Origin of the sequence: Kitasatospora sp. NPDC048365, assembly GCF_043200835.1 — a bacterium.
In the GTDB taxonomy this organism is placed as follows: domain Bacteria; phylum Actinomycetota; class Actinomycetes; order Streptomycetales; family Streptomycetaceae; genus Kitasatospora; species Kitasatospora terrestris.
In genome coordinates this window covers 224885-279990 of record NZ_JBICYJ010000006.1, presented here as the reverse complement: position 1 = coordinate 279990, position 55106 = coordinate 224885, and the positions used below count along the sequence as shown (strand labels likewise).

General features: G+C 73.2%; 52 protein-coding genes and 1 riboswitch (2 of these 53 running past the window's edge). Of the genes, 26 read left to right on the top strand and 26 right to left on the bottom strand.

Translation table 11 applies throughout. From position 1 onward, the window contains the following. The 5 genes from ACGFX4_RS09015 to ACGFX4_RS08995 all read right to left on the bottom strand — a co-directional run. Positions 1 to 438 carry the 5' portion of a peptidoglycan-binding protein gene (locus ACGFX4_RS09015; RefSeq protein WP_393071316.1) on the bottom strand. Its footprint begins 855 nt before the window's first position, so only the first 438 of its 1293 coding nucleotides appear in the window; it begins with the start codon at positions 436 to 438; its stop codon lies beyond the left edge, outside the window. Between the two features lie 81 nt (positions 439 to 519). Next, positions 520 to 1431, bottom strand: a complete 912-nt coding sequence (locus tag ACGFX4_RS09010) for a pyridoxamine 5'-phosphate oxidase family protein (protein WP_393071315.1) — start codon at positions 1429 to 1431, stop codon at positions 520 to 522. Between the two features lie 28 nt (positions 1432 to 1459). Beyond that, positions 1460 to 1909: a VOC family protein gene (locus ACGFX4_RS09005; protein WP_393071314.1), complete on the bottom strand. Its 450-nt coding sequence runs from the start codon at positions 1907 to 1909 to the stop codon at positions 1460 to 1462. A 98-nt stretch (positions 1910 to 2007) separates the two neighbouring features. Beyond that, a complete protein-coding gene (locus tag ACGFX4_RS09000) occupies positions 2008 to 3045 on the bottom strand; it encodes a hypothetical protein (protein WP_393071313.1) in 1038 nt (345 codons plus the stop codon). A 240-nt stretch (positions 3046 to 3285) separates the two neighbouring features. Next, complete coding sequence (locus ACGFX4_RS08995) at positions 3286 to 5448, bottom strand: protease pro-enzyme activation domain-containing protein (protein ID WP_393071312.1); 2163 nt, start codon at positions 5446 to 5448, stop codon at positions 3286 to 3288. A 178-nt stretch (positions 5449 to 5626) separates the two neighbouring features. Between ACGFX4_RS08995 and ACGFX4_RS08990 the strand changes: the two genes are divergently transcribed. Beyond that, positions 5627 to 6172: a CGNR zinc finger domain-containing protein gene (locus ACGFX4_RS08990; protein ID WP_393071311.1), complete on the top strand. Its 546-nt coding sequence runs from the start codon at positions 5627 to 5629 to the stop codon at positions 6170 to 6172. A 3-nt stretch (positions 6173 to 6175) separates the two neighbouring features. Here ACGFX4_RS08990 and ACGFX4_RS08985 read toward each other — a convergent pair whose 3' ends face one another. Then, on the bottom strand, positions 6176 to 7657 hold the full coding sequence (locus ACGFX4_RS08985; protein ID WP_393071310.1) for an FAD-dependent monooxygenase: 1482 nt from the start codon (positions 7655 to 7657) through the stop codon (positions 6176 to 6178). A 91-nt stretch (positions 7658 to 7748) separates the two neighbouring features. On the opposite strand from ACGFX4_RS08985, the gene ACGFX4_RS08980 reads away from it, so the two are divergent. Then, positions 7749 to 8978: a glycosyltransferase gene (locus ACGFX4_RS08980; protein ID WP_393071309.1), complete on the top strand. Its 1230-nt coding sequence runs from the start codon at positions 7749 to 7751 to the stop codon at positions 8976 to 8978. Positions 8979 to 9060: 82 nt separating this feature from the next. Here ACGFX4_RS08980 and paaN read toward each other — a convergent pair whose 3' ends face one another. Then, positions 9061 to 10761, bottom strand: a complete 1701-nt coding sequence (paaN, locus tag ACGFX4_RS08975; protein WP_393071308.1) for a phenylacetic acid degradation protein PaaN — start codon at positions 10759 to 10761, stop codon at positions 9061 to 9063. A 171-nt stretch (positions 10762 to 10932) separates the two neighbouring features. Between paaN and ACGFX4_RS08970 the strand changes: the two genes are divergently transcribed. From ACGFX4_RS08970 to ACGFX4_RS08955, 4 genes are read left to right on the top strand one after another with little or no spacing between them, the layout of a single operon-like run. After that, complete coding sequence (locus ACGFX4_RS08970; RefSeq protein WP_393071307.1) at positions 10933 to 11520, top strand: hypothetical protein; 588 nt, start codon at positions 10933 to 10935, stop codon at positions 11518 to 11520. After that, a complete protein-coding gene (locus tag ACGFX4_RS08965) occupies positions 11517 to 12557 on the top strand; it encodes a hypothetical protein (protein ID WP_393071306.1) in 1041 nt (346 codons plus the stop codon). The genes ACGFX4_RS08970 and ACGFX4_RS08965 overlap by 4 nt, the downstream gene beginning before the upstream one ends. A 33-nt stretch (positions 12558 to 12590) precedes the next feature. Next, positions 12591 to 13301, top strand: coding sequence for a hypothetical protein (locus tag ACGFX4_RS08960; protein ID WP_393071305.1), 711 nt, complete (start codon positions 12591 to 12593; stop codon positions 13299 to 13301). 8 nt (positions 13302 to 13309) lie between these two features. Beyond that, on the top strand, positions 13310 to 14311 hold the full coding sequence (locus tag ACGFX4_RS08955) for a hypothetical protein (protein WP_393071304.1): 1002 nt from the start codon (positions 13310 to 13312) through the stop codon (positions 14309 to 14311). 206 nt (positions 14312 to 14517) lie between these two features. Here the strand turns inward: ACGFX4_RS08955 and ACGFX4_RS08950 are convergent, their stop codons facing one another. After that, a complete protein-coding gene (locus ACGFX4_RS08950) occupies positions 14518 to 15771 on the bottom strand; it encodes a hypothetical protein (protein WP_393071303.1) in 1254 nt (417 codons plus the stop codon). Positions 15772 to 15891: 120 nt separating this feature from the next. Between ACGFX4_RS08950 and ACGFX4_RS08945 the strand changes: the two genes are divergently transcribed. The 3 genes from ACGFX4_RS08945 (at position 15892) to ACGFX4_RS08935 (ending at position 20521) form a co-directional block, all read left to right on the top strand. Continuing rightward, a complete protein-coding gene (locus ACGFX4_RS08945) occupies positions 15892 to 16857 on the top strand; it encodes a glycosyltransferase family 2 protein (protein WP_393071302.1) in 966 nt (321 codons plus the stop codon). A 37-nt stretch (positions 16858 to 16894) separates the two neighbouring features. Next, positions 16895 to 17485: a TetR/AcrR family transcriptional regulator gene (locus tag ACGFX4_RS08940; protein WP_393071301.1), complete on the top strand. Its 591-nt coding sequence runs from the start codon at positions 16895 to 16897 to the stop codon at positions 17483 to 17485. Positions 17486 to 17578: 93 nt separating this feature from the next. Continuing rightward, positions 17579 to 20521 carry an N-acetylmuramoyl-L-alanine amidase gene (locus ACGFX4_RS08935; protein WP_393071300.1) on the top strand — a complete coding sequence of 981 codons (2943 nt, stop codon included), beginning with the start codon at positions 17579 to 17581 and terminating at the stop codon, positions 20519 to 20521. Between the two features lie 61 nt (positions 20522 to 20582). Here the strand turns inward: ACGFX4_RS08935 and ACGFX4_RS08930 are convergent, their stop codons facing one another. Beyond that, a complete protein-coding gene (locus tag ACGFX4_RS08930; protein WP_393071299.1) occupies positions 20583 to 21032 on the bottom strand; it encodes an Lrp/AsnC family transcriptional regulator in 450 nt (149 codons plus the stop codon). Between the two features lie 163 nt (positions 21033 to 21195). On the opposite strand from ACGFX4_RS08930, the gene pdhA reads away from it, so the two are divergent. The 4 genes from pdhA (at position 21196) to ACGFX4_RS08910 (ending at position 26435) form a co-directional block, all read left to right on the top strand. Then, a complete protein-coding gene (pdhA, locus tag ACGFX4_RS08925; protein ID WP_393071298.1) occupies positions 21196 to 22335 on the top strand; it encodes a pyruvate dehydrogenase (acetyl-transferring) E1 component subunit alpha in 1140 nt (379 codons plus the stop codon). Continuing rightward, positions 22335 to 23345, top strand: a complete 1011-nt coding sequence (locus ACGFX4_RS08920; RefSeq protein WP_393071297.1) for an alpha-ketoacid dehydrogenase subunit beta — start codon at positions 22335 to 22337, stop codon at positions 23343 to 23345. The genes pdhA and ACGFX4_RS08920 overlap by 1 nt, the downstream gene beginning before the upstream one ends. Positions 23346 to 23350: 5 nt before the next feature. Further along, positions 23351 to 24658 (top strand): dihydrolipoamide acetyltransferase family protein, encoded by a 1308-nt coding sequence (locus tag ACGFX4_RS08915; protein ID WP_393071296.1) that lies wholly within the window; start codon positions 23351 to 23353, stop codon positions 24656 to 24658. A gap of 184 nt (positions 24659 to 24842) precedes the next feature. Next, a complete protein-coding gene (locus ACGFX4_RS08910; RefSeq protein ID WP_393071295.1) occupies positions 24843 to 26435 on the top strand; it encodes a globin domain-containing protein in 1593 nt (530 codons plus the stop codon). Between the two features lie 14 nt (positions 26436 to 26449). On the opposite strand, the gene ACGFX4_RS08905 is transcribed toward ACGFX4_RS08910, so the two are convergent. Then, entirely contained in the window at positions 26450 to 26977 is a 528-nt protein-coding gene (locus ACGFX4_RS08905; protein WP_345698230.1) for an NUDIX hydrolase, read from the bottom strand. A gap of 353 nt (positions 26978 to 27330) precedes the next feature. On the opposite strand from ACGFX4_RS08905, the gene ACGFX4_RS08900 reads away from it, so the two are divergent. After that, positions 27331 to 28128: an IclR family transcriptional regulator gene (locus ACGFX4_RS08900; protein WP_393071294.1), complete on the top strand. Its 798-nt coding sequence runs from the start codon at positions 27331 to 27333 to the stop codon at positions 28126 to 28128. Positions 28129 to 28285: 157 nt separating this feature from the next. After that, complete coding sequence (locus ACGFX4_RS08895) at positions 28286 to 28714, top strand: SsgA family sporulation/cell division regulator (RefSeq protein ID WP_393071293.1); 429 nt, start codon at positions 28286 to 28288, stop codon at positions 28712 to 28714. Positions 28715 to 28787: 73 nt separating this feature from the next. Here the strand turns inward: ACGFX4_RS08895 and ACGFX4_RS08890 are convergent, their stop codons facing one another. Beyond that, on the bottom strand, positions 28788 to 29162 hold the full coding sequence (locus tag ACGFX4_RS08890; RefSeq protein WP_393071292.1) for a phage holin family protein: 375 nt from the start codon (positions 29160 to 29162) through the stop codon (positions 28788 to 28790). A gap of 90 nt (positions 29163 to 29252) precedes the next feature. Between ACGFX4_RS08890 and ACGFX4_RS08885 the strand changes: the two genes are divergently transcribed. The 3 genes from ACGFX4_RS08885 to ACGFX4_RS08875 all read left to right on the top strand — a co-directional run bounded on the left by ACGFX4_RS08885 (position 29253) and on the right by ACGFX4_RS08875 (position 30641). After that, positions 29253 to 29570 (top strand): cupin domain-containing protein, encoded by a 318-nt coding sequence (locus ACGFX4_RS08885; RefSeq protein WP_345698234.1) that lies wholly within the window; start codon positions 29253 to 29255, stop codon positions 29568 to 29570. A gap of 25 nt (positions 29571 to 29595) precedes the next feature. After that, on the top strand, positions 29596 to 30258 hold the full coding sequence (gene tenA, locus ACGFX4_RS08880) for a thiaminase II (RefSeq protein ID WP_393071291.1): 663 nt from the start codon (positions 29596 to 29598) through the stop codon (positions 30256 to 30258). Between the two features lie 182 nt (positions 30259 to 30440). Then, on the top strand, positions 30441 to 30641 hold the full coding sequence (locus ACGFX4_RS08875) for a DUF5326 family protein (protein ID WP_393071290.1): 201 nt from the start codon (positions 30441 to 30443) through the stop codon (positions 30639 to 30641). Here the strand turns inward: ACGFX4_RS08875 and ACGFX4_RS08870 are convergent. From ACGFX4_RS08870 to ACGFX4_RS08850, 5 genes are read right to left on the bottom strand one after another with little or no spacing between them, the layout of a single operon-like run. After that, complete coding sequence (locus ACGFX4_RS08870; protein ID WP_393071289.1) at positions 30638 to 31567, bottom strand: NAD-dependent epimerase/dehydratase family protein; 930 nt, start codon at positions 31565 to 31567, stop codon at positions 30638 to 30640. The genes ACGFX4_RS08875 and ACGFX4_RS08870 overlap by 4 nt on opposite strands. A 32-nt stretch (positions 31568 to 31599) precedes the next feature. After that, positions 31600 to 32742 carry a cytochrome P450 gene (locus ACGFX4_RS08865; RefSeq protein WP_393071288.1) on the bottom strand — a complete coding sequence of 381 codons (1143 nt, stop codon included), beginning with the start codon at positions 32740 to 32742 and terminating at the stop codon, positions 31600 to 31602. Continuing rightward, entirely contained in the window at positions 32739 to 34202 is a 1464-nt protein-coding gene (locus ACGFX4_RS08860) for an AMP-binding protein (protein ID WP_393071287.1), read from the bottom strand. Before ACGFX4_RS08860 ends, ACGFX4_RS08865 begins: the two co-directional genes overlap by 4 nt. Positions 34203 to 34212: 10 nt before the next feature. Further along, entirely contained in the window at positions 34213 to 34953 is a 741-nt protein-coding gene (locus ACGFX4_RS08855; RefSeq protein ID WP_393071286.1) for a glycosyltransferase family A protein, read from the bottom strand. After that, on the bottom strand, positions 34950 to 35960 hold the full coding sequence (locus tag ACGFX4_RS08850; RefSeq protein ID WP_393071285.1) for a 3-oxoacyl-ACP synthase III family protein: 1011 nt from the start codon (positions 35958 to 35960) through the stop codon (positions 34950 to 34952). The genes ACGFX4_RS08855 and ACGFX4_RS08850 overlap by 4 nt, the downstream gene beginning before the upstream one ends. A gap of 185 nt (positions 35961 to 36145) precedes the next feature. Here ACGFX4_RS08850 and ACGFX4_RS08845 point away from each other — a divergent pair, with 185 nt between their 5' ends. Beyond that, entirely contained in the window at positions 36146 to 36811 is a 666-nt protein-coding gene (locus tag ACGFX4_RS08845) for a VC0807 family protein (protein ID WP_393071284.1), read from the top strand. 150 nt (positions 36812 to 36961) lie between these two features. On the opposite strand, the gene ACGFX4_RS08840 is transcribed toward ACGFX4_RS08845, so the two are convergent. From ACGFX4_RS08840 to ACGFX4_RS08830, 3 genes are all read right to left on the bottom strand, one after another. Next, positions 36962 to 38422: an SPFH domain-containing protein gene (locus tag ACGFX4_RS08840; RefSeq protein ID WP_393071283.1), complete on the bottom strand. Its 1461-nt coding sequence runs from the start codon at positions 38420 to 38422 to the stop codon at positions 36962 to 36964. A gap of 155 nt (positions 38423 to 38577) precedes the next feature. Beyond that, positions 38578 to 38778 carry a hypothetical protein gene (locus ACGFX4_RS08835; RefSeq protein WP_393071282.1) on the bottom strand — a complete coding sequence of 67 codons (201 nt, stop codon included), beginning with the start codon at positions 38776 to 38778 and terminating at the stop codon, positions 38578 to 38580. Between the two features lie 88 nt (positions 38779 to 38866). Beyond that, positions 38867 to 39739: an LAETG motif-containing sortase-dependent surface protein gene (locus ACGFX4_RS08830; RefSeq protein WP_393071281.1), complete on the bottom strand. Its 873-nt coding sequence runs from the start codon at positions 39737 to 39739 to the stop codon at positions 38867 to 38869. Positions 39740 to 39942: 203 nt separating this feature from the next. Continuing rightward, positions 39943 to 40077, top strand: a riboswitch (TPP riboswitch). On the opposite strand from ACGFX4_RS08830, the gene thiC reads away from it, so the two are divergent. Next, positions 40072 to 41886, top strand: a complete 1815-nt coding sequence (gene thiC, locus ACGFX4_RS08825; protein WP_393071280.1) for a phosphomethylpyrimidine synthase ThiC — start codon at positions 40072 to 40074, stop codon at positions 41884 to 41886. (Overlaps the previous riboswitch by 6 nt.) Before the next feature lie 67 nt (positions 41887 to 41953). Here thiC and ACGFX4_RS08820 read toward each other — a convergent pair whose 3' ends face one another. Next, the gene (locus tag ACGFX4_RS08820) at positions 41954 to 42214 is read right to left on the bottom strand and encodes a hypothetical protein (protein ID WP_393071279.1); all 261 of its coding nucleotides are present in this window, start codon (positions 42212 to 42214) and stop codon (positions 41954 to 41956) included. A 482-nt stretch (positions 42215 to 42696) separates the two neighbouring features. Between ACGFX4_RS08820 and ACGFX4_RS08815 the strand changes: the two genes are divergently transcribed. From ACGFX4_RS08815 to ACGFX4_RS08795, 5 genes are all read left to right on the top strand, one after another. Continuing rightward, the gene (locus ACGFX4_RS08815) at positions 42697 to 43842 is read left to right on the top strand and encodes a hypothetical protein (RefSeq protein WP_393071278.1); all 1146 of its coding nucleotides are present in this window, start codon (positions 42697 to 42699) and stop codon (positions 43840 to 43842) included. A gap of 55 nt (positions 43843 to 43897) precedes the next feature. After that, on the top strand, positions 43898 to 44050 hold the full coding sequence (locus tag ACGFX4_RS08810) for a thiamine biosynthesis protein ThiC (protein WP_393071277.1): 153 nt from the start codon (positions 43898 to 43900) through the stop codon (positions 44048 to 44050). A gap of 126 nt (positions 44051 to 44176) precedes the next feature. Continuing rightward, on the top strand, positions 44177 to 44722 hold the full coding sequence (locus ACGFX4_RS08805) for a Uma2 family endonuclease (protein ID WP_393071276.1): 546 nt from the start codon (positions 44177 to 44179) through the stop codon (positions 44720 to 44722). A 385-nt stretch (positions 44723 to 45107) separates the two neighbouring features. Next, entirely contained in the window at positions 45108 to 45542 is a 435-nt protein-coding gene (locus ACGFX4_RS08800) for a hypothetical protein (protein WP_393071275.1), read from the top strand. Between the two features lie 116 nt (positions 45543 to 45658). Continuing rightward, the gene (locus ACGFX4_RS08795; protein WP_393071330.1) at positions 45659 to 46900 is read left to right on the top strand and encodes a M20 family metallopeptidase; all 1242 of its coding nucleotides are present in this window, start codon (positions 45659 to 45661) and stop codon (positions 46898 to 46900) included. Here ACGFX4_RS08795 and ACGFX4_RS08790 read toward each other — a convergent pair. The 3 genes from ACGFX4_RS08790 to ACGFX4_RS08780 form a co-directional block, all read right to left on the bottom strand. Further along, positions 46861 to 47691: a hypothetical protein gene (locus ACGFX4_RS08790; protein WP_393071274.1), complete on the bottom strand. Its 831-nt coding sequence runs from the start codon at positions 47689 to 47691 to the stop codon at positions 46861 to 46863. The genes ACGFX4_RS08795 and ACGFX4_RS08790 overlap by 40 nt on opposite strands. A 148-nt stretch (positions 47692 to 47839) precedes the next feature. Next, positions 47840 to 49042, bottom strand: a complete 1203-nt coding sequence (locus ACGFX4_RS08785; protein WP_393071273.1) for a metallophosphoesterase — start codon at positions 49040 to 49042, stop codon at positions 47840 to 47842. Between the two features lie 170 nt (positions 49043 to 49212). Beyond that, positions 49213 to 50400, bottom strand: coding sequence for a LacI family DNA-binding transcriptional regulator (locus ACGFX4_RS08780; RefSeq protein WP_393071272.1), 1188 nt, complete (start codon positions 50398 to 50400; stop codon positions 49213 to 49215). 284 nt (positions 50401 to 50684) lie between these two features. Here ACGFX4_RS08780 and hisC point away from each other — a divergent pair, with 284 nt between their 5' ends. Continuing rightward, positions 50685 to 51755 carry a histidinol-phosphate transaminase gene (hisC, locus tag ACGFX4_RS08775; protein ID WP_393071271.1) on the top strand — a complete coding sequence of 357 codons (1071 nt, stop codon included), beginning with the start codon at positions 50685 to 50687 and terminating at the stop codon, positions 51753 to 51755. 32 nt (positions 51756 to 51787) lie between these two features. Here hisC and ACGFX4_RS08770 read toward each other — a convergent pair whose 3' ends face one another. The 3 genes in view from ACGFX4_RS08770 to ACGFX4_RS08760 are tightly spaced (at most 30 nt apart) and all read right to left on the bottom strand, a layout consistent with a single transcriptional unit that may run on beyond the window. After that, positions 51788 to 53173, bottom strand: a complete 1386-nt coding sequence (locus ACGFX4_RS08770) for a condensation domain-containing protein (RefSeq protein WP_393071270.1) — start codon at positions 53171 to 53173, stop codon at positions 51788 to 51790. 30 nt (positions 53174 to 53203) lie between these two features. Continuing rightward, positions 53204 to 54352 carry an acyl-CoA dehydrogenase family protein gene (locus ACGFX4_RS08765; protein WP_393071269.1) on the bottom strand — a complete coding sequence of 383 codons (1149 nt, stop codon included), beginning with the start codon at positions 54350 to 54352 and terminating at the stop codon, positions 53204 to 53206. Beyond that, positions 54349 to 55106, bottom strand: the end of a protein-coding gene (locus tag ACGFX4_RS08760) for an amino acid adenylation domain-containing protein (protein WP_393071268.1). 1063 nt of this gene lie beyond the right edge of the window; only the last 758 of its 1821 coding nucleotides appear in the window; its start codon lies beyond the right edge, outside the window — the gene reads right to left on this strand; its stop codon occupies positions 54349 to 54351. The genes ACGFX4_RS08765 and ACGFX4_RS08760 overlap by 4 nt, the downstream gene beginning before the upstream one ends.

The window sequence follows — 55106 nt, the reverse complement described above, 5'->3', positions numbered from 1 at the left end:
CAGGTTCCACGCCATCGAGACGAAGCCCGAGCAGTCCTGGCGGTAGCCGTCCGACCAGTAGCGGCTCATCGAGTACGGCACCTGCTGGTCGACCCAGCGCTGCGCCCGCTGCATGATCTCGGCGCGCGTGGTGGCCGGCTGGGCGGCCCGCAGCCGCGGGGCGGTGGTGGATTCGCCGTGCAGGCCGCTCACCCCGCCCTGGGGCGTGTCGGGTATCGCGGTGCCGGAATTCGGCTGCGGGGCGGGGGCGGCGGTGGCGCCGCCGGCACCGCCGAGCACGCTGCCGACCGCGGCCACCAGGACGGCGGCGCGGCGGGCGCCGCGTGCCGAGCGGTGGCCGCCGTCCTCGATCCGCGCGGCGTGCAGCCGGGCGCGGCGGCGCGACGCGCAGCCGCCGCAGACGCAGTCCGCGTCCGGCTCGACGTCCGTGAACTCCATCAGCACGGGGGTCCTGCCTTTCCTTCGGGGGAATGGCACAACCGTGTACGGCGGAGTGACGCCGTACCACCCGATAGGGCGTCAAACAGGGCGAATCGGGTGATGGGGTCGGGCGACCGGTGGATTGACCGGCGAGAACTCGGGGGCCGACCAGGTGAGGGCGGCGACGGGGGCCAGTTCCACCACCCGGTCGACGGCGTAGTCGACGGCCGGGGCCTTTGGGTCGCTCCAGTCGACGCCGGCGCGGCCGGTCAGCAGGAGGGACCCGCCGGTCTCCCAGTCGGGGAGGAGGAGACCGGCGGACGGGTCGAGCTCCAGGTTGCCGAGCGTGTTGTACATCGCGTTGCCGGCGTACTCGGGCCAGCGCAGCCGGTCGGGGCCGAGGACCTGGACGAAGCCGGGGTTCCCGCCGCGGTGCGAGGCGTCGACGCGGCCGTCCGGGCCGGCGGAGGCGACGAAGAAGGTGTCGGCGGTGGAGACGGCGAGCTGCTGGCCGGTGGAGAGCCGGTCGCCGGCGGTGGCGCGGGCGCCGCCCGGGGGTGCGGGGGAGGACGCGGGGGTGCGGCGCTGGATGTACTTGGGGCAGTTGGCGTACACCTGGGCCGCGGCGACGGTGAAGCCGTCGGCGGTGGGGGTGGCGCGGCCGTTGAGGCGCATCCGGCGGCGGTTCGCCGGGTCGAGGGCGATGGTGCCGACCTCGACGGGGGCGGCCAGCGCCTCGGCGAGCGGGTCCCCGGGCGCCGGGCGGGCGGCGACGGCCAGCGTGGACGCGTCGGCGGCCCGCAGGAAGCCCGGCTCGCCGGTCAGCGCGGTCGCCCAGAGCCGGCCCTCGCGGTCGGCGGCGCCCACCACCAGCATCCTGCGCTCGGTCAGGAAGCGGGCGGCGACGGCGGGGATGGTGGAGCCGATCGAGCGGCCCACGTGGTCCGCCCGGTCGGCGACCCCGGCGCGGGCCTGGGCGGCGCGCTCGCCGGGGTGGAAGGTGCTGGGCATGCGGGCCTCCGGGGGTGGGGGAGACGGCCTAGAAGAAGCCGCAGGTGGGGGCCGCCCCGCCGGGGGCCTCGGCCTGCTCCAGGCCCTTGGGGGTGAAGATCTCCAGGCGGATGCCGTCGGGGTCGAAGAAGAAGATCCCGCCGGAGCTCGCGCCCTCGGCGTGGGGGACGAGGCCGTCGTGGGCGAAGACGGCGCCGAGCTCCTTGAGGACGGCCTCGGCGGCCCGGACGTCCTCCACCGAGTCGGCCCGGAAGGAGAGGTGGTGCAGGCCGGGGCGGCCGGTGGCGTGGGCGCCGGCCGACTGCTGCCAGAGGGTGAGGACGGGGGCGCCGTCGCGGCCGAGGAAGGCGAAGGGGCGCTCGGCGTCGTGGCTCTCGGCGACCACGTCGAGGCCGAGGACCTGGCGGTAGAAGGCGGTCGAGCGGGCCAGGTCGGTGACGTTCAGGCCGATGTGGCCGGTCTGCAGGGTGCTGGGCATGTCGGTTCCCCTCGATCGTCTAACCGTTACTGATGACAGTACGGGTTAGTCGATCGAGGGGTCAACCGCTGTGGAGTTCTGAAGGGGTTAGAAAGTGGTCACTCCCACTGCCAGCGGATGCCGACCTGGCCCGGCTGCTGGTCGGTGACCAGGACGTGGGCGCTGGCGGAGGCGCCGATCCAGAGCTGCTGGCGGCTGCGGTCGGTCTCCTCCGCGGGGGACCGGTCGAAGCGCTCGCACTGCACCGGCACCGCCGACGGGTCGAAGTGCACCTGGAGCACGTACTCGCGGACCGGCACGGCGAAGAACCGGCCGTAGTCGGTGGTCTCGCCGCTGTCGGGGATCTGCACCTCGTACTCGAAGACGGTGGAGTCGCCGAGGGCCAGCGGCCGGTCCAGCAGGAGTTCGGCGACCAGCAGGCCGCTCTCCGGGCGCCGACGGACCCGGCCGAGGCGGGCGTGCCGGACGGAGGTGATCTCGGGACAGACGGTGACGCCCTCGTCCGCCTTGTGGACGACGACGTGGCGGGTGACCTCCGCCACGGTGGCGCGCACGACCTGGCGCATCCGGAGCAGGTGGCCGCGGCGGCCGGCGTCGACGAAGTACGAGTCGTGGATCGACAGCCGCTCCAGCTCACCGCTGGCGGGGGCGTCGAGCTCGGCGAAGACCTCGGCGATCTCCTGCTCGCCCGGCCAGACCTGCTCGACCCGCAGGCCGTCCGGCGTGCCGGTCTGGGCGACCCAGCGGCCGCGCGGGCGCGGCGGGCCGAGCAGCGCGGTGAGCGTGGTGTGGCGCAGGCCGAGCAGCTCCTCCAGGAGGTGGACGGCGCGCAGCGAGGTGGCGCGCTCGGGCTGGCTGCGGCCGCGGCGCCAGTAACTGAGCGTGGTGATGGAGACCCTGACACCCTGTTTCGCCAGGGCGGAACGGATCCGGTCCAGGCTGAGTCCGCTCGCCTCGATGGCGGCGTTCAGCACCTCGGCGAAGCCCGCGCCGGTGACGGGGCCGGGAGCCGGCCCGGCCGCGACGGGCGCCGGGACGGCGCCGACCGCCGCGGCGGCCGGGGCCTCGTCGGGGCCGGAGTCGCGTTGGCCGACCAGTCTGAGCCGGCCGACGTGCTGTGGTTGCTGTGAGCCCATGCGACACCTTCCCCACGAGGCGAGATCGGGGCGGGTTCGCCCCCGGCGCCACTTTGCGCCGGAGGGAGTGCCACCGAGCTGTGGGAACCCTAATCAGGGTCGAGAGGCTACGTCATCAACCCGGACATATGACAGTGGTCACGACAAAGAAATCGCAGATCAGCCCAGGTTGAAACATTCTCGCAACAAAGAGGGCCGGTGCGGCCACCGCGGGCCGCACCGGCGTCACCTGAGTCCACGTCAGGAAACGTTGACCGCCGCGTCGTCGATCACGAAGCTGGTCTGCAGCGAGGAGTCCTCGGTGCCGGTGAACTTCAGGGTCACGCTCTGTCCGGCGAAGGCCGACAGGTCGAAGGACTTCTGGACCCAGCCGGTGGCCGCGTTGGCGTTGGAGACGGTGGCCAGGGTGGTGGTGCCGGCCTGGACGGTCAGCTTGTCGTACGCGGTCGAGCCGGTCTCGGCGGTGTCCACGTGCAGCCAGAAGCTGAAGGTGGCCCGGCAGCCCGCCGGGATCGGGACGGTCTGCGACACGGTGTCGGTGTGGGCGGAGCCGTAGCCGTCCATCCAGGCCTTCCAGGAGCCCGTGTGGGCGGCCTCGGAGGCGCTGTTGTCGACCACGCCGCTGGAGGCGGTCCACGGGGCGGCGGTGCCGGTCTCGAAGCCGCCGTTGCCGATCAGCTGGGCGGCGGTGCAGGTGCCGGTGGGCGGCGGGGTGGTGCCGCCGAGCAGGGCGGTGGTCAGCGCGTCGGCGACCGGGGTGCCCCAGCCGGTGACCTGGTCGTAGCCGGCCTTGGTGGAGAAGTCCTGGTTGGCGCCGGTGGTCACGTCGTGGAAGGCCGAGCCGTACGAGGTGGAGTTCGCCAGCGCGTAGAGCTTCGGGTTGGCCTCGCCGAGCACCGGCTGGGCGGCCGCCCTGGCCTTCTGGTTGAACAGCGCGGCGTAGCCGGACCAGAGCGGGGCCGCCGCCGAGGTGCCGCCGTAGACCTGCCAGCCGGCGCTGGTCGAGCCCTGGGTGTAGATCGCGAAGCCGCTCGCCGGGTCGGCGTTGGAGGAGACGTCCGGGACGGTGCGCATGGTGCCGCTCACCCCGGTGCCGGTCTGCCAGCCGGGCTTGGCGAACTGGGTGGAGACGCCGCCGCCCGCGGTGGACCAGGCGGACTCCGAGGAGTACGTGGTGCCGGAGACCTTGAGGTTGGTGCCGCCGACGCCGGTGTTGTACGGGCTGGAGGCCGGGAAGTCGACCGCCTTGACGGTGGAGCCGCTGGTGGAGCGGGTGCAGTCCCGGGAGCCGTCGTCACCGGAGGCGGAGAAGATGGATATGCCCTGGGCGGCGGCCTGCTTGAAGGAGTTGTTCACCGCGGTCATCGAGGAGGCGGTGGTGTCCGGCTCGCAGGAGCCCCAGGAGATCGAGATGACCGAGACCCGGTTGTCGGCGACGATCTTGGCGGCCATGTCGATCTCGCCCTGGTCGCTGTTGGGGGCCTCGTAGACCAGCTGGGTGGCCTTGGGCGCGACGCCGCGGACGATCTCGGAGTCCAGCTCCACCTCGCCCTGGCCCTCGCCGGGCTTGGAGTCGTAGTTCGCGCCGTCCACCGACACCGTGGAGACCGCCGGGCCCGAGAGGCCGAACTGGGTGTCGTAGGTGGAGAGGTTGGCGCTCTTGTAGCCGTCGAACTCCCAGAGCGCCACGGTGGTGCCGGTGCCGTCGGTGCCGACCTTGTTCAGGTTGTAGGCGCCGTTGTACTGCGCCGGGCCGAAGCCGCCGGGGGTGGCGGCGAGGGCGGCGGCAACGGGCTTGGCGAGGCGGGTGGTGCGCACGGTGTGGTCGTTCAGGCCTGAGACGCCCTCGACCACGCCCGCCAGCGCGGCCGGCACCGAGGCGGCGGCGTCGTTGGCGAAGAAGGTCCGGCCGCCCTGCTGCGGGTCGCTGTAGGTCGACTCGTGGGTGCCGAAGGCCTGCGCGACCTTCGCCGCGGAGCCGGTGGCGTTGATCACCTGGCGGTTGGTGCTGACCGAGGTGACCTTCAGGCCCTGGGAGGCCAGGAAGGCACCGACCCGGTCCACGTCGCCCTGGGTGGCGCCGAACCGGGCGCCGAACTGCTCGGGCGTCAGGTAGTGGCCGTACTCGGCGGTGCCGGGGGTGGCCACCGCCTGCAGGAAGCGGTCCAGCTCCGCGGTGTCGCGCAGCTTGAGGCTGACCGCGACACCGATCTGACGGTCGGTGGGCAGGTCGCCCTTCTTCTGCGAGCGGGCGACCGCGGGGGTGACGGTCTGCGGCAGGGCCACCCGGGCGGTGGCGTTGGGGGTCGGGACCGAGGCCTGGGCGCTGCCGGCGCCGAGGGTCACCGCGGTCAGCGGCAGGACGGCAAGCGCCGAGGCAAGGACGAGCGAGCGGGGTCGCACGGGGCTCCTCCGGAAGATGTGGGGCGTCCGGTTTCGAAAACGCTTGCCAGAATCTCCCAGAGAACTCTCAGGAATAGGCCCATGCCTGGGCAATTACTCAGCCAATAACAGTCAAGTGTGGAATGTGAATTCAAAACACTGAATATGGGCCGTAGGGAACAGAGTTACACTCGACCGCATGACCGACCCCCGCGACCCGCGCCCGCTGATCGGCGAGCCCCTGGCGCTCGATCTGCTGAACACGCGCTGGCGCGGCACCCCCGTCAACGACCTGCTCACCGACGTCGAGGGCTACCGGATCTGGCTGTCCTCCAACGGCCTGGCCGAGCGTTGCCCGGCCGACCGGGCCGGTCTGGAAGCGGTGCTGACCGCCCGGGAGGCCTTGGCGGAGCTGGTCGAGGCCGCCGAACAGCAGCGCCCGGCGCCGCTCGGCGGGCTGAATGCGGTGCTCGCCCACGGGCGCACGGTCCACCGGCTCACCGAGGCCGGGCCGCGCCGCGAGGTCGAGGTCGACCGGCCGCTGTGGCTGGCCGCCTGGCTCGCCGCCGACGACTACCTGAACCTGCTCGACCAGGGCGCCCACCGCATCAAGGCGTGCGCCCACCCGACCTGCATCCTGCATTTCTTCGACACCTCGCAGAACGGCCGCCGGCGCTGGTGCTCGATGGCCGTCTGCGGGAACCGGGCGAAAGCCGCCCGGCACTACCAGAAAATCACCGGATAGCGGTCAGTCCGCCGGCCGCCCCAGCCACTGGTTGAGCGCCGTGCGCAGCTCGCCGCGGGTCGGGTCCACCCCGGCCCACGCCGCGTACCCGTCCGGCCGGACCAGCAGCACGGTGTCGCGCAGCTTGCCGTGCGGGTCGGCCGGCGCGGCCGTCACCACCCGGTCCGCCCAGGAGTCCGCCACCGACAGCTCGTCGTTGCTGATCAGCACCGCCTTGCCGGCCCGCAGCGCCTCGTACAGCCGGGACGGGTCGCCCGGCGCGTCCACCGCCAGACGCAGGTCGGGCAGCCGGCGGCCGACCAGCGGATGCGAACCCTTCGGCGCCGGGTAGGAGATGCCGATCCCCGAGACCTGCTTGGCACCCAGCGCGGCGACCGGGCCGAGGTGCTCGGCGACCGTGGAGACCGCCGAACGCAGCGCCCGCGCCGGGGTGTTCTGCGCCAGCGCCACCCGCACCAGCGCGCCGGAGCTGCGCAGCACCGCCCTGCCGACCGGGTGACGCTCCGTCTGGTAGGTGTCCAGCAGGGCGTCGGGCGCCCAGCCCCGGACCGCCGCGGCCAGCTTCCAGCCCAGGTTGGCGGCGTCCTGCAGACCCGTGTTCATGCCCTGGCCGCCCGCCGGGGAGTGGCAGTGCGCGGCGTCGCCCGCCAGGAACACCCGGCCCGAACGGTACGTCGGCACCTGCCGCTCGTCGCTGTGGAAGCGCGAGGTCCACCGGGCGTCCCGCAGGCCGAAGTCCTCGCCGAACACGGTCCGGACGAGCTCCGTGAGCTCGGCCATGTCGACCGGCTCGCCGTCCGGGCGCTGCCGCTCCCGGTCCCAGGCGATCACCCGGTACCAGCCGTCGCCGAACGGCGCCATGAAGGCGAAGCCGGCCTCGGTCGCGCCGACCGTCACCGCCTCGTCCGGCTCCCGGTCGACGCGGACGTCCGCCAGCATCACCGAGTTGACCACCGACTCGCCCGGGAACGGGATGCCCAGCAGGTCCCGGACCGAGCTGTGCACCCCGTCGGCGCCGACCGCGTACCGGGCCCGGTGGACGACCGTCGAACCGCCCTCGCGGACCGTCAGCGACACCCCCTCGGCGTCCTGCCGCAGACCGGTCACCTCGGCACCCCGCACCAGCACCGCCCCGGCCTTCAACGCCCGCTCCTGGAGCAGCCGTTCGGTGTTGGACTGCGGAGTGATCAGGACGAACGGGAAACGCGTCGGCAGGTTGCCCAGCTCGATCCGCAGCCGGCCGAACAGCCGCAGCGACCCCAACGGCCGCCCGGTGGCGATCAGCTCGTCCGCCAGCCCGCGCGCGTCCAACTGCTCCAGGGTGCGGGCGTGCACCGCGAACGCCCGGGTCAGGTTGGACTCCGCCGCGCGCTTCTCCAGCACCGTCACCCGCAGCCCGGCCGTCGCCAGGTCGCCGGCCAGCAGCAGACCGGTCGGTCCGGCCCCCACGACCAGGACGTCGGCGGTGAGCTCCATCTCGGACATCGTCGTCTCCCGTTGCTCGGAGTGCGGGTTCTCAGCGCGCTCTCAGACTGCCATCATGGCTGCCCCATCCGGGGCTGTGAACCTCCTTCCCATGACACAGCCCGCAATGCGGGGCGCGACCGCGATCGCCCCCCTGACAACCGACGACACCGCGGTGCGTACGCGGCTGGTCGAGGTGGTCGTCCCGGTCTACAACGAGGAGCACACCGTCGAGCGCTGCGTGCGCCGGCTGCACGCGTACCTCGGCGAGACCTTCCCGTACGACTACCGGATCACCATCGCCGACAACGCCTCCGTGGACGGCACCTGGCAGGTCGCCACCGCGCTCGCCGAGGAGATCCCGCAGGTCGGCGCCGTCCACCTGGACCTCAAGGGCCGCGGCCGGGCGCTGCGCCAGGTCTGGGGCGACAGCGACGCGGACGTGGTCGCCTACATGGACGTCGACCTCTCCACCGGACTGGAGGCCTTCCTGCCGCTGGTCGCCCCGCTGCTCTCCGGCCACAGCGACCTGGCCATCGGCAGCCGGCTGCACCGCGGCTCGGCCGTGGTGCGCGGGCCCAAGCGCGAGTTCATCTCCCGCACCTACAACTTCCTGCTGCGGGCCACCATGGCCGCCAAGTTCTCCGACGCCCAGTGCGGCTTCAAGGCCGGACGCACCGACGTGGTCCGCCGACTGCTCGCCGAGGTCGAGGACAACGCCTGGTTCTTCGACACCGAGCTGCTCCTCCTCGCCGAACGCTCCGGCCTGCGCATCCACGAGGTGCCGGTCGACTGGGTCGACGACCCGGACAGCCGGGTCGACATCGTCCGCACCGCGCTCGACGACCTCAAGGGCATGGCCCGGGTCGCCCGCCGCTCGCTCGCCGGCACCGCCCGCATCGAGGTCCCCGAGAGGGTGGAGCAGGCCCAGCTGCCGCCCGGCCTCGGCTGGCAGCTCGCCAGCTTCGCGGTGATCGGGACGCTCTCCACCCTGGCGTACGTGCTGCTCTACCTGGGCCTGCGCCAGGTCGTGCCGGCGCTGCTCGCCAACGCCTTCGCGCTCGGCGTCACCGCGGTCTTCAACACCGCCGCCAACCGGCGCTTCACCTTCGGTGTCACCGGGCCGCGCGACGCGCTCAAGCACCAGGTGGAGGGCGGAATCGCCTTCGTCATCGGGCTGGTGCTCAGCAGCGGCGCGATCGCCCTGCTGCACGCCGTACGGCCCGACGCCGGGCACTCGGCGGAGCTGGCCGCGCTGATCGGCGCCAACGCGCTGGCCACCCTGGTGCGCTTCCTGCTGCTGCGGGTCTGGGTGTTCAACCCGCGGCGGGCCCGGAGGTAGCCCCGCCCCTCCTCCGCACGGACTCCGGTGGCCCGCTCCCCGCCCCCCTCCGGGAGCGGGCCACCGGTTACTGGCGCCCGCGTCAGACGTGGCGGCGGATCTCCACCGTGCGGAAGCGGTTCGCGACGAACGCGCCGTCGCAGTAGGCCGAGTTGGCCGCCGGGTTGGCGCCGGTGCCGTGCAGGTCGGAGAAGGCGGCCGTCTGGTTGACGAACACCCCGCCGGTCAGGTTCAGCGACAGCGACACGCCCGCGTCCAGGCAGGCCGCGACCATCGCCGCCTCCACCGCGTCGTCCACGGTGTAGCCGCCCGCCGTCATCGCACCCTGCTCGCTCACCGTCCGGCGCAGCAGCTCCACCGCGGCCTCGGTGGACTCCACCGCCACCGCGAACGCCACCGGGCCGAAGCACTCGCCGAGGAACGCCGTCCGGTCGTCCGGCTTGTCCGCGTCCACCTTCACCAGCGCGGGCGTGCGGATCGTCGCCGCCGGGAACTCCGGCGACTCCACCACCCGCGGCGCCAGCGCCAGCTCGCCGAACTCGCCGCCCGCCGCGGCCACGCTGCGCTGCAGCACACCCGGGTTGACCACGGCGCCCAGGATCTGCGCCGCCCGGGCGTCGTCGCCCAGCAGCCCCGAGATCGCGCCGGACAGGTCGGCGACCACCTCGTCGTACGACTTGGAGCCCTCGTCGGTCCGGATGCCGGTGCGCGGGACCAGCAGGTTCTGCGGGGTGGTGCACATCTGGCCGCTGTACAGGCTCAGCGCGAACGCCAGGTTGTTCAGCATGCCGCGGTAGTTGTCGGTGGAGTCGATCACCACCGTGTTCACGCCGGCCTTCTCGGTGTACACCTGCGCCTGGCGGGCGTTGTCCTCCAGCCAGTCGCCGAACCCGGTCGAACCGGTGTAGTCGATCAGCTTCACCTCCGGGCGGACCGCGAGGGTCGCCGCGACCGTGCCGCCCTCGTGCTCGGCCGCCAGGCAGACCAGGTTCGGGTCGAAGCCCGCCTCGGCCAGCACCTCGCGGGCGATCCGCACCGTCAGCGCCAGCGGGAGCACCGCCCGCGGGTGCGGCTTCACCAGCACGCCGTTGCCGGTCGCCAGCGAGGCGAACAGGCCCGGGTAGCCGTTCCACGTCGGGAAGGTGTTGCAGCCGATCAGCAGCGCCGTGCCGCGCGGCACCACGGTGAACTCCTTCACCATGGACAGCGGGTCGCGCTTGCCCTGCGGCTTCGTCCAGCCCGCGCTCTGCGGCAGCCGGGTCTGCTCGCGGAACGCGTACGCCACCGCCTCCAGCCCGCGGTCCTGCGCGTGCGGGCCACCCGCCTGGAACGCCATGCCGTACGCCTGGCCGGTGGTGTGCATCACCGCCTGCGCGAACTCGTGCGAACGGGCGTTGATCCGGCCCAGGATCTCCAGGCAGACCGCCGCGCGGGCCGCCGGCCCCGCCGCCGCCCACGCCGGGCGGGCCGCCTCCAGCGCGGCGAACAGCGCGTCCGTCTCCGCGTGCGGGTAGCTCACCCCCAGCTCGATGCCGAACGGCGAGGCCTCCCCGGCGACCAGGTCGCCGTTGCCCGGCTGGCCCTCGATCGGGAAGACCTGGCCCAGCAGCGCCTCGAACGCCGCCTTGCCGTCCGCGGGGCCGGTCTCGCCGTACGCCTTCGCGATCTCCGGGTACGGCGACCAGTAGTCGCGGCTGTCGATCGCGGCCAGCGCGCGATCGAGGGTCTCCTGGTGGCGGTCGATCAGTACGGCGACCGACGGGGTGGGGGTCGCAGCAGCCATGGTGCGCTCCTCATAGGGGCGGCGGACGGTTCCGCTCCTCAGCGTAACCGAACGATCGGTCGGGGCGAAGACCCCGCCCGGTGATCGTCCGCGCGGTTCTGCAACGATCTCTCCCGCGCCCGCGTCCGTACGGGCGACGGGGAGTGGCGGGGATCTCGGGGGAGGTCCGGTTTGTCGATCGAACTGCCGGACGAACTGGTCTGGGTGATGAACCTGATCGGGCTCAACTGGCCCGACGTGGACGAGGACGAACTGCGCGAATGGGCGTCCCACGTGCGGGAGTTCGCCGCCGGGCTGCAGGACGCGCACGACGGCACGCACGGCATGGTGCAGGGCCTCGGCGGGGCTTACCAGGGCGCCTCCTACGAGGCCCTGGTCGAACGCTGGGGACGTGCCTCCACGGAGCACATGACCGTGCTCCTCGACTGCTGCGAGGTGCTGGCCGCCGGACTGGAGATCGCCGCCGCCGGGATCGTCGTCGCCAAGGGCGCGGTGATCGCCGAGCTGGTCGCCATGGTCGCCGAGTTCGCCGCCGAACAGGCCGCCGCGGTGGCCACCCTCGGCCTCGCCGAGGCCGCCAACGTCCTGATCATCGAGGCCGGCAAGCGGGTGGTGAACGCCATCCTCGACCAGATCGAGCAGGAGATCGTCGGACAGCTGGTCTCGATGGCCGTCGAACCCTTCCAGGAGGCGATCTCCCGGGCCGTCTCCGGCCTGGTCTTCGAAGGCGTCGAGGCGGCACTCGGAGGAGCGGCATGAGCGGCGGATTCCAGGCCCACCCGGACCGCCTCGACGAGGCGGCCAAGCAGGCCCACGAGCACGCGGACAAGGTGGACGAGCACGCGCGGACCCTGGGCTCACGCACCGGAGGCCGATCGCTGGGCCGGGGAAAGTTCGGCGCGATCGTGGACAACGCGGTGCGCCCGATCGTCGACTCGATGATCCACGACATGGGTCGGGCGATGGCCAAGGGGCACCGCTCGATCGGGCACGGCCTGGAGCTGACCGGCCGGCGCCTCGAGGAGGCCGAGCGCTCCCTCGCGAAGGACCTCAAGGCAGCCGGTCACGACGTCGAGCCCGGGAGGTCGCCGCTCGGCGCCGACGGTCTGCGGGACGCCTACCGCCGCCGGGTCGACGAGCGGGTGGCCGAGCTCGACCGGCAGGGCCACGGCCCTGGCCGGCACCTGAACGTGAGCGACCAGCAGCTCAAGGACCGGCTGGGTGTGCCGATCACGGAGAAGCGAAAGGTCCAGGACCCGCCGATTCTCAACGACCGGGGATTTCCCATCAAGAAGGGAAAGAGCCGCATGGTGGACATGCCGGCCAGGGACGCGGACGGATACATCTCCTCGGAGAAGAAGATCGATCCGCTGCACGGGCCCAATGCGCGGAGCCGGCCGGAGGACGTCCGGTACGACGACCACGAGGTCAGGAACAAGGAGACCGGCCTCCCCGAGCCGCACCGCTGCGAGAAGTACTCGTCCGCGTTCAACGACAACGAGTCCTACATGTACGCCGACCAGCACGCCCGCGGCAGGCTGGATCCGAACAAGCAGGAGCCCCAGGAGTTCGAGTTCGGCCCGGAGGAGGCCTGGGGTCCGGGCGACCACCGTGGGCGTTTCCGGGGGTTCTTCATCGACCCGCAGAACCCGGTGGGCGCGGACGGGGCGGTGAACTATCGGGACGTCGATTTCTCGAACGCCAGAATAAAAGCCATCTACGAGCCGGATGGAAATGGCGGGTTCCGGTTGAAGACGATGTTCCCGGTGCCGTCCGACGACCACAACAGGCCTTGACCTACAATTCGGATCGTGGAGGATTCCTGAGCCATGCCGCTGCGCGATGAACTGCCGCCTCGTACCGGTCCCTGGGCCACCAGGTTCGACTCCGAGGAAGCTCTGCTCGAAGCCGACACCGCCCTGCGTGCGGCCGCCCTGAGGGACCACGACCTTTCCCCCGTGCTGCCGTTCGACCAGGTCTATGGACCGGACATGATGCATCGTGCCGCCCAGGCCACGGCCATCGGCATCGACCCGGACGAGCCGTACACGGCGGATGGCCAAATCCGCTACGTCTACGGTGACTTCTACACCGAGGCCCTGGTCTACGGCGTCTACCGGCCCGCCGAGGGCACCGCCCCGACCGGCCCGGCCGGGGTGGACCAGCTGTGGAACACCACGCTCTACCCCTACCCGGGCGGTGGGATCGACCCGACCGCCGTCGAGCTGGCCGCTCTCGGCCTGGACGTGCCGGGGGTGGACCGGCGGTTCGTGAACTTCTGCGCAGGTGTACTGGGCGTGGAAGCGGTCGACGACCTGGCCATGCTGAAGGAGCGCTTCGACGCTGCCTGGCCGGACTACCGCGAGACCGTCAGGAATGGGCTGCTCCATCTGGTTCGTCACCGGACGATGACCGTCCAGCAGTGGTACGAGCTGACCTATGTGGCCTTCCACGACGAGGAGCAGCTGACCGGCTACCTCGCCCAGGTGTACGCCTACCTCTACGACGGCTTCCCGGTCATGCCGCCGGCCCCGAACTGAGGACCGGGATGGACGAGACCGACTGGCCGATCCCAGGGTGGCGCCACAGCGAGCGGCTGCGGAACTTCTACTCCTGGCCGTTCACCCCGTCCGGGATCTCGGACATCGAGGCGTACCGGGCGGCGGCGACGGACGGGAGCGAGTACGCCGGGCTGGTACGGGAGAGCCTGGAGCACCTGCTGGATCGGAGGCCGCTGAGCACGACCGACTGGCTGCACCGGACGGGGTTCCAGTTCTACTCGGAAGACGAGCTGTACGGGTACCTGCGGCAGGTGTACGCGTTCTTCTACGAGGACGGCGGCCATCCCCGGGCGCCCGATCCGGGGCGGCAGGTGCCCGCGGAGTTCTTCGGGGCGCCGCTGCCGTCGGTGGAGCTTCCGGAGGAACTGGAGCTGCTGAACGGGCCGGAGCCGCACTTCCCGCGGTGGCACGCCCAGTACGCGGACGACGCGGCGGCGAACCAGGCGATGGTGGCTCTGCGGGTGGCGGCACGGGAGCAGCGGGACCTGGCGCCAGTGCTGTCGTTCGCGCAGGTGTACGGGGCTGGGGAGGCCGCGCTCGGGCAGGCCGTGGCGACCGGGACCTACGACGGCGTGGAGCTGGCACTGGGGCCGGACGGGCTGGCGAAGGCGGTGTACCACCCGGACGGCCGGGGCCGACTGGTGAACAGCCTGTTCTGGCCCACCCCGGTGGGGGCGGTCGACCCGACCACCGTGCCGTTGGCCGAGCTGGGCCTGGACGTCCCCGGGGTGGACCGGCGGTTCGTGAACTTCTGTTCGGGGTGGCTGAGCGCCGAGGCGGAGGACCAGCTCTGGGAGCTGGGCCGCAGCTTCGCCGACGCCTGGCCGGACTACCGGGCGACGGTCGGGGCCGGTCTGCGGCAGCTGGTCCGTCGACCGGTGGACGTCGAGCGCTGGTACGGGCTGACCTCGGTCCGGTTCGACGGCGAGCGGGAGCTGGCGTGCTACCTGGCCGAGGTCGAGGCGTACCTGTTCGGGAGCCGGAGCTGACGGGGTGGACGGCCTGGGTGATTCCCGGCCGGAAGGAGGACGCGCGGCTGCGTGAGTTCTTCCGCGGTGCCCGGATGTGGGGCACTGGTGGAGCATCACCAGGTTCCCGGTCCTGACCGAGGAGGGCCTCTACGGCTACCTCGGTCAGCTTCACGCCTGCTTCTACGGTGACCGGGCGCAACCGCCGGACGTTCCGGACCACTGACCTACGGGATGCCGAGCTCGAAGAGGACGTAGCCGGCGTACCAGCCGGAGGCTGCGGCGGTGAGGCCGAGGACGACGGCGAGGGAGGGGAGGGAGAGTCGCTTGAGGGCGACGGCGATCGGGATGAAGAGGGGGAAGCAGGGGAGCAGGTAGCGGGAGGTGTTGCCGAAGATCTGCTGGCTGCCGAGCACCAGGACGACGGTGACCAGGGTGTAGACGAGCAGGAAGACCGGCGGGCGCAGCCGGATCAGCAGGAAGATCAGGATCGGCAGCGAGAAGACCAGCAGCACGGCGATCAGGTCCTCGGTGGGGTAGCCGAAGACGTAGTCGTGGTGGCCGAGCAGGACGCCGCGCAGCACCTTGCCGGTGTGGGCGCCCCAGTCGAAGAAGTGCAGCCAGGCGCCGCGCTGGAGCTCGAAGTAGGAGGTCCAGCTGCCCATCCGCCAGCTGGCCCAGGCGATGTAGCCGGCCAGGCCGATCGGGGCGATCAGCACGGCGGCGACCGGGCCGACGACGCCGTCGCGGCGGCGGTACAGGGCGATCAGGGCGGCCACGCCGAGGGCGGCGATCAGGGCGGCGGAGGTGGGGCGGTTGAGGCCGGCGACGAAGGCGGTGACACCGGCCGGGAGCCAGCTGCCGCACATGATGAACCAGCAGGTCCAGGCGGCGAGGGCGACGAAGAGGGAGTCCGAGTAGACCGCCCATTCGGCGCCGGAGCCGGGGAACAGGCCCCAGACGCCGGCGGCGATCACGCCGGCCCGGCGGCCGGTCAGCTTGGCGGTCACCGCGTAGATGCCGGCCGCGGCGACGAACGAGGCGAGGACGGAGACCAGCATGCCGGCGCCGTACGGGCCGAGCCCGGTGACGGTGGAGACCAGCCGCATCAGGCCGGGGTAGAGCGGGAAGAAGGCGACCGAGTTCTGCTCGTACGCCCACGGGCCGCTGGTGAGGGGGACCAGTGCCGGGTGGTAGCCCTCGACGGCGACCCGCTGGTACCACCAGCCGTCCCAGCCGCCGAGCACGTCCCAGGTGTGGGTGCCGCCGCCGAACCGCGGGTTCTTGGTGAGGTACTCGCCGGACCAGCCGAGCAGCGCCATGAAGGCGGTGAAGCCGATCAGTTTGACGGCCCCGTACACGGCGAGGGACGGCCCGTACTCGCGCCCGCTGCGGCGGGCCCACTGCCGGAAGGTCTCGGGTGCGGGGCGCTCCGGGGGCTCCGCGTGGTCGACCGTCTCGGGGAGTGCGCCGGTGGACATCTGGTCCCCTCCTGCTCGGCGTGTCCGGGTGAGCCTACGGCACGGGTCACTGGTCTGTACCTGCCGGAGCGTCGGATCGGTAGGATCCGAGCACCGTACGACGACCCGCGGGGGCACCTGATGAGTTCAGCGGCACGCACCGGGATCACGCTCTCCGTGGTCGTCCCGATGTTCAACGAGCAGGACGCGCTGGCGGCGCTGGTCGCCCGGCTGCGTCCGGCGCTCGACGGGATCGGCGAACCGTACGAGGTGGTCGCGGTCGACGACGGCTCCACCGACAAGACCCCGGAGCTGCTGCACGACCTGCGGGCCGGCTGGCCCGAGCTGCGGATGGTCCGGCTGCGGCGCAACTGCGGGCACCAGGCGGCGCTGACCGCCGGGCTGGAGCTGGCCGTCGGCGCGTACGTGGCCAGCATCGACGCCGACCTGCAGGACCCGCCGGAGAAGGTCGCCGAGATGCTGGCGCTGGCCCGCGCCGAGCGGCTGGACATCGTGTACGGCGTCCGCGAGGACCGTTCCACCGACAGCGGCTTCAAGCGGCGCACCGCCGGCGCCTACTACTGGCTGATCCGCCGCCTGGTCGGCCGTCAGGTGCCCGCGCAGGCCGGCGACTTCCGGCTGCTCAGCCGGGAGGCGGTGGAGGCGCTGCGGGAGCTGCCCGAGCAGCACCGGGTCTACCGGCTGCTGGTGCCGTGGCTGGGCTTCCCCAGCGGTGAGGTGCGCTACGTCCGGGAGGAGCGGGTCGCCGGGAGGACCAAGTACCCGGTCGGCAAGATGGTGCGGCTCGCCCTGGACAGCGTCACCGGCTTCTCGGCCGCCCCGCTGCGGGTGGCGACCTGGCTGGGCGTGCTCTCCTTCCTCACCTGCCTGCTGCTGGTGGTCTTCAGCCTGAGCGTCTACCTGGCCGGGATGACCGTGCCCGGCTGGACCTCGCTCTTCGTCGGCGTGCTGTTCATCGGCGCGGTGCAGCTGATCTGCGTCGGGCTGCTGGGCGAGTACGTCGCGCGGATCTACACCGCGGTCCAGCGGCGGCCCGCCTACTTCGTCGCCGAGGACACCGGGGCGGACCGCACCGCGCAGCGCTGACCCGGCCTGCCGCGGGTGATCGCCGACGGGGATACTCATGACCATGGCCGAGAACACCACGCGCACCGCCTACACCGTCGAGTCCCTGCTCGCCGTCACGGTCGAGGTCTTCAACGAGCGCGGGTACGACGGCACCTCGATGGAGGACCTGTCGAAAGCCGCGGGGATCTCCAAGTCCTCGATCTACCACCACGTGCGCGGCAAGGAGGAGCTGCTGCGGCTCGCGGTCGGCCGCGCCCTGGACGCGCTGTTCGCGATCCTCGACGAGCCGAGTGCGACCACCGGCGAGCCGGTGGACCGGCTGGAGCACGTGGTGCGGCGCACCACCGAGGTGCTGCTCACGGAGCTGCCGTACGTCACCCTGCTGCTGCGGGTGCGCGGCAACACCACCACCGAGGAGTGGGCGCTGGAGCGGCGCCGGGACTTCGACCACCGGGTCGCCGAGCTGGTCCGCGACGCGGTCACCGAGGGCCAGCTGCGCGCCGACGTGGAGCCCCGGCTGGCCACCCGGCTGCTCTTCGGCATGATCAACTCGATCGTCGAGTGGTACCGCCCGGGCAGCAAGGCCCCGGACGGGGTGGCCGACGCCGTGGTGCACCTGGCCTTCGACGGCCTGCGGGCGCGCTGACGCCGGGGGCGGACCCGGAGCTCGGGCGTCCTGGCGCCCTGATACCTTCCCCTCGATCCGTTGTCGGTCGCACAGGGAAGATCGGACGACCCGTTGCCCCAGCCCACCCGTAAACCGTTCACCCGACGACTGCCGCTGCGGACGGCCGCAGCCTCGGCCGCGGCGCTGGCCCTGGTGGCCGGTGCGGGCTCCGGCCCGGCCCTGGCCCAGCCCGAGGCCCCCGCCGGCCTGCAGGCCCAGTTCGCCGCCGCGGCCAAGGAGTTCAAGGTCCCGGAGAGCCTGCTGCTGGCCGTCGCCTACCAGCAGACCCGCTGGGAGTCCCACCAGGGCAGGCCGAGCACCACCGGCAACTACAACGTGATGGGGCTGACCCAGGTCGACCTGGCCGCGGTCGCCGCGGCCCAGGCCGCCGCCCAGCCCGAGGTCGACCTGCGCGGGGACGGCGACCCCAAGGCCCGGAAGCACGCCGTGCCCGCCCCCGAGGCCCCGGTGGACAGCCCCGCGCTGCACACGCTGGACGCGGCCGCCAAGCTGATCGGCCGCCCGGCGGCCGAGCTGCGCGAGAACACCCTGCAGTCGATCCGCGGCGGTGCGGCGCTGCTGGCCGAGCAGCAGCGCCGGGGGAAGAGGCCACTGGCCGCCGACCCGGCGGCGTGGTTCGGCGCCGTGGTGGCGTTCAGCAACGGCGGTGCCGGCGACGGCCGGGCCGAGGGCCGGGAGTTCGCCGACCGGGTCTACGGCACCCTCAAGGTCGGTGCGGCCCGGACCACCTCCGAGGGCCAGCCGGTCGCCCTGGCGGCCGACCCGGCCGCTGCCGCGCACAGCCCGGCGGTGGACCGCGGGGTGGAGCGCCAGCCGGCCTCCCGGGCCGCGGTCCGCACCGCGCTCCCCGCGGCGGCCGCCGCCGACCCGCTCGAGTGCCCGGCCACCCTCAACTGCGACTTCAACCCGGCCGCGTACGCCCAGTACGGCGCCACCACCGGCGACTTCGGCAACTACTCGATCGCCGCGCGGACCGGCGCGGACATCGACTACATCGTCGTCCACGACACCGAGGGCGGCTACGCCGGTGCGCTGGCCACCTTCCAGAAGGCGTCCAGCGAGGCGAGCGCGCACTACCTGATCCGGTCCAACGACGGCCACGTGACCCAGATGGTGGCCGACAAGAACATCGCCTGGCACGCCGGCAACAAGACGCTCAACATGCACAGCGTCGGCATCGAGCACGAGGGCTTCGCGCTGAGCGGCGCCAGCTGGTACTCGGAGCAGCTGTACCAGTCGTCGGCGACGCTGACCCGCTACCTGGCGGACCGCTTCGGCGTCCCGCTGGACCGTCGGCACATCATCGGCCACGACGAGGTCCCCGGCCCGACCCAGAGCGCCGTCGCCGGCATGCACTGGGACCCCGGCACGTTCTGGGACTGGAACCACTACATGGACCTGGTCGGCGCCCACGTCGGCGCGGACCGGAACTACGTGGTCGGCGGGCGGGTCGTGATCAACCCGCCGTTCTCGAACGCCTACCGCCCGGTGGTCAACGGGGCCGCCTCCCAGCCGGTCAACTTCGTCTACCTGTACGCCTCCCCCGGCGGCCCGCTGATCGGCAACGGCACCCAGAACGCCTCCGACTGGACGGACAAGGCGGTGGCCGGCAGCAGCTACGCGGTCGCCGACATCCAGGGCCAGTGGACGGCCATCTGGTTCAACGGCCAGAAGGCGTGGTTCTGGAACGACGGCTCGATCGCCGCCGCGGACAACCGCAAGGGCCAGTTCCTGCTGACGGCCCGGGCGGGCGCCGCGTCCGTCCCGGTGTACGGGCGCTCCTACCCCGAACCCGAGGCCTACACGGCGGCCGGCGTCCCGGTGCCCGACCCCAACATCACGCCGCTGAGCGCCACCCTGCCGGCCGGGCAGTCCTACGTGCCGGGCACCACCACCCCGGTGGCCGGCGACTTCTACTACGCCCCGACCGTCGACGGCAGCGCCGCCCACGACCGCACCCTGGTGACCGGCGGCCGGACGTACTACCCGATCCAGTACAACCACCGGCTGGCGTACGTCGCGGCCGAGGACGTCCGGCTGGTGCCGGCGCCGACCTCCGACGCGCTCTCCACCGGCGAACGCGTCCAGCTGCTGGCCCGGACCGCGTCCGGCCCGGTCAACGCCGGCGCCAACTACACCCGGGGCGTCTGGGAGTTCTACCACCCGATCCCGGCCCCCGGCGGCACGTCCGACCCGAACCAGCGGTTCGCCGAGCTCTACCTGGGCAACCGGCTGCACGCCGTGACCGTCGCCGGCGGGCGGGTCTACACCGCCGACCGGGACCTCGACAGCGGCGAGTGGACCCCCTGGTACAACCTCGACACGTCCGGCCCCGGCACGCTGCCGGCCCCCGCCACCGAGGTGACGGTCGCCGCCATCGGCAACCGGATGCACGTGGTCGTCGTCGCCGGCGGGCGCCTGCTGGAGGCGACCGCCGACTACGGCGCCGGCCGCTGGTACCCGTGGGGCGACGTGTCGAGCGCGATCGGCCTGCCCTCCGGGGGCCTCACCCGGATAGCCGCGGCGGCCAACGGCAACGTGCTGCACATCGACGGCGTCGGCACCGACGGGCGGATCCACGTCGCCGACGCCGACTACGACCGCGGCCGCTGGGCCTGGGGCGACGTCACCGGCGCGGTGGGCGCCCTGCCGGGCACCGTCACCGGACTGGCCACCGTCTCGGTCGGCAGCAAGCAGCACCTGCTGGTGCTGGCCGACGGCCGGGTCCGGCAGGCGAGTGCCGACTACGCGGCGGGCGCGTGGAGCGGATGGGGCGACGTGGCGGGCGCGACCGGCCAGACCACCCCGATGACCGCGATCGCCGCCACCTGGACCGGCTCCAGCCTGCGGGTCTTCGGCGTGGCCGACGGCCGGATCCTCAACGCCAACGGTGACTACGCCGTCGGCCGCTGGTCGCGCTGGATGGACACCGAGGACACCTTCGCCGCGGGACCGGTGGACCGGGTCGCCGCCCTGGCGGTGGCCGGCGTCTGACCCGCACGGCCCGCACCACCCCGCTGCCCCGGACGGCCCGCCGTCCGGGGCAGCGGCGTTCTCACAGGTCCGGAGGGACCTGGTCGGTCTCCTCGAAGACCAGCATGGTCTGGGTGGAGAGGATCTGCGGGACGGACTGGATGCGGTTGAGCACCAGCTCGCGCAGCGAGCGGTTGTCGGCGGTGTGCACCAGCAGCAGGACGTCGAAGTCGCCGCCGACCAGCGCGATGTGGGCGACGCCGGGGAGCTGGAGCAGCTGCTCGCGGACCGTCCGCCAGGAGTTCTGGACGATCTTCAGGGTGATGTAGGCGGTCGCCCCCTGGCCGGCCCGCTCGTGGTCCACCCGGGCGGTGAAGCCGCGGATGATGCCGTCCTCGACCATCCTGGAGATCCGGGCGTACGCGTTGGCCCGGGAGACGTGCACCCGCTCGGCCACCGAGCGGATGGAAGCGCGACCGTCCTGCTGCAGCAGCCGCAGGATCGACCGGTCGACACGGTCGAGTCTGGACATCTGTTCAGCCGACATGGCCCCCCACCCTTGCTGATTGGACGTGCTGACTCCAGAAGACAGCCATTCGGGCCGACTGTCCACCACCTTGTCACGCTTCTGGTCAAGATGAACAGACGACCGAACAATCGGTAGGGAGCCCCCACCACCCCCGGAGGTGCCCGAGATGACCGTTCTCGACCACAGACACACAGCCGCCGTACCCGGCTGGCTCCCGGGCGCCACCGCCCCCCGCACCGACCCGGCGCCCCTGCTGCCGGACACCGCACCGGTCCGCGTCCTCGGCACACCCGCCGTGGAGAAGGCCGACCCCGCGCTGCTGCGCGAGCTCTACCGCCGCCTGGTCGTCGGCCGCCGCTACAACCAGCAGGCCACCACGCTGACCAAGCAGGGCCGGCTCGCCGTCTACCCGGCCTCCACCGGCCAGGAGGCCTGCCAGGTCGCCGCCGCACTCGCCCTCGGCGACCAGGACTGGCTGTTCCCCAGCTACCGCGACACCCTCGCCGTGGTCTCCCGGGGCGTCGACCCGCTGGAGGCGCTGACCCTGCTGCGCGGCAACGCCCACACCGGCTACGACCCGAAGGCCAGCCGCACCGCGCCGCTCTCCACCCCGCTCGCCACCCAGGCCCCGCACGCCGTCGGCCTGGCGCACGCCGCCCGCCTGGCGGGCGACCCGGTGGTCGCGCTGACCATGCTCGGCGACGGCGGCACCAGCGAGGGCGACTTCCACGAGGCGCTGAACTTCGCCGCCGTGCTGCACGCCCCGGTGGTCTTCCTGGTGCAGAACAACGGCTACGCCATCTCCGTCCCGCTCACCCAGCAGTCCGCCGCGCCGACCCTGGCCCACAAGGCCGTCGGGTACGGCATGCCCGGCCGTCTGGTGGACGGCAACGACGCCGCCGCGATGCACGCGGTGCTCGGCGAGGCCGTCGAGCGGGCCCGGCAGGGCGGCGGCCCGACCCTGGTCGAGGCGCTCACCTACCGCGTCGAGGCGCACACCAACGCCGACGACGCCACCCGCTACCGGCAGGACGAGGAGGTCGCCGCCTGGCGCGAGCACGACCCGATCCTGCTCATGGAGCGCGCCCTGCGCGAGCTCGGCCTGCTGGACGAGCAACTCGTCCAGGACGCCGCCGACGAGGCCGAGGCCCTGGCCGCCCGGATGCGCGCCGAGTTCCACGCCGACCCCGAGCTCGACCCGATGTCGCTGTTCGCCCACGTCTACGCCGAGCCCACCCAGCAGCTGCGCGAGCAGGCCGCGCAGCTCGCTGCCGAACTGGCCGCCGAGGCCGAGGTGCACCACTGATGACCACGGCTCCCGCCCTGAACGGCACAGCCACCAGGACCTCCACCATGGCGCAGGCGCTCAACGGCGCCCTGCGCGACGCCATGCGGGCCGACCCGACCGTCCACGTGATGGGCGAGGACGTCGGCACCCTCGGCGGAGTCTTCCGGATCACCGACGGCCTGACCGCCGAGTTCGGCCCCGAGCGCTGCCTGGACACCCCGCTCGCCGAGGCCGGCATCCTCGGCACCGCCGTCGGCATGGCCATGTACGGGCTGCGCCCGGTGGTCGAGATGCAGTTCGACGCCTTCGCCTACCCGGCGCTGGAGCAGCTCTTCTCGCACGTCGCCAAGATGCGCAACCGCACCGGCGGCAAGCTGCCGCTGCCGATCACCGTCCGGGTCCCCTACGGCGGCGGCATCGGCGGCGTCGAGCACCACAGCGACGCCTCCGAGGCGTACTACGCGCACACCCCCGGCCTGCACGTGGTCACCCCCGCCACCGTCGCCGACGCCTACGGGCTGCTGCGCGCCTCGATCGCCTCCGACGACCCGGTGGTCTTCCTGGAGCCCAAGCGGCTCTACTGGGGCAAGACGGAGTGGGACCCGACCGCGCCGGTCGAGCCGATCGGCAAGGCCGTGCTGCGCCGCACCGGGCACTCCGCGGTGCTGATCACCTACGGCCCCTCGCTGCCGGTCTGCCTGGAGGCCGCCGAGGCCGCCAAGGCGGAGGGCTGGGACCTCGCCGTGCTCGACCTGCGCTCCCTGGTGCCGTTCGACGAGGCGACCGCCTGCGAGGTGGTCCGCTCGATCGGGCGGGCCGTCGTGGTGCACGAGGCGAGCGGCTTCGGCGGGGCCGGCGCGGAGATCGCCGCCCGGCTCACCGAGAAGTGCTTCCACCACCTGTCCGCCCCGGTACTGCGGGTGACCGGATTCGACATCCCGTACCCGCCGCCGATGCTGGAGCACCACCACCTCCCCGGGGTGGACCGGATCCTGGACGCCGTGGCCCGGCTCCAGTGGGAGGACTGATGGCCATGGCGGTCGTACGGGAATTCACGCTGCCCGACCTCGGTGAGGGGCTCACCGGGGCCGAGGTGGTCCGCTGGATGGTGGAGGTCGGCGAGGTCATCGCCGTGGACCAGCCGGTGGTGGAGGTGGAGACGGCCAAGGCCGTGGTCGAGGTGCCCTGCCCCTACGGCGGGGTGGTCACCGCGCGGTACGGCGAGGTCGGCCAGGAGGTTCCGGTCGGCGCCCCGCTGGTGACCGTCGCGGTCGCCCCGGCGGACGGCGCGCCGGTGGCCGAGGTGGAACGGCCGCTGGTCGGCTACGGCGTCGCCGAGGGCGGCAAGGGCGCCCGGCGCCGCCGGGTGGTGGCGAACGCCACCGCCGCGGTACCCGCGGCACCCGCGGTACCCGCGGCACCCGCGGCACCCGCGGCACCCGCGGCACCCGCGGCGCAGGCCCCGGCCGCGGCCGCGGTCCCCGGGGTGGTGGCGGTGATCTCGCCGCTGGTGCGCCGGATGGCACGCGAGCACGGGATCGACCTCGCCTCGGTGGCCGGCAGCGGCCCGGACGGGCTGATCATGCGGCGCGACGTGGAGCGGGCGCTGTCCGCCCCGGCCCCGGTGCCCGCTGTTTCACGTGAAACAGCGGCCGGTGCCGACGAGATCGTCCCGCTGCGCGGGCTGCGCCGGACGATCGCCGAGAAGCTCACCCGCAGCCACCAGGAGATCCCGGCTGCCACCTGCTGGGTGGACGCCGACGCCACCGAGCTGATGGCCCTGCGCCGGCAGCTCAACGAGGCGCCCGGCCCGAAGGTCAGCGTGCTCGCCCTGCTGGCCCGGATCTGCACCGCCGCGCTGGAGCGCTTCCCCGACCTCAACACCAGCGTGGTCGCCGAGGGCATCCGCCGGCACTCCGCCGTCCACCTGGGCTTCGCCGCGCAGAGCGAGCGCGGCCTGGTGGTGCCGGTGGTGCGCGACGCCCACCTGCTGCGCACCGAGGAGCTGTCCGTCGAGCTGGCCCGGCTGACCGAGGCCGCCCGGGCGGGCGCGCTCACCCCGGCCGAGCTGACCGGTGGCACCTTCACGCTCAACAACTACGGGGTCTTCGGGGTGGACGGCTCCACGCCGATCCTCAACCACCCCGAGGCGGCGATGCTCGGCGTCGGCCGGATCACCCCCAAGCCGTGGGTGCACGAGGGCCAGCTGGCGGTCCGCCAGGTCACCCAGCTGTCCTTCACCTTCGACCACCGGGTGTGCGACGGCGGCACGGCGGGCGGCTTCCTGCGCTTCGTCGCGGACTGTGTCGAGCAGCCCGGGACGCTGCTGCGCCGGCTCTGAGGCACGGTGATCGGTCACCTTGCGTGGTGGTTCCACTGCGCAAGGTGGCCACAGGTCGAGCGAGCCTAGCGCGCGCCGGGCGCGGGTGTCCGGGATTCGCGGGATTTGTCGGATGAGCTTCACGCGTGGTGCCAATGTGCTGAAGGCGTCAGCAGATTGGTCGACCGGAAGCGAAACGATTCTCTTGGGCACTCGTCAGATCGCGCTGAAAAGCAGGCCGCTGAAGGTCGTCCGGGCCGGACACGGTTCGACGGCGGCATCCGACGTACCGGGGCTGCTGCCTGTCGCTCCGGCGGCCTCGGCCGCATCGGCCGCATCGGCCGCTCCGGCCGCGGAGCCCGCCGAGGCGGAGCCGGAGCCCGAGCCGGAGGCGGCCGTGGACCGGCCGGCCGAGGAGGACGGCGGTACGGCGGCGGCCGCGCTGCCGGCCATTCCGGCGAAGCCCAGCGAGCCGCCGCTGATCCCCGCGCCGAGCCTGCCGCAGGACGTCCACCCGACCGGCTACCAGCCGCTGTTCACCGACGCGCCGGGCCTCAACTGGGCCGGCCCGGGTGACAGCTGGAGCCGGGCCTGGGCGCTGGAGACGCTCGCCGAGGCGCCCGCCGCCCCGGCTGCCGCACCGGAGCAGCCGGGCGCGCTGCAGCCGCCCACCGCCGAGGACATCGAGCTGATCCGCGCCACGCTGGCCGTGGTCGAGCCGGTCGCGGACCGGGCCACCGCCCACTTCTACGCGCTGATCTTCGTCAACCACCCGGAGGTCCGGGCGCTCTTCCCGGCCGCCATGGACGTCCAGCGCGACCGGCTGTTCCACGCCCTGCTGATGGCCGCCGCCAGCGCCGACGACCCCGCCGGACTGACCGCGTACCTGACCCGGCTGGGCAGCGGGCACCGCAAGTACGGCACCCTGAGCGGGCACTACGCCCCGGTCGGCGAGTGCCTGATCGCCGCGCTGGCCCGCTACTGCGGCAGCCGCTGGGACACCCGGACCGAGCTGGCCTGGCGCCGGGTCTACGGCCTGGTCTCCTCGATCATGATCGAGGCCGCCGAGCAGGCCGCCCGGACCTCCCCGCCCTGGTGGCAGGCCGAGGTGGTGGCGCACGAGCGGCGCACCCGGGACATCGCGGTGCTCACCCTGCGCCCCGACCAGGCCTACCCCTACCGGGCCGGCCAGTACGCCACCGTGGAGACCCCCTGGTGGCCGCGGGTGTGGCGGCACTTCTCCTTCTCCACCGCCCCCCGCCCGGACGGCCTGCTCACCTTCCACGTCAAGGCGGTGCAGGCGGGCTGGGTGAGCAACGCGCTGGTCCACCGGGCCGCCCCGGGCGACGTGCTGCGGCTGGGGCCGGCGGCCGGCGGCATGGTGGTCGACCACGCGGCGCACGCGAATCTGCTCTGCGTGGGCGGCGGTACCGGCATCGCGCCGATCAGCGCGCTGGTCGAGGAGGTCGCCGAGCACGGCGCGGCCGGCCGCTCCGTGGAGGTCTTCTACGGCGCCCGGCAGAGCTCCGAGCTGTACGAGCTGGAGCGGCTGCGCGGCCTGGCCGAGCTGCACCCCTGGCTCACCGTGCGGCCGGTGGTCTCCGAGCAGCAGGTGGCGCCGGGCCAGGCGCTGGCCGGTGAGCTGCCCGAGGTGGTGGCCCGGTACGCGCCGTGGCACGGCTTCCGGGCGTACTTGAGCGGCCCGCCGGCCATGGTGCGGCGTGGCACGGCGGCGCTCAAGCGCTCCGGACTGCGCAGCCGGGACATCCACCACGACCTGGTGGACGACCTGGCCTGACGGCCCCGGCCGGGTCAGCCCAGGTCGGGGGCGAGCAGCGCGCGGACGCCCTCGATGTTGGCCGCGAGGTAGCGGCGCAGGCTCGGCGGGACCACGTTCACCGAGGTGACGCCCTCCCGGGTGAAGGGCAGCCGGACGATCTCGTACTCGCCGTGCGGCTCGTCCACCTCGGGCCCGTGCCGGCGGGCCGGGTCCATCCCGGTGAGCCGGCAGACGAAGAAGTGCTGCACCTTGACCCCGTGCGGGTGCGCCAGGGTGCCGTCCTCGTGGTGCGAGTGGGCGACGGTGTCGACGAAGGCGGGGACCACGTCCTCGACCTTGCCGCCGAGCTCCTCGTCCACCTCGCGGTGCAGGGCGTCGACCACGCTCCGGTCGGTGGGCTCGACGCCGCCGCCGGGGGTGATCCAGTACGGGTGCGGGGAGCCCGGCCGGACGCGCTTGATCAGCACGATGGTGGCGGGCGCGTGCGGGTTGTCCGGGTCCAGCTCCAGCAGGATCGCCCTGGCCGTGCGTTTGACGACCGGGCGGACCGGGCCGACCATGCTGCCACCTCCGGGGGCGCGAGCGTTGTGCGGGAGTCTCCCGCGCGGCGGAGGGCGTGAAACTCGCACAGACGAACGAATCGGAGTGGCCGGTTCCGCCGAACGGTGGATCCGGCGTGCCCGGGTGTGTCAGGGTCGGTCGATGGAACCTGTGCGAGTGGATCTTCGATGTCGAGGCTGATCGGCGCCGGGGATTCGCCTGTGTGGCACTGAGTGCGCCTTCCACCTTGGAATCGAATGCGAAACGGGCTCTGTGTGCAGGGAAATAATTGCAGGCCGGGTGGCCCTGTGCTGCAATGAGCCGCTATCGGGCGGAAGTGGAGCAAACCGCTCCTCGTGGCTAGGGGGAAGTGATGGCCATGGACCAGACGGCGGAGGCGACCGGGCAGGGGGAGCGGGGCATACGGACGCCCCGCTCCCCCACTCTGATCACCTCGGTGCAGCGCGCCCTGCGCCTGCTCGAGGCGGTCGGCAACCACCTGCAGGGCGCCACCGCCAAGCAGCTCGCCCGCGCCGCCGACCTCCCCCTCGGCACCACCTACCACCTGCTGCGCACCCTCACCCACGAGGGCTACCTGCGCCGGATCGGCGGGAAGTTCTTCTACGGCGACTCGGTGGACGGGATCAGCCGCGCCGACTCCCGGCAGGCCGAGCGCACCGACCTCCGCGGCCGGATGGAGGAGCTGGGCGACGAGCTCGACGCCGCCGTGTACTACGCCGTCTACGAGGACGGCGAGGTCCGGGTGGTCGACGTGGTCTCCGACAGCGGCCGCCCCGCCGTCGAGGAGTGGGCCGACTTCCGGGCCACCGCGCACGCGCACGCCGTCGGACTCTGCCTGCTCGCCCAGCTCGGCGAGGAGGAGCGGCGCGACCACCTGGCCCGGTACCGCCCGGACACCCTCACCCCCTCCACCGTGGCGGATCCGGCCGTGGTGATGCGCCGGCTGGCCTCGGCCCGGCCGACCATGCCGGTGCTGGAGCGCCAGGAGTACGCGCTCGGCACGGTGTGCGCCGCGGTGCCCATCACGATCGGCTCGGCGGTCGCCACCATGGCGATCTCGCTGCCGCTGGAGCAGTCCGAGCGGCTGGCGCCCGCGGCCGGGCGGCTGCGCTCGCTGGTCGGCGCGATGTCCCCGTCATTCGTTCGCTGACATCCGCCCGTGTTCGTTCACCATTTGAAAAAGCTCATCTTGTCCGGATCGTTGCCAAACGTGGACGATGAGGATCGAACGGGGACTCAGGGACACAAACTTCACAAAACGTCCCCACAGGCCGTTCCACCGCAGTGAACACGAGAGGTACTGGCGCATGCACAGCACAGTCCAAGCCCACATGGTCATGCACCTCGTGGCGTCGACCGAGCTCTCCTTCCGCATCGTGGTCGACCTGGAGTACGACGCGGACGACCCGTTCGCGGTCGCCCTCACCTTCCACCTCCCGGGCGACGCCCCGGTCACCTGGGTCTTCGCCCGGGAGCTCATGGTGGACGGGATCAGCCGGCCCACAGGCGAGGGAGACGTGCACATCCACCCGCTGGGCGACGACCTCGGTGAGGTGTGCATCGTGCTGCACTCCACCGAGGGCGACGCCATGCTGCGGGCCGCCGCCGCGCCGCTGATCGCCTTCCTGGCGCGGACCGACCGGATCGTGCCGATGGGCCAGGAGCTCAGTGGCGGCGAGCTCGACGCGCAGCTGGCGAGCATCCTCTCCGCACCGGGCTGCGAGAACGCGGGCTGAGGGGCGCAGAGCACGAGGGCCCGCCGCCGGAGTCGATCCGGTGGCGGGCCCTTCGTGCCGTGCGGCGCCGGGCTCAGTCGTCCCCGAGGGCCAGGTTGAGGCCCCAGGACACCACGCTGATGATCAGCGCGCCGAGCAGCGCGGCCCAGAAGCCGTCCACGTGGAAGTCCAGGTCGAGCTTGTCCGAGGCCCAGGAGGTCAGCCAGAGCATCAGCGCGTTGATCACGAAGGTGATCAGCCCCAGGGTGAGGACGAACAGCGGCAGGGAGAACAGCTTCACGAACGGCTTGATCAGGAAGTTCACCAGCCCGAAGATCAGGGCGACCGCGATCACCGTGACCGTCTTCTGCTGCCAGTCGTCCCCGGACAGCGTGATGCCCGTGACGATCCAGGCCGCCACCCAGATCGCCAGCGCGTTGATGAGCGTTTTGACCGCGAAACTCTTCATGCAGCGGATCGTCGCAGGCCCAGCGGCCGCTGGGAAGCTCTTGGCGGCGATGTTGTTCAATGGGGCCGGACCCGGAGAGGAGCGGCGCCGATGAAGGTGTTCCGGCTGGACGAGCTGGACGTGGAACGGGCGGGCGGCCGGGGCGCGTACCTGCGCTTCCTGAAGGAGCGGAACATGTCCGCCGGGCTGTTCGCGCTCTCCCCCGGGGACACCGACCCGCAGACGCCGCACGACCAGGACGAGATCTACCAGGTGATCAGCGGCCGGGCCGAGCTGACCGTCGGGAACGAGACCACCACCGTCGCCCGCGGCACCGTGGCCTACGTCCCCGCCGGGGTGCCGCACCGGTTCCACCACATCACCGAGGAACTGCGGGTCCTGGTCGTGTTCTCGCCGCCGGAGCCGTGAACCAGCCTGTGAGGAGCGTTTACCCGTGAAGTTGACCGACGAGCTGTGGGCGGCGATCGAGCCGATCTACGCGGAGATCCTCGACCACCCCTTCCTGCGCGGCCTGACCGACGGCACGCTGCCGCAGGACGCCTTCCGCCACTTCGTCGTCCAGGACTCGCACTACCTGCGCGACTACGCCCGCGCGCTCGCCGTCTGCGCCGCCAAGGCACCCGGCGAGGCCGAGGTCCGGGCCTTCGCCGACGACGCCGTCGGCGCGATCGCCGCCGAACAGGGCATGCACGCCGAGTTCATGACCGCCTTCGGCGGCAGCGCCGAACAGGCCGCCGACGAGCCGGTGCTGCCCACCACCCGCGCCTACACCAGCTACCTGCTGGCCACCGTGTACGGCGGCTCGTTCGCCGAGGCCGTCGCCGCGGTCCTCCCCTGCTACTGGATCTACGCCCGGGTCGGTGAGGAACTGCTGGCCAAGTCCTCCCCCGAGCCGCTCTACGCCAAGTGGATCGCGACCTACGGCGACGAGGCCTTCCAGTCGGTGGTCCGCCGGGTGCTGGAGCTCACCGACCGGCTCGGCGAGGAGATCTCCCCGGCCGAACGGCGGCGGGCGGTCGAGCACTTCACCACCACCTCGCGCTACGAGTGGATGTTCTGGGACGCCGCCTGGCGCGGCGAGCGCTGGCCGGTCTGACCGGTCCGAACCGCGGGATCGGGGATGCCCCCAGGCCGGGTCTCGGGGTGATCTCCGGGTTCTCTCGGGGCCGTGAGCCCTCGTTTCCCCTCTGCCGTCCATGTACGGTCGAAGTACCGGAAGACAGCGGGACCGCGGCGGAACAGACCGACGCCGAGCCCGAGGGGAGAGAAGGAACGGACATGGCTGAGCTCTGGAAGTCGCTGCCCTCGTGGGTGCGCAACATCGTCGTCCCGATCATCGCGCTGGTGGTCGCCTGGAAGCTGATGTGGTTCGTGATCGGCGTCGTCGCAGGCCTGGTCGGCTTCCTGATCAACATCCTGCTGCTGGTCGGCATCGCCGCCGCCGTGGTGATCCTGGTGAAGAAGGCGGCCAAGAGCTAGCCCGGCCGCTGCTCACCGAGCGCCCGCACACCCCCGGTGTGCGGGCGCTCCGCGCTGTCGCGGCAGAAACCGTCGAGGTCGTGGACCGGACGCCAGCCCAGGGCACGCGCCTTGGTGGTGTCCAGCACCACGCTGCGGGCCAGCTGGTCGATCGCGTACGGGGTCAGCGTGCGCGAACGGGCCAGCCGGGCCAGCCCGGTGAGGGGCAGCGGGAGGTGCAGGATCCGGGCCCGGACCCCGTGCGCGGCGAGCACCCGGCGCAGCGCCGCGTCCCGCCGGTAGGGGAGGGCATCGGCGATGTTGTACGCGCCGGCGGGCCAGCCGGCGGCGTCCAGGCAGGCGGCCGCCAGGTTGTGGACCGAGGTCAGGCTCAACCCGACGTCCGGACCCGGGAGCGCGAGGACCCCGCCCGGCCGGACCCGGGCCAGCAGCCGGGGGAGCAGATGCGGATCGCCCGGCCCGTACACCGCGCGCGGACGCAGCACCACGGCACCCGCGGCGAGCGCGAGGCGCTCACCGGCGGCCTTGCTGCGGCCGTAGGCGTTCAGGTGGCCACCGGACGTGGGGTGCTCCTCGGTCACCGACGAGCGGTCCGGGCGCGGGTCGTAGACGCTCGCGCTGCTCACCCAGACCACCGGGCGGCCGGCGGCGGCTTCGAGCAGACGGGCGGTGCCGTCCACGTTGACGGCGAACTGCTCGGCCTCGGCCGGCGAACCCGGGAGGTGGTCGCCGACCGCCGCCGCGCAGTGCACGACCACGTCGGCGCCGCCGAGGTCGGGGAGTTCGGCGGCCGCGTCCCAGCGGACGTGCGTGCCCACCGGGCCCGGCCGGCGGCCCAGGCAGCGGACGTCCGCGCCGCGGGCGGCCGCCGCGAGGGCGACCCGGGCGCCGCAGAAACCGGACGCCCCGGTGATGGCGATGCGCACGTCCGCTGCCTCTCGCTCGTGGTGACGGTGGTTCATGGAGTCGGGCGGTGGTCCCGGTCGCCGGTGACGACGACCTCGGCGTAGCCGGGGAGTGCCGTGCGGCGGGCCGGGACGGACCGGAGCAGCACGGGCCGGTGCGGGGCCAGGGCCGCCAGGAAGTCGGTGAGTTGGACGCGGGCCAGGGCGGCCCCGGGGCAGGCGTGCGGTCCGGCGCCGAAGACCGCCTGGGCGGCCGCCGCCGGATCGGCGGGGGAGTCGCGGTGGGACTGCGCGGCGTGCCGGGCGACCAGGACCAGCCGGTCACCGCGACGGACGCGGATGCCGGCGACGGTGGCGTCGGCGGCGGCGACCCGCGGAAGGATCGGCGACGGCGCGGTCAACCGGAGCAGCTCGGCAGCGAGTTCGGGGCCGGTCCGGTCCCAGAGCCGGGCCCGGGCGCACCAGGCGGCGGCGCGCGGCAGCGCGGCGACGGTGGTGTTGACGGCGGCCACGGCGAGCATGGCGTCGCGCGGGTCCGGCAGCAGCGCGTTCAGCCGGGCGGCGGCCCGCTCGGCGGTTCCGGTACGGGGGCGGAGGGTCGGGAGATGGTCGCGGGCGGCCGCCGCGGCGGCGCCCAGCGCGGCGTCGGCGAGCGCGAGCGGCGGGGCCGGACTGCCGGTCAGCGCGGCGGCGGTGGCACCGGCCAGCTCGTGGACGACCGGGACCAGGTCGGTCGGCCCGCGCAGCTCGCCCAGCCGGTCGGAGAGCAGCCGCTGCCAGGCGGGCCGCAGCTCGGCGACGGCCCGGGCGCCGAGCCGGGCGGTGAGGTCGCGGCGGGCGGCCCGGTGTTCGGTGCCGTCCTGGTCGAAGAGCAGGCCGCCGCCGTCGGTGAGGCGGGCGGCGGCGCCGCCGGTGGTGTGCTCCGCGGTGCGGTCCAGCGGGACGCGGGTGAGGACGTGGCGGTACGCGTCGGGGTCGTGCACCAGGACGGTCCGCCCCAGCCGGAGCACCGGGCGGCGCCGGGTGGCCGCGAGCAGCGCGAACAGCACCGGGTGCGAGGCCAGGTACACGCCCCGGTCGGCCCGCCGCGCGGCAGAGGGGGAGAGTGCGGGGGAGCCGGTGTCGGCAGGCGCGCGGTCGGTGGCGTGGGCGTGGGCCGGGCAGCCGGGAGGGGGGTGGGGTGCGGGGGTGGTCATCGGGCGTCCAGGTGCCTGGCGCAGTAGCGGGCGGCGGCGGCGCGGTCGGGCTTGCGGGAGCGGCCGGCGAGCGGGACGTCGGCGAGCAGCAGGGCGTCGGGGCGGGCGCTGCCCATCCGGGCGAGGGGTTGCTGGAGGGCGGCCCGCAGGCGGCGGGGGTCGGCGCCGGGACGGGCCTGGACGAGGGCGACCAGGCGTTCGTCGCCGTCCCGGGCGGGGTCGGGGACGCCCACCAGGACGGCGAGTTCGACGTCGGGCAGGTGCAGGGCGGGCTCGTACAGGCCGGGGTAGATGTTCTCGGCGCGGCGCAGCACCATGTCCTTGAGCCGGCCCGCCAGCACGATCCGGCCGCCGGGGTCGATCCGGGCCCGGTCGCCGGTGCGGATCCAGGGGTCGGACGGTTCGCCGAGGTAGCGGTCGCGGGCCGCGGGGCCGGCGAGCAGCAGTTCGCCGCGGTCGCCGAGCCGGGTGGTGACCCCCGGCAGCGGGTGGCCGAGCAGGTCGCCGTCCTCGGTGAACGCGGCCTTGTCGGCGGCCTCGACGGCGGCCGCGGGGAAGAGCTCGGTGAGCGCGTACACGCCCCACGCCTGGCGGGCGCCGGACCGGCGGACCCGGGCGAGCAGCGCGGCGGAGGCGGGGGCGGAGCCGGTCCAGACCCGGCCGGTGAACCGGTCGAGGGAACGCAGCTGGGGCGGGGTCAGGTAGGTCTCGTCCGGTCGCAGGGCGTCGATCTGGCGCTGCAGGGTGCGGGACGAGCGGGCCGGGAGGGCGACGGTGGCGCCCGCGGCGAGGGCCGGGGCGAGGACGAAGAAGGTGCCGCCGAGGACGGCGGAGCCCGGCCGCGGGTCGACCAGCGCGGCGACACCGCGCATGCCCGCGGCCAGGCCGCCGCGGGTGTGGACCACGGCGCGCGGCGCGGTGGTGGTGCCGGAGGTGAAGACGATCACGGCGTCGCCGTCCCCGTCGTACGGCGCCGGCGGCGGGGCACCGGTGGTGGCGAGCGCGGGCGCGCAGCCGGGGCGGCGGGGGCCGAGGGTGGCGACCGGGCCGAGGGTGCGCAGCGGCGGCAGGGCGAGGTCGGCGTGGCGGGCGAGCGGGCGGGCCCAGCCAGCGACCGCCTGGGCGGCGGCGTCGGCGAGGACCAGGGCGGGCGGTGCGAGGGCGAGCCGGGCGCGCAGCACGTCCGGCCCGGCGGCGGGGTCCAGGACGGCGGTGCGCAGGCCGAGCCGGTGGGCGGCGAGCAGGACGGTGAGCGCGCGCGGCCCGGGACGGACGGCGACGCCGAGGGTGTCGCCGGCCCGCAGCCCGTACCGGTGGTGCAGGGCGGCGGCCAGCCCGTCGGCCGCGGAGGCGAGTTCGTCGCAGCGGGCCAGCACCCGCGGGCGGCCGCCGCGGGTGGCGTCGAGCAGGGCGGGCCGGCTGCCGCCGGTGCGCAGGGTGTGGTCGAGGCGGTCGAGCACGGCGCTCTCCTCAGCGGACGTCGACGCCGCGCGCGCCGGCGCCGCGTTCCAGGTACCAGCGGGCGGTGCCGAGCACGCCGTAGGCGCGGATCCGGCGGGTGGAGTTCTGCACCACCATGTCGCGGCGGTGGACGATCGCGGTGGTGTGCCGGCGGACCGCGTTGATGAACATCCGGTCGGTCGGCGAGGGACGGCGCGGCATGCCGCCGACCGCCTGGTACAGCTCGGCGGTGATCGCCATGTTGTTGCCGGCGTGCATCCGGTACGGGGTCAGGTAGCCGTGCCGGCGGTGGTGCGCGGGCCGGATCCGGCCGAAGAACGCGCCGAGCACGACGAGGGTGCGGAAGACCGACCGGCCGAGCGGGCCGTGCTCGTCGGGGCGGGCGGTGATGTGGCCGCAGACCAGGCCGCGGGAGGCGACCAGCCCGGCCCGGGCGGCGGCGGACCAGCCGGGCTGCGGCAGGCAGTCGGCGTCGGTGCGGGCGAGCAGCGCGGCGCCGTGCGCGATGGCGTACCGGAAGCCGGTGTCCACCGCCGAACCGACGCCCTTCTCCGGTTCGGTGAGCAGCTCGACCGGGAACGGCGCCCGGGCGGCGAACGCCCGGACCAGCTCGGCGGTCGCGTCGGTGGAGCCGTTGTCGACCACCAGCAGGGTGAACTCCCGGTCCCGCTGCGCGGCGAGGGCCTCCAGGGTGCCGGTGATCCGGGCGGCCTCCTGGTAGGCGGGGACCACCACCCAGAGCTCGGTCATGACTTCTCCCAGACCATCGTCATCAGACTGACCCCGCCGCCGAGGCCCACCATCAGCACCCGGTCGCCGGGCGCCAGGCCGTGCTGGACCCGGTCGAGCTGGACGCCGATGGTGGCGCTCGCCAGGTTGCCGAGCTCGGTCACGGTGACCTCCAGCTTCTCCTCGGGCACCCCCGTCAGCTCCACGAAGCGCTCCAGGTACGGCAGCGTCACCTGGTGGACCAGCACCTTCGCGTACGCGTCCCAGCCGAAGCCGGTCCGGGCGGCGGTCCGGGTCAGGATGTCGCCACCGATCTTCTCGAACACGCCGCGCAACTCCTTCCCGCCGCCCCGGAAGTAGCTCCACTCGTCGCCGCGCGGGTGGCGCGAACCGCCGCCCGGGATGCCGCCGACCGACCAGTGCTCGGACGCCGTCTCGGTCTCCACGTCGAGGATGCCGCCGCGCGCCACCGGCTCCACCACCACCGCCGCGCCCGCGTCGCCGAAGGTGTACCCGGCGAAGCCGTCCCGGAACTCGGCGAGGCCGCCCGGGTCGCGCCGCATCGCCCGGCTCGGGGTCTCCCCCGTCACCACCAGTGCCCGGCGGGCCCGGCCGGCCAGGATCATGGCGCGTGCCGTGTCGATCCCGTTCAGGAAGCTGTTGCAGGCGTTGGAGACGTCCAACGCGTGCGCCCGGGAGCCGAGTTCTGCCTGCACCAGGTGGGCGGTGGCGGGCTCGCAGACGTCCCGGGTGGCGGAGGCGTACACCAGCAGGTCGATGTCGGCCGGGAGGTACCCGCCGCCCGCCAGCGCCCGGCGGGCCGCGCCGAGGGCCAGGGTCGAGGCGTACTCGCCGTCGGTGACGAAGCGCCGGGTGCGGATCCCGGTCGCCTTCTCGAAGGTCCGCTCCGGCAGGCGCAGCCCGCTGCCGGCCGTCACCTCGTCCTGGAGCTGCTGCGAGGTCAACTCCCGCTCCGGAAGGCAGGATCCGACCGCGGTGATGCCCACGCGCGTGAAGTGGAGGTCCATGCCAGCCATGGTCGGGCCCCGGGCCGGCCGCCGGCCTGAGTACGGGTACTCAGCCGGGCCCGGGGACGGTGCCCAACCATGACATCCGTCATGCGCTTTCCGGCACGGGCGACACTGCCGACCGACCGGGCCGCCGCGGGAGCCTTGGGAGCAACGGGAGAACGACCGGACAGGGGAGACGGACCATGGCCACCACCACCGCGCACGCCACCACCGCGCCGAGCGAGTCGCGCACCGCCGCGCTGAGGCCGCTGGCGATCGACGTGGCCGTCCCGCTCGCCACCTACTACGTCGCCCACTCCGCGCTCGGCCTCGGCCTGGTCGCCTCGCTCGCCCTGGGCAGCGCCGTCCCGGCCGTCCGCACCGCCGCCGCGCTGCTGCGCGAGCGCCGGGTCAACGGGCTGGCGCTGCTGATGCTGCTGGTCAACACGGTCGGCATCGCGCTCTCCGCGGTGGCCGGGGACCCGCGGCTGATGCTCGCCAAGGACGGCGCGACCACCGGCGTGATCGGCGTCTCGGTCATGGTCTCCGCCCTGGTCGGCCGACCGCTGATGACCGCCGGACTGCGGCCCTTCATCGTCAAGGGCCGGACCGACCGCGCCGCCGCCTGGGACCGGCTTGCCACCGGCGACGCCCGCTTCGCCCGCCGGGAGCGGCTGTTCTCGCTGATCTGGGGCGGCGCGCTGCTCGCCGAGTGCGTCGCCAAGGTGGTCGGTGCCTACACCGTGCCGGTGGAGACCATGGTGTGGCTGGGCACCGTCCTCCTGCTCGCCGCGATCGGCCTGGGCGTCCTGGCCGGCAACGCGGTGGCCGGCCGGATGGCCGAGCAGGTGATCGCCGAGGCCGAGTGAGCGGCAGGGCCACCGGCCCTCACCGGTACGCGAAGGGCGCCCGCACACCAGGTGTGCGGGCGCCCTTCGCGCAGAGGCCGGGGGATCAGCTGTGCGAGCCCCGGCGGCGGCGCAGGGCCACCAGGATCCCGGCACCCGCCGCACCGGCGTTCAGGAACGCGCCTGATCCTGCTGCACGGGGATCACCTGGGCGACCGGCGGCTTCCCGGTCGCCGACGGCTCGGCTTTCGCCCCGTCCGTCCCCATGGTGGCCAGCAACTGACGGGCCAGCCCGAGGCCGGTGCCGCCCATGGTCAGCGCCTTGGCGAACATGTCCGCCATGCCGTCCGCGCCGTTCAGCAGCACCATGTGCTCGACGTTGCCGAACGCCTCGGCGCCGGCCTTCACGATCTGCGGCCAGTTCTCCGCCAACTGCTGCGCGACCACCGCCTCCTGGTTCTCCGCCAGCGCGGCCGCCCGGGCCTTGATCGCCTCCGCCTCGGCCAGACCCAGCGCCCGCGCCGCCTCGGCCTGCGCCAGACCGCGCGCCTCCGCCGCCGCGGCCTCCGCCTCACCGGTCGCCCGGGTCGCCTCCGCCGAGGCCAGACCCCGGGCGCGGGTCGCCTCCGCCTCCGCGGTCGCCGCGACCTTCACCCGGTTCGCCTCCGCCGCGGTCTTCAGCTCGGTCTCCCGGGCCAGCGCCTCCGCCGCCGAGATCCGCGCGTCACGGTCGGCCACCGCCTTCGTCCGGGTCTCGTACGCCCGGGCGTCGGCCGGCTTGCGGACGTCCGCCTGCAGCTGCTGCTCCCTGCGGTGCGCCTCCAGTTCGGCGACCTTGGTCTCCTGGACCACGACCTCCTGCCGGGACGCCGCCTGGGCGAGCGGACCCGCCTGCTGCGCACGGGCCGCCGCGGTGTCCAGCTCTGCCTGGTAACCGGCCTGCTGAATACCGGAGTTGCGAGTCGCCTCGGCCTTGCGGGCGGCCGCCTCCTGCTCCGCCTCGGTGGCCGCCCGGTCCGCCTCCGCGGCCGCGATGCGGGCGTCCCGGTGGACCGCCGCGGCGTGCGGCGCGGCCAGGTTCTCGATGTAGCCGGTCGGGTCCAGGATCTCCTGGATCTGCAGCGAGTCGATGATCAGGCCGAGCTTCTCCATCTCCGACCCGGACGCGGCCCGGGTCTCCCCGGTCATCCGCTCGCGGTCGCGGATCATGTCCTCGACCGTCAACCCGCCGACGATGGACCGCAGATGACCGGCGAACACGTTGTGCACGCGCTGCCCCATCGCCTTCTGCTGGTCCAGGAAACGGCGGGCCGCGTTGGCGATCGACACCGGGTCGTCGCCCACCTTGAAGATCACGACGCCCTTGACGTGGACCGGGATTCCCTGCTTCGTCACGCACTCGACGTCCAGCTCGGCCTCGTTCAGGTCGAGCGACAGCCGGCGCACCACCTGGATGCCGGGCAGCACCATCGTGCCCCGGCCGGTGACGGTCCGGAAGCCCAGCCCCTCACCGTGCTTGGACCCCGAGATGATCAGTGCCTCGTTCGGCTCGGCGACCCGCCACATGAGCTTGAACAGCACGATCAGGACGATGATGGACGCCACGACGGCGCCCGCGATGCCGATGACCATCGGCTGACTCCCCCTTCGAGCACACCGGTTCCGTGGCTGCGCTCGGTTGTGCAGGATGGCGCGGAACACGGTGGCAACGGGAGATTCTGCGCCTGCCGAGATCGCCGGGGAAGAGCCGTGCGTACGGAATCCGTCCCGGAAGCGTCAAGGTTCCGTCAAAGCGGAACCACGTACACGGTGCGCGGCGGCTGGTACTCGACCACCACCACCTGACACCCCCGCTCCAACGCCTCCCCCGGCACCGCCAGGTACGCCAGGAACGCCTCCGACCCCTGCCGTTCGGCCACGTGCACCATCACCTCCCCCACCAGCCCCGCCCCGACCCGCCCGGTCACCCGTCCCGTCGCACCGACCATCCGCCCAGTCTGCCCGCCCCCGTCGCGGCCGGGAACGCCCGATGCCCGCCCCGGCTCGGCCGGGACGGGCATCGGGGGAACCGGCGGATCAGCTGTGCGAGCCCCGGCGGCGGCGCAGCGCCACCAGGATGCCGCCGCCGAGGACCAGGGCGGTGGCGCCGCCGACCGCGACCGGCACGGTGCTGCTCGCGCCGGTCTCGGCGAGCTCGGCGCCCCGGCGGGCGGCCTGCGTGGTCCCGGCGGCCGTGGTCGGGGCCGCCGTGGTCGGGGTGGCGGCCGGGGTGGTCGGCGCGCCGGCGGTGGCCGTCGCCGTGCGGGTGGGCGTCGCGGTCGCCGTCGAGGCGCTGTCGACCACGGCGAAGTCGTGGGTGCCGTAGCCCACGTACTGCGTGCAGACGCCGGTGCCGTCCTGCTTGGCGGCGGGCTGCTGCGCGGACGCCTCCGTGAGGAAGGTGTCGGTGTCCTCGTCCAGGACCGCCGACCCGCCGCTCTCCGTGGTCTGGTAGTTGCCGACCGGCGCCGCGGAGGTGGCCGCGATGCGCAGCCCCAGCGTCAGCGTGGCGTCCTTCGGCAGCTGGTACATCCCGGAGTTGATGATGGAGGAGAAGTCGCCGGTGCCGAAGTCGACCTTCTTCCAGTCACCGCCCGGAGCCTTGAGCTCGACCGCGAACGAGCCGGCCGGCAGCGGGGCGTGCAGGTAGGCGACGTACAGCGAGATCCGGAAGTCCTTGACCTCGCGCCCCGCGGTGTTCTTGAACGTCACGGTCGACTCGACGGCCGGACCGCCCTTGACCAGCTGCGCCGGGAAGCCCGGCCAGCCGGTGGTGAGCTCGGGGTGGTGCTGGATGCCGCCGAAGCACGGCAGCTTCGGTGCCGCCGTCGCGGACGCGGCACCGGCGCCCAGGCCGAGCACCGCGGTCGCCAGGGCCGTCGAGACGGCCGGCAGACGGATGGAACGCATGGGTGGATCCCCCCAGGATCTGACGGAAACGGGCATGCGGCCCGCCGGTGGTGAGTGGGCGAACCGTGTTGCGCGCGTGGACGATACACACTCCCGGGGTTGTTGAGCGCCACCGGGGGCCGCGGCGCGCGGGGGTGTCCGGTGGCTGAAACGCTGCCTGGACCTCGGCGGGAACCTCCGGCTACGGTGTCAGGCGTCCTGCGCTCGCAGGACACGGGAGCTCGGAGCACCGGGCTGAGAGGACGCTGAACGGCACGTCGACGGACGTGTCGACCGCTGCGTCGACCGCAGGAACCTGACCGGGTAATGCCGGCGTAGGGAGTAGAGGTCAGATGACCACGTTCGATGCACAGCCGCAGTCTGCCCAGTCCGCTGTCAGCAGCGCCGCGACCGGCTACCCGACCCCCGCGTGGCGCAAGGCGTACCGCGAGGGCAGCCGCCCGGACCTGCGGGTCCCCTACCGTGAAGTGCTGCTGACCAACGGCCGCTCGGTGCCGCTGTACGACACCTCCGGCCCGTACACCGACCCCGCCTACGAGCCCGACGTACGGCGCGGACTGCCCGCGCTGCGCGACCCGTGGATCCGCCAGCGCGGCGACGTCGAGGAGTACGAGGGCCGCGAGCCCCGTCCCGAGGACGACGGCATCAAGCACACCGCCCCGCGCGGCGGCAACCTGCGCAACCTGGACGCCGTCTTCCCCGGCCGCCCGCGCCGCCCGCTGCGCGGCCGCGACGGTGCCGCCGTCAGCCAACTCGCCTACGCCAAGCGGGGGATCATCACCCCCGAGATGGAGTTCATCGCGCTCCGGGAGGGCATGGAGGCGGAGTACGTCCGCTCCGAGGTGGCCCGCGGCCGCGCGGTGATCCCGCTGAACGTGAACCACCCCGAGGTCGAGCCGGCCATCATCGGCACCAACTTCCTGGTGAAGATCAACGCCAACATCGGGAACTCGGCCGTCACCTCCTCCATCGAGGAGGAGGTCGAGAAGATGACCTGGGCCACCCGCTGGGGCGCCGACACGGTCATGGACCTCTCCACCGGCCGCAACATCCACACCACCCGCGAGTGGATCCTGCGCAACTCCCCCGTGCCGATCGGCACCGTGCCGCTCTACCAGGCCCTGGAGAAGGTCGACGGCAAGGCCGAGGAACTGTCCTGGGAGGTCTACCGGGACACCGTCATCGAGCAGTGCGAGCAGGGCGTCGACTACATGACCGTGCACGCCGGCGTGCTGCTGCGGTACGTCCCGCTGACGGCCCGTCGCAAGACCGGCATCGTCTCCCGCGGCGGCTCGATCATGGCCGCCTGGTGCCTCGCGCACCACCAGGAGAACTTCCTCTACACCAACTTCGAGGAGCTCTGCGACATCCTCGCGGCGTACGACGTCACCTTCTCGCTCGGTGACGGCCTGCGGCCCGGCTCCACCGCGGACGCCAACGACGAGGCCCAGTTCGCCGAGCTGCAGACGCTCGGGGAACTCGGCCGGATCGCCCGCGACCGGGACGTCCAGGTGATGATCGAGGGCCCTGGCCACGTCGCGATGAACAAGATCAAGGAGAACATGGATCTCCAGAAGGAGATCTGCGACGAGGCGCCGTTCTACACCCTCGGCCCGCTCACCACCGACGTCGCCCCCGGCTACGACCACATCACCTCCGGCATCGGCGCGGCGATGATCGCCTGGTGGGGCACGGCGATGCTCTGCTACGTCACGCCCAAGGAGCACCTGGGCCTGCCGAACCGGGACGACGTCAAGACCGGCGTCATCACCTACAAGATCGCCGCCCACGCCGCCGACCTCGCCAAGGGTCACCCCGGCGCCAGCGACTGGGACGACGCCCTCTCCGACGCCCGCTTCGAATTCCGCTGGGAGGACCAGTTCAACCTGGCCCTCGACCCGGAGACCGCCCGCGCCTTCCACGACGAGACCCTTCCCGCCGAACCGGCCAAGACCGCGCACTTCTGCTCCATGTGCGGGCCCAAGTTCTGCTCGATGAAGATCTCCCAGAAGATCCGCGACGAGCACGGCGACGGCTCCAGCGCCGTCGCCAGCGACTTCGACGCGGAAGCCCTCGCCGGCATGCAGGCCAAGTCCGAGGAGTTCGCCGCCCAGGGCAACCGCGTCTACTTGCCGCTGGCTGACTGACAGCACGGCTCGCAGCGGCGCCGCACCGGGAGGCAGGAGGGGGCTTCCCGGCGCGGCGCTCGGCCTGTCAGACGTTGGCGGCCGACGAGGTTTCTCCGGGGGCTTGCTGGTCCTGGACGATCTCCCGCAGGTCGATCGCCTCGACGGCCCATCGATGGGTTCGGTCGGAGACGGTCAGAGTCACCAGCTCCGGCAGGAGATCCAGGGTGTCCCGGGAGAGCCCGTCCAGGTAGCGCAGAGCCGTGGTCCGGCCCCAGCCGCGCTCGCGGAGCGCATCTCGTAGGACACCTGTGGAGTCGGTGGCGTTCTGGCAGAACTCGGCCTGCACGCGGTTGAGCTCGCGGCGAGCAGAAACGACAGCGTCCCACAGTTCTCGATCGGATGGATTTGTCACAGGCCTGCCTCGGCGAGCGGACGCTCGGACGGACCGTTCAAGGAGCGTGATCCTCTGCCCGATGATGCTTCATAGGGCATGTCGGCAGGCGATATCCACGGATGTGCTCGTTGGGGCTGAAGTCGTCGGACTGCCGGGGCGTCATGTTCGACTGCCGGATTGGGGTTCTTGTCCGGGAATCCGGCACACCCCACGGTCTGTGGGTTTCGAGGAGCCACGAGTGGCCCGGTTCGTTTGCCCGAGTGCGTCCCACGAGAGCAGCCTCCAGCGGTGGGGACTTCGGCGGGTGTTGAGCTGTATGGCGTCCATGGTCAGTTCACGTGCGTGTCAGAGTCGTCACGCGTCCGAAATGCTTCAGAATGTCAAGAACTATCCATGTGGCGGCCTGGTTGTCCCGATGTCGAGGAGCGTAGATCATGCGTGTTCCTGAATGGCTCCCCGAACAGCCTGTCCGCATCGGCCGTACCGACTGGCCCGAGCACAGCGACGAAGGAACGTACCTCCGCCTGCGGGTGGGTCAGACCGTTGTCCTGGACCGGCAGCCCTGGCACCTTCTGGAGATCCACGAGTACCCCGACCGCGAGTGGCCCGAGTCCTACCGGAAAGCCTGGCGTGAGCACGTTGAGTTGTGGAGGCACGCCGAGAACCTCCACGGTGCGAGTGGAGAGGCGACCACGCTGCCTCCCGAGCGGGCCAACTTCTACAAGCGCCCCGTGATCCTGGTCCTGCGCAACGAGAACCTCCCCAGGTCGACTCCGAAACACTGGTGCGCGCCGGCCAGCCATGACTGGCAGGTCCTCCCGGAGCACTACGCCGTCTGCCGCACCTGCGGTGAACTGCCGCCCTGCCACAACGGGGAGTACCGCTGGGACGGTGGCCCCCGGTCGGCCGAGCACAACCGAGGTGTCGCTCTCATCGTTCCGCCCGACTGCTGCATGGGCTGTGCGGAGCTCATCAAGCCCCGGGTGCGGACGGTGCGCTTTCCCGGCCCGAACCTCTGGTACCCCGAACTGGGCCACGACAGCGCGGTCTTCCACGCCCGCACCGCCTGCGCCGACCAGGTCGACTGCTACCGCAAGCAGTGGCGGGCCGAGTACACCGTGCGCAAGCCCCACTCGGCTCCCGACCTGTTGTTCCCGGACGGAGAGAGCTTCACCCTGCCGCGGACGAGACTCGCGTCGGATTACACCAAGCCGGCCAAGGACGCTCCGGTGGCGAGCGGTTTTACCCCTGCGGTGAATGCGATGTTCTCGGCGCCCCAGGTGAATCTCCTGCCTGCCGCTGCCCCCGCACCGCCGGAGTTCCAGGCCCCTTCCGCCCACCAGCCGCCCTCCGGCTACATGTCGCATCCGGAGCCTTCCGCCGGCCCCGTGCAGCCCTCCGCCTCCTCCGAGGACGTTGACGCGGTACTTCGGCTCACGGGAGCCCTCGATCTCGCCATGGCCGACCGTCCGGCTTTCCACAACGCGGAGCAGGCAGCCCGGGTGATCGAGGAACTCACCGCTGCGGTACGCAATATCGCTCTCTGTCTGAACGGTACGAATACCCGCACTCGGACCTGACCGTCGTGGCCGGTCGGTGGGCCGGCCCATGGCGGCTCTGTTGAAGTTCCGGTCCATGAAGATCTCCCAGAAGATCCGCGACGAGCACGGCGACGGCTCCAGCGCCGTCGCCGACGACTTCGACACGGAAGCCCTCGCCCGTATGCGGGCCAAGTCCGAGGAGTGCGCCGCCCAGGGCAACCGCGTCCACCTCCCGCTCGCGGACTGACTCCGGCCCCACCGACAGCGCTGTTCCGGGGAGCGGGCGGGGGCTCCCGGGGCGGCGCCTCGGCGTACCGTCGCTCAGCTGCGCCGAGCCGGTAGCGTGGGGCCGGACGTACTTCCGGGAGGACAGATGAACCCCGAGCACCTCGCGCTGATCGAGGAGTTCCGCAGGGCCGCTCCGTCGAACTTCAAGATCGAGTTCTCCGGTGACGTCATCATCATGCAGGCGTCGCCCTCCGCCATCCACGAGCGGAACCTCGCCGTGGTCCGCCGGCAGTTCGAGGCGCACGCTCCTGCCGAGTACCTCTCCACGGGGAACATGGACCTGGCGTCGCCGCAGGTGGCGAAGTTGCGAAACCCGGATCTCACCTACCTCCCCGAAGACGCCATGGCCAGCACGGAGAACAGGGTGCCGGCTGAGCTGGCGCTCATTGCCGTCGAGATCGTGTCGCCGTCCAACCCGGAGAACGACTGGGTGGGGAAGCTCCGCGACTACCCGCTGATGAGGATTCCGCTCTACCTGCTGGTCGACGCCGCGCAGAAGACCGTCACGCTGTTCGGTGAGCCGGAGAACGGCCGCTACCGGACGCGGGAGGACGCGAACTTCGGAGAGACAATCCACATCCCCGCGCCGTTCGGATTCACCCTCGACACCTCGGTGCTGCTCCCGTACTAGGTCACTGGCCGTCGGGGGGTGAGGTACTGCTCGATGCGGCGCTGGTTGTCGACCGGGCGGAGGCAGAGGTGGCGGAGCTGGGCCAGCTCGTCGGGGGTGGCGGAGAGGCGGATCAGGACGTCCAGGGCGCCGGAGCTGAGGCCGCGGCCTTCGCTGTCGTGGCTGCGGAGGCGTTCGACGGCGTGGTGCGCGGCGCGGGTGGCCGCGGCGGCTTCGAGGGCGAGGGTGTCACCGCCCCGGGTTCTGGAACCGGGGCTGACGCCGGGTCAAGGGGCGGTGGGAGGGCTGCTCGCGAATTTGTGCGAGACGCCGGGGGTGGGGGTCCGGTACTGTACGCGAGCACTTCAAACTTTATACATACCTTATGTCCAGTTTGGGATTCCTCGTGAACATCGACTTCAGCCTCGAGCCGCTTTTCTCCTGGTACGTCGTCCTCCTGATCGTCAGCGGTATCGCGATGACCGGTATCGGCGCGATGGGCAACTCCGGTCTCAGCAACGGGTGGCGCATCTTCAACGGTGTGGCCGGTGTCGGATTCGTCGGCTACGGCATTTACCTCGGGTTCATTTTCGAGGGCGGCACGTACGTCATCTTCTTCAAGGCGTTCATTCTGCCGGTCGTGATGATCATCAACTTCGTGCGCTCGCTGTCCAACCGCAACCAGGCCGCCGCCCAGCCGCCGGTGCAGTTCCAGCAGCCGTTCCCGCAGCCGGAGGCCCCGCAGGCCCCGGTGCCGGCCCAGGCCCAGGCTCCGGCCCAGGCCCAGCCGCAGGCTCCGGCGCAGCCGGCCGAGGCCGGCGGTGCGAACCAGGCCGGCTGAGCCTCACCGCAGCGGACCCGACGCCGCCCCGCCCCGAGGAGGGTGGGGCGGCGTTTCCGCGTTCCGGGGGCGGGCCGGGCGGGGAGGATGGGCGGGTGGCAGGTGGCGAGGAGCAGATGGCGGGGCTGCGGGCGGAGGCGGCGGCGCTCCGCGGCGAACTGGTGGCGTTGCGGCGGGTGTTGCACCGCGCGCCGGAGCTCGGCCTGCGCCTCCCCGCGACCCGGGCCGCGGTCGAGGCGGCGCTCGACGGGCTGGGGCTGGAGGTCACCGCCGGGCGGGAGCTCGACTCGGTGACCGCGGTGCTGCGCGGCGGCCGGCCCGGCCCGGTGGTGCTGCTGCGGGCGGACCTGGACGCGCTGCCGGTCACCGAGGCCACCGGCCTGCCGTACGCCTCGCGGACGCCCGGGGCCGCGCACGTCTGCGGGCACGACCTGCACGCCGCCGCGCTGGTGGGCGCCGCCCGGCTGCTGGCGGCGCGCCGCGCGGAGCTGGCGGGCGGCGTGGTGTTCATGTTCCAGCCCGGCGAGGAGGACGGCGGCGGGGCGGAACTGATGGTCCGGGAGGGCGTGTTGGACGCGGCGGGGGAGGGGTCGGTGGCGGCGTACGCGCTGCACGTCGCGGCCGCCCAGCTGCCGGCCGGGTTGGTGACGACCCGGCCGGGGCCGGTCCTGGCGGCGTGCGACACCCTGCGGGTGGTGCTGCGCGGCCGCGGTGGCCACGGGTCGAGTCCGCACCTGGCGCTGGACCCGGTCCCGGCGGTGTGCGAGGCGGTGCTGGCCCTGCAGTCGATGGTGACGCGGCGCATCGATGCCTTCGACCCGGTGGTGCTGACCGTGGGGAGTCTGCACGCGGGCACGGTGGACAACGCGATCCCGGAGCGGGCGGAGTTCGCGGCGACGGTGCGCAGCTTCTCGGTGGCGGCCCGGGAGCGGGTGCTGGCGGAGGCGGTGCGGCTGGTGCGGGGGATCGGCGCGGCGCACGGGCTGGAGGTGGACACCGAGGTGGAGCCGGGCTACCCGGTGACGGTGAACGACCCGGTGGAGACGGCGTTCGCGACGGGGGTGGCGGGGCGGCTGTTCGGGGCCGGGCGGGTGCTCGAACTGGACCGGCCGCTGGCGGGCTCCGAGGACTTCGGGGTGCTGGCCGCCCTGGTGCCCGCCGCGTACCTGCTGCTCGGGGCCTGCCCGGCGGGCCGCGACCCGGCGATCGCACCGTTCAACCACGCGCCGGACGCCCGGTTCGACGACGCGGTGCTCCCGGACGCCGCCGCGCTGCTCGCCGCCCTCGCCCTGGAGCGGACCTCCTCCGGGGCGGTGGCTCAGACCTCGTCGGGGCCGGTGAAGTCCGGCGGGGTGTAGCCGGGGCCGGTGAACTCGGCGTGCCGGGGGCTGCGGCCCTGCGGGTCGGTCAGCCCTTCGACGCCCGGGCTGGTGAAGCCGGGGCTGGCGTAGGTGCCGCGGCTGTAGCCGGGGCTGAGCAGGTCGGGCGGCGCGGGCCGCTGTCCGGGCAGCGGGGAGAGCGCGGGTTCGGAGTCGAGGTTGGCCAGCAGCCAGGGCAGGATCGCCCGGTCGCGCAGGGCGGTGTGCCAGGCGCGGCGGGCGTCGGCGAGGTCGGCGTACAGCTGCGGGTCCTGGCCGCGCGGGGTGGCGGAGCCGTCCCGCAGGGCGGTGAGGACCAGGCCGACGCCGCCGGCGGTGAGGGCGGCGACGCCGGCGGCGAGCGCGACCCAGCCGGCGGTGAGCACGGTCCGGCCGAGGACCAGGTCGGGTGCGGCGCCGCGCAGCACGTACCCGATCAGCAGCAGCAGGAGCGCCGCGGACCAGGCGAGGATCGGCGCCAGCACGGTCAGTACCGGGAAGAAGCCGGCGCCCTCCTCCGAGCGCAGCCGGGCGGTCAGCCCGCCGCCCGGGTGGGAGGCCGGGGCGTCGGCCAGCGCGGTGCGCAGCGCCAGGTAGTGCCGGTACTCCTCGGCCGCGCCGGCGGCGATCGGTTCGGCGTGCAGCATCGCCTTGGTGTGCAGCTGTTCGGCGGTCAGGTGGTGTCCGTCGGCGCGCAGCGCCTGCTGGACGGTGGTGTCGCGCAGCGCGTCGTCGAGGACCCGCGTGAAGTCCGGGCGGTCCTCGGCGAGCAGGTGCGTGCCGTTGCTCATGTGGGGTACCCCGTTCGGCAAGGTCACCTCCGCGAGGTCGCGCGGAGGTGGACTCGGTGCCTTGATGGTAGGGGTGCCCCGGAGGGCGCTGACAGACTGTTTCCAGAACTTCAGTCCCGTCAGCGCCCTTGCAGCTGTCGACAGTTGTTCAGTTCAACGGAAGCCGGGCGACCAGCAGGCGGCCGTTCATGGTGACGCCGCCGTCCATCGCGATGGCCAGTTCGTCGGCGTAGATGTACGGGCCGGGCACGTGCGGCTTGGCGCCGTCGTCGGGGTGGTCGGTGCCGGTCAGGTACGGGATCGGGCTGTGTCCGTGCACCACCCGGTAGCCGCCGTAGGTGGAGAGCAGCTCCTGCGCGGCCATGGTGCCGGCCTGGCCGCGGAAGGCGAAGCGCTTGGTGAACTTGCGGAAGCAGTCCCACAGCTCGTCGATGCCCTCGTCGGCGAGCACGGTGTGCACGGCGTCGTTGACGTCGGCGATGGTCTCGCCGTACTCGAGGTACGCGGTGGTGTCGGAGTGCAGCAGCAGGTGGCCGTCCTCGATGCCCATCGCGGGGAGCCGGGAGAGCCAGCTGATGTGGTGCGGTTCCAGGCGTTCCAGGTCGTGCTGCTGGCCGCCGTTGAGCCGCCAGGCGGCGAGGAAGGAGGCGGTGCCGGCGGTGGACTGCACCGGCTCGTCGCCGTACTTGGCGGCGCCGAGGAAGAGCAGCTCGTGGTTGCCCATCAGGGCGCGGCAGTACCCGCCGGCGGCGGCGGCCTCGGCGGCCAGCTGCATCACCAGGTCGATCACGCCGATGCCGTCCGGGCCGCGGTCGGTGAAGTCGCCGAGGAACCAGACCCGGGAGCGGCCGGCCGACCAGTGGCCCTCGGCGTCGATCAGGCCCTGCTGGTGGAGGGCGGCGAGCAGGTCGTCCAGGTAGCCGTGGACGTCGCCGATGACGTAGAGCGGGCCGGGGCCCTCGCCGGGCTCGGGCTGCGGGTAGGGGAAGTGCACGTCGAGGACGGGCGGGCCGAGTTCCAGGGTGGGCGGGTCCTCGGGCTGCGGCTCCTCGACCGGCGGGCCGGCGGGGCCGTCGCTGCCGGTGGTGCCGTTGCTGCCGGTGGGCGCCCAGTGGCCGGGCACCTGGACGGCGGGCTCGTCGAACTGCGCGGCCGGGTGCGGCCAGTGCTGCTCGAGGTAGCTGGCGCCGCCGTAGGTGGAGTGGGTCTCCTCGTACGAGTACCCGGCCGCGGCCTCGGCCGGCTCGGCGGGGCCGAACCAGGAGCCGTAGGGGAGCACGTCGAGGTCCTGCTGGGGGCGGGTGCCTGAGTGCGGCTGCTCAGGTTCGCGGAAGAGGTCCTCGGGTGTCATTCGACCATCATAGGAAGAGCACTTCCCCGCCGTCCTCACCTGGTCGGTATCCAAATCCTTCGGGCCGTCAGTCGGGCGGTCGGGCGGTGCCCCGGCTCGCCCGGTCTGCCCCGGTCTGAGATGGTCCAGACCACAGGGGCGACCGGGCGGTGCCGGGGCGGGGACGGGGGTCAGCTCTCGCCCGGCGGGCGCGGCGGGCTGACCGTGGTGCGCGGGTGCCGGCGTTGCGAGGAGGCCCGGACGATCAGCTCGGTGGGCATCAGCGTGCCGGGCGGCGGCCCGCTGCCGGCGGTCCGGAAGCGGGGCGGGAAGAGCCGCCCGCCGGTGGCCGGCTCGGCGGGTGCCGCGCCGGTGCCCGCCGTCGCGCCGGAGTCGACGCCCTCGATGGCGTCGATCAGCAGGTTGACCACCGTGGTGCCGATCCGGCGCGGCTTGAGCGACAGGGTGGTGATCGGCGGCTCGGTGCCGGCGTACACGTCGCTCTCGCTGCAGCAGACCAGCAGCAGGTCGTCCGGCACCCGCAGGCCGTACCGCCGGGCGGCGGCCAGCAGGTCGGTGCCGTTCGGGTCGAACAGGCCGTACACCGCGTCCGGCCGGTCCGGCCGGGCCAGCAGCCGGTCGGCGGCCACCGCCCCGGCGGCCGGGTCGTGCGCGGGGTAGGTCTCGTACACCGGCTCCTGGCCGACCCGGGCGCACCAGCCGAGGTACGCCTCGGTGGACAGCCGGGTGTAGGTGTCGGTGGAGGTGCCGGTGAGCAGGCCGATCCGGCGGGCGCCGGCCTCGCTCAGGTGCTCCAGGATGCCGAGCACCGCGGCCTCGTGGTCGTTGTCGACCCAGGCGGTGACCGGGCAGTTGCCCGGCTTGCCGTCGCTGACCACCGGCACGCCGGACCGGTAGAGCTCGCTGACCAGCGGATCCTGGTCGGGCGGGTCGATCACCACGGTGCCGTCGAGGGCGATGTTGCTCCAGACGTCGTGCCGGGAGGACGCGGGGAGCACCACCAGGGCGTAGCCGCGGCTGAGCGCGGCGCTGGTGGCGGCCCGGGCCATCTCGGCGAAGTAGGCGAACTCGGTGAAGGTGAAGGGCTCCTCGCCGTAGGTGGTGACGGTCAGTCCGATCAGGCCGGACCGGCCGGTACGCAGGGTGCGGGCGGCCGCGGACGGGCGGTAGCCGAGGCGCTCGGCGACCTCCCGCACCCTGCTTCTGGTCTCGTCGGGCAGGCGTCCCTTGCCGTTCAGGGCGTCCGAGACCGTGGTGATGGACACTCCGGCGGCCGCCGCCACGTCCCGGATGCCGGCCCGCTCCAGACGCCGCGAGGTGGTGGGTCGCCGACCGTTCTGGTTGGCTGCTGCTGTCATGGCGGACCGATCGTATGGCGCATGACGGCGGTCCGTGACCGGTTCGCTACAGAACGCTGAAGATACGTTTCTCCGTGAACGGGTCCGACCGACACCCTTCGATAGCTGCGGTTTTCCCGCCAAGTTACCTCTGACATGTGCCATCGGAACCCGGCAGAATGGCTGATCTGCACCCGTAACCCGGATGAGCATCTCACCCCTACGGGTGAGGGCGATCGGTATCGTTCAAGGCACCCGACCGGGGTGGTACGAACCGTTCGCACGGAAGAGAAACGGAGAGACCCGTGAGCGAGCTTGGTCCCCGGCTGCGCCCGACGCTGGACGCCATCCCCACCTACAAGCCCGGAAAGCCCGCCGGCGCCGACTCCTTCAAGCTGTCCTCCAACGAGAACCCGTACCCGCCGCTGCCCGGCGTGCTGGAGGCGGCCGTCGCCGCGGCCGGCAGCTTCAACCGCTACCCGGACATGGCGGTCTCCGGCCTGACCGCCGAGCTCGCCCAGCGCCTCGGCGTCCCCGCCGAGCACATCGCCACCGGCCCCGGCTCGGTCGGCGTCGCCCAGTCCCTGGTGCTCTCCACCGCCGGCGAGGGCGACGAGGTGATCTTCGCCTGGCGCTCCTTCGAGGCCTACCCGATCATCACCCAGGTCGCCGGCGCGACCCCGGTCCCGGTCCCGCTCACCGCCGACGAGGCCCACGACCTCGACGCGATGCTGGCCGCGATCACCGACCGGACCCGGCTGATCTTCGTCTGCAACCCGAACAACCCGACCGGCGCGGCCATCCACCGCGAGGAGCTGGTCCGCTTCCTCGACGCCGTCCCCGGCCACATCCTGGTCGTGCTGGACGAGGCGTACCGCGAGTTCATCCGCGACGAGCAGGTCCCGGACGGCATCGAGCTCTACCGCGACCGCCCCAACGTCTGCGTGCTGCGCACCTTCTCCAAGGCGTACGGCCTGGCCGGCCTGCGGGTCGGCTTCGCCGTCGCGCACGAGGACGTGGCCACCGCGCTGCGCAAGACCGCCGTGCCGTTCGGCGTCAGCCAGCTCGCCCAGGACGCGGCGGTCGCCTCGCTGCGCGCCGAGGACGCGCTGTTCGAGCGGGTCGAGGCGCTGGTCGGCGAGCGCACCCGGGTCTCGGCCGCGCTCGCCGCCCAGGGCTGGACCGTGGTCGACTCGCAGGCCAACTTCGTCTGGCTGCGGCTCGGCGAGCGGACCCTGGACTTCGCCGCGGCCTGCGGCGAGGCCGGCGTGGTGGTCCGCCCGTTCCCCGGCGAGGGCGTCCGGGTCTCGATCGGCGAGGTGGAGGGCAACGACCTGTTCCTCGCCACCGCCGAGGCCTTCCGCAAGGAGTTCTGACCGGCGGCCGGCGGTCCGGGCGGCACGCCCCCTCAGCGGGGGAGGGCGCCGTCCCGGACGTCGGCCCAGCACCGTACGGCGGCCTCCTCCAGCTCCATCAGGTGCCCGACGATCTCGTTCCTGGAGAGCACGGCCGTGTCGGCGCGCAGGGACACCTCGACCGCGTCGGACGAGTGGTGCACCACCCGCAGGAAGAACTTCCGGCCGGCGCGGTCCCGGGCGGTGCCGATCTCCTGGCTGATCCGGGTCCGGGCGCGCAGCTCGGCGAGCTCGTCGGGGGTCGCCCGCCCGGCGCGCTCGGCGAGGCCGTGGTCGACCCCGTTCATGGCGAGCCTGAGGTTGATGTTGCAGGAGAGGTCCACGGGCTCGCCGCGCCCGCGCTCGACCTCGGCGACGGCCGCCGCCACCTCGGCCGGGTCCCACTTGGCCGCCGCGTAGGAGGACATCGCGGCCCGGGCGGCCCGGTGCACCACCGCCGCGAAGTCCGCGCCGGCGAGGTCGACCGTGATCGGCGCGTCCTGCGCGACCGTCCCGGTGGCCCTGGTCTCGGCCAGGGTGACCCGGTTGTGGAAGCCCAGCAGAAAGTGCGCCCGGCTCCCGCCGGTGAGCCGGCCGAGCGCGGTCGAGGCGAGGCCGATGAACACGGCGGTCGGACTCGTCCGCAGGGCGCGCGCCAGGCCGTACAGCGCGACCGCCATCGCCTCGGACTCGACGTACACCTCGTGGAAGCGCAGCGGCTCGGGCGCGGCCGCCCGCCCGCGGAAGACGTCGGACGGCCAGTCGGCGAGCTGCTTGCGCCAGTACCGGACGGACCGCCGGGAGACCTCCTGCCCCTCGGGGCCCGCCTCCCACGCGGCCTGGTCCAGGGGGTGCGGCCGCCGCTCGGCCTCCGGGCCCGTCGGAGCCCCGCGCGAGCCCAGCAACTGCTCGGCCTCGGCGGCGAGGCCGCCCATGTCCCAGGCGTCCGCGGCCAGGTGGAAGACGACGAGCACCAGGTGGAGCGGCCGGCCGCCACCGGTGACGATCCCCGCCCGGACCGGGAACTCGTCCAGCGAGAACGGAACGCCCCGCAGCTCGGCCGCCAGCGCGTCGGCGGCGTCCCGGGCCCGCTCGCCGGCCGCGTCCCGCTCGACCACCCGGAGCAGGGCGGCCGGGGGCACGTGCTGGTACGGCCGGCCCGACGCGGAGCGCGGGTAGACCGTCCGCAGGGACTCGCGGTCCTCCAGGAGGACCTTCAGGACCCGCAGGACGTCGGCCGGCTCCGCGTCCGGCGGGACGTCGAGGACGAGGCTCATGTTGAAGTGCGCGTGGTCGGGGGCGAACGACTCCGCCTCGTCCCAGATGCACTGCTGACCCCAGGTCAGCCCGGCGTCCCCGGTCCGGTCACCGAGGACGTGTACGTCGTGGATTTTCGTCACCGTTTCGACCTGTTCCCGTGCAAGAGGTTCTCAGAGGCCCAGCGAACGGCCGACGAGTTCCTTCATGACCTCGTTGGTGCCGCCGTAGATGGGCATCATCCGCGTCTCCCGGTAGGCGCGGGCGGCGCGGCTGTCGTGCGGAAGTCCGTCTTCGCAGACCAGTTGCAGGCAGCGGTCGACCACCCGCTGCTGCAGGGCCGTGGTCCACCACTTCGCCTGCGCGGCGGCCACGGCGGCCGCCGCGGGCGGCAGCAGGCCCTCGACCAGGTCGAGCACGCAGCGGTCGAGGTAGGCGCGGGCCGCCTCCAGGTCGGCGGCCACCTCGGCGAGCACGAACCTGGCGGCCTGGGGGTCCGGACCCGGGGGCGCCGCGGCCCGCCGCTCCAGCGTGTCGGCGAACACCGCCTCGGCGCCCGCGACCGCGGCCACCGCGATGCTCAGCCGCTCCCGGGCCAGGTTGCCGGTCAACTGGCCCAGCCCCCGGCCCTCCTGGCCGAGCAGCCGGTCGGCCGGGACCCGGACGTCGGCCAGGTGGAGGTCGACGACATCGGTCAGCGGCGACCCGAGCGTGCGCATCGGCCTGCCCCGGTCGAGGCCGGCCGGGTCGCCCTCCAGGACGAAGAGGCTGATGCCGCCCCCGCGCCGGACCCGGGCCCGGTCGGTGACCGCCGCGACGACGACCAGCTCGGCGTGGCTGCCGTTGCTGACGAAGGTCTTGGTGCCGTTCAGCACGTAGTGGGAGCCGTCCCGGACCGCGGTGGTGCGCATCGCCTGCAGGTCGCTGCCGCAGTCCGGCTCGCTCATCGCGATGGCGACCCGGAGCCTGCCGGCGCAGAACCCGGGCAGCCACCGGTCGCGCTGCGCGGCGTCGGTCAGGTCGGTCAGGTAGGGGGCCACGACGTCGTTGTGCAGCGCGAAGCCGACCCCGGCCACGCCGGCCCGGACCAGTTCGGTGTCGAGCAGGAAGTGGTGGCGCAGGTCGGTCAGCCCGCGGCCGCCCCAGGCCGGGGGGACGTCCAGGCCGAGCAGCCCGGCGGCGCCGGCCGCGGCCCACAGGGAGGGGTCGACCGCCCCCTGCTCCTCCCAGCGGGCGTAGTGCGGGGTGATCTCCGCGGCGACGAAGGCCCGGGCCTCGGCCTGGAAGGCGAGGTGGTGCGGTCGGAGGTGGTCGGGTCTCACCGCGCTGCCCCGGGGAGCAGCGCGCGGAGCTCCTCGACCAGGTCGGCGACCGTCTCGGCGTCGTAGATGAGGGTGGTCGGCACCTCGACCCCCGTCAGGGTGCCCAGCCTGGCGGCCAGCTGCATCATGGCCAGCGAGTGCGCGCCGAGCGCGAAGAGGTCGTCCGCGGGGGTGATCAGCGGGACGCCCAGGACCTCCTGGCACAGGCCGCAGACCTCGTCGACCAGCGAGCCGGCCGCGGTCGTCCGCGGCTCCCCCGGCTCTGCTGCCTCGGCGGGTGCGGCGCGGTCGGCCGCGAGCGCGCTCAGCGCGGCCCGGTCCACCTTGTCGTGGGCGGTCAGCGGGAGCCGGTCCAGCGTCACCACGACGCCGGGCACCAGGGCCTCGGGGACCAGCGCCGCCATGTGGGCGCGGACCTGGGCGCCGGTCGGCGCGGACTCCCCGTGCGCGGCCGGGACGACGAAGGCGATCAGCGTGTCCTCGTGCACGGTCGCCGCGGCGGCGCCGAGGCCCGGGTGCTCGGCCAACCGGCTCTCGACCTCGCCGAGTTCGATCCGCTGGCCGCGCAGCTTCACCTGCCCGTCCTCGCGGCCCAGGTACTCCAGCACGCCGCCGGGGCCGATCCGGCACCGGTCGCCGGTGCGGTAGCAGCGGGAGCCGGGGACGCCCGGCTCGTCCGAGAAGCGCTCGGCGTCCAGGGCGGGCCGGTTCAGGTACCCCAGGGTCACGCCCGCGCCGGCCAGGTACAGCTCGC

What these genes read in the sequence shown, in the direction of transcription:
- paaN (WP_393071308.1), bottom strand. Translation starts at nt 10,761, where the DNA reads ATGGCTGCTGCGACCCCCACCCCGTCGGTCGCCGTACTGATCGACCGC.
- ACGFX4_RS09000 (WP_393071313.1), bottom strand. Translation starts at nt 3,045, where the DNA reads ATGGGCTCACAGCAACCACAGCACGTCGGCCGGCTCAGACTGGTCGGC.
- ACGFX4_RS08850 (WP_393071285.1), bottom strand. Translation starts at nt 35,960, where the DNA reads ATGGACCTCCACTTCACGCGCGTGGGCATCACCGCGGTCGGATCCTGC.
- thiC (WP_393071280.1), top strand. Translation starts at nt 40,072, where the DNA reads ATGACCACGTTCGATGCACAGCCGCAGTCTGCCCAGTCCGCTGTCAGC.
- ACGFX4_RS08945 (WP_393071302.1), top strand. Translation starts at nt 15,892, where the DNA reads ATGAGTTCAGCGGCACGCACCGGGATCACGCTCTCCGTGGTCGTCCCG.
- ACGFX4_RS08835 (WP_393071282.1), bottom strand. Translation starts at nt 38,778, where the DNA reads ATGGTCGGTGCGACGGGACGGGTGACCGGGCGGGTCGGGGCGGGGCTG.
- ACGFX4_RS08950 (WP_393071303.1), bottom strand. Translation starts at nt 15,771, where the DNA reads ATGTCCACCGGCGCACTCCCCGAGACGGTCGACCACGCGGAGCCCCCG.
- ACGFX4_RS08955 (WP_393071304.1), top strand. Translation starts at nt 13,310, where the DNA reads ATGGACGAGACCGACTGGCCGATCCCAGGGTGGCGCCACAGCGAGCGG.
- ACGFX4_RS08940 (WP_393071301.1), top strand. Translation starts at nt 16,895, where the DNA reads ATGACCATGGCCGAGAACACCACGCGCACCGCCTACACCGTCGAGTCC.
- ACGFX4_RS08795 (WP_393071330.1), top strand. Translation starts at nt 45,659, where the DNA reads ATGGCGGGGCTGCGGGCGGAGGCGGCGGCGCTCCGCGGCGAACTGGTG.
- ACGFX4_RS08900 (WP_393071294.1), top strand. Translation starts at nt 27,331, where the DNA reads ATGGCCATGGACCAGACGGCGGAGGCGACCGGGCAGGGGGAGCGGGGC.
- ACGFX4_RS08845 (WP_393071284.1), top strand. Translation starts at nt 36,146, where the DNA reads ATGGCCACCACCACCGCGCACGCCACCACCGCGCCGAGCGAGTCGCGC.
- ACGFX4_RS08885 (WP_345698234.1), top strand. Translation starts at nt 29,253, where the DNA reads ATGAAGGTGTTCCGGCTGGACGAGCTGGACGTGGAACGGGCGGGCGGC.
- ACGFX4_RS09005 (WP_393071314.1), bottom strand. Translation starts at nt 1,909, where the DNA reads ATGCCCAGCACCCTGCAGACCGGCCACATCGGCCTGAACGTCACCGAC.
- ACGFX4_RS08965 (WP_393071306.1), top strand. Translation starts at nt 11,517, where the DNA reads ATGAGCGGCGGATTCCAGGCCCACCCGGACCGCCTCGACGAGGCGGCC.
- ACGFX4_RS08875 (WP_393071290.1), top strand. Translation starts at nt 30,441, where the DNA reads ATGGCTGAGCTCTGGAAGTCGCTGCCCTCGTGGGTGCGCAACATCGTC.
- ACGFX4_RS08780 (WP_393071272.1), bottom strand. Translation starts at nt 50,400, where the DNA reads ATGACAGCAGCAGCCAACCAGAACGGTCGGCGACCCACCACCTCGCGG.
- ACGFX4_RS08840 (WP_393071283.1), bottom strand. Translation starts at nt 38,422, where the DNA reads ATGGTCATCGGCATCGCGGGCGCCGTCGTGGCGTCCATCATCGTCCTG.
- ACGFX4_RS08920 (WP_393071297.1), top strand. Translation starts at nt 22,335, where the DNA reads ATGACCACGGCTCCCGCCCTGAACGGCACAGCCACCAGGACCTCCACC.
- ACGFX4_RS08855 (WP_393071286.1), bottom strand. Translation starts at nt 34,953, where the DNA reads ATGACCGAGCTCTGGGTGGTGGTCCCCGCCTACCAGGAGGCCGCCCGG.
- ACGFX4_RS08980 (WP_393071309.1), top strand. Translation starts at nt 7,749, where the DNA reads ATGACACAGCCCGCAATGCGGGGCGCGACCGCGATCGCCCCCCTGACA.
- ACGFX4_RS08895 (WP_393071293.1), top strand. Translation starts at nt 28,286, where the DNA reads ATGCACAGCACAGTCCAAGCCCACATGGTCATGCACCTCGTGGCGTCG.
- ACGFX4_RS08815 (WP_393071278.1), top strand. Translation starts at nt 42,697, where the DNA reads ATGCGTGTTCCTGAATGGCTCCCCGAACAGCCTGTCCGCATCGGCCGT.
- ACGFX4_RS08805 (WP_393071276.1), top strand. Translation starts at nt 44,177, where the DNA reads ATGAACCCCGAGCACCTCGCGCTGATCGAGGAGTTCCGCAGGGCCGCT.
- ACGFX4_RS08905 (WP_345698230.1), bottom strand. Translation starts at nt 26,977, where the DNA reads ATGGTCGGCCCGGTCCGCCCGGTCGTCAAACGCACGGCCAGGGCGATC.
- ACGFX4_RS08830 (WP_393071281.1), bottom strand. Translation starts at nt 39,739, where the DNA reads ATGCGTTCCATCCGTCTGCCGGCCGTCTCGACGGCCCTGGCGACCGCG.
- ACGFX4_RS08990 (WP_393071311.1), top strand. Translation starts at nt 5,627, where the DNA reads ATGACCGACCCCCGCGACCCGCGCCCGCTGATCGGCGAGCCCCTGGCG.
- pdhA (WP_393071298.1), top strand. Translation starts at nt 21,196, where the DNA reads ATGACCGTTCTCGACCACAGACACACAGCCGCCGTACCCGGCTGGCTC.
- ACGFX4_RS08810 (WP_393071277.1), top strand. Translation starts at nt 43,898, where the DNA reads ATGAAGATCTCCCAGAAGATCCGCGACGAGCACGGCGACGGCTCCAGC.
- ACGFX4_RS08960 (WP_393071305.1), top strand. Translation starts at nt 12,591, where the DNA reads ATGCCGCTGCGCGATGAACTGCCGCCTCGTACCGGTCCCTGGGCCACC.
- ACGFX4_RS08985 (WP_393071310.1), bottom strand. Translation starts at nt 7,657, where the DNA reads ATGTCCGAGATGGAGCTCACCGCCGACGTCCTGGTCGTGGGGGCCGGA.
- ACGFX4_RS08915 (WP_393071296.1), top strand. Translation starts at nt 23,351, where the DNA reads ATGGCGGTCGTACGGGAATTCACGCTGCCCGACCTCGGTGAGGGGCTC.
- ACGFX4_RS08890 (WP_393071292.1), bottom strand. Translation starts at nt 29,162, where the DNA reads ATGAAGAGTTTCGCGGTCAAAACGCTCATCAACGCGCTGGCGATCTGG.
- ACGFX4_RS09010 (WP_393071315.1), bottom strand. Translation starts at nt 1,431, where the DNA reads ATGCCCAGCACCTTCCACCCCGGCGAGCGCGCCGCCCAGGCCCGCGCC.
- ACGFX4_RS08785 (WP_393071273.1), bottom strand. Translation starts at nt 49,042, where the DNA reads ATGACACCCGAGGACCTCTTCCGCGAACCTGAGCAGCCGCACTCAGGC.
- ACGFX4_RS08790 (WP_393071274.1), bottom strand. Translation starts at nt 47,691, where the DNA reads ATGAGCAACGGCACGCACCTGCTCGCCGAGGACCGCCCGGACTTCACG.
- ACGFX4_RS08865 (WP_393071288.1), bottom strand. Translation starts at nt 32,742, where the DNA reads ATGACCACCCCCGCACCCCACCCCCCTCCCGGCTGCCCGGCCCACGCC.
- ACGFX4_RS08930 (WP_393071299.1), bottom strand. Translation starts at nt 21,032, where the DNA reads ATGTCCAGACTCGACCGTGTCGACCGGTCGATCCTGCGGCTGCTGCAG.